At 70.7% G+C, this 57,671-nt stretch carries 49 protein-coding genes, 4 tRNA genes, 3 rRNA genes and 1 pseudogene (1 of these 57 running past the window's edge); 40 read left to right on the forward strand and 17 right to left on the reverse strand.

Annotation, left to right across the window (positions count from 1 at the left end; all coding sequences use genetic code 11):
- Positions 1-179 precede the first annotated feature (179 nt).
- The 7 genes from caldi_RS00005 (at position 180) to caldi_RS00035 (ending at position 5,659) form a co-directional block, all read left to right on the forward strand.
- Positions 180-1,722 (forward strand): 16S ribosomal RNA (locus caldi_RS00005).
- Positions 1,723-1,943: 221 nt separating this feature from the next.
- Positions 1,944-4,922, forward strand: a 23S ribosomal RNA gene (locus caldi_RS00010).
- A gap of 58 nt (positions 4,923-4,980) precedes the next feature.
- A 5S ribosomal RNA gene (gene rrf / locus caldi_RS00015) occupies positions 4,981-5,097 on the forward strand.
- The 16S, 23S and 5S rRNA genes sit together here with 4 tRNA genes alongside, the layout of an rRNA operon.
- Before the next feature lie 39 nt (positions 5,098-5,136).
- Positions 5,137-5,213: transfer RNA gene (locus tag caldi_RS00020), tRNA-Arg, on the forward strand.
- 159 nt (positions 5,214-5,372) lie between these two features.
- A tRNA-Gly gene (locus caldi_RS00025) sits at positions 5,373-5,448 on the forward strand.
- A gap of 24 nt (positions 5,449-5,472) precedes the next feature.
- Positions 5,473-5,549: transfer RNA gene (locus caldi_RS00030), tRNA-His, on the forward strand.
- 33 nt (positions 5,550-5,582) lie between these two features.
- A tRNA-Arg gene (locus caldi_RS00035) sits at positions 5,583-5,659 on the forward strand.
- A gap of 354 nt (positions 5,660-6,013) precedes the next feature.
- Here the strand turns inward: caldi_RS00035 and caldi_RS00040 are convergent.
- Positions 6,014-6,448, reverse strand: a complete 435-nt coding sequence (locus caldi_RS00040) for a DEAD/DEAH box helicase (RefSeq protein ID WP_264843037.1) — start codon at positions 6,446-6,448, stop codon at positions 6,014-6,016.
- A 135-nt stretch (positions 6,449-6,583) separates the two neighbouring features.
- On the opposite strand from caldi_RS00040, the gene caldi_RS00045 reads away from it, so the two are divergent.
- The gene (locus caldi_RS00045) at positions 6,584-7,093 is read left to right on the forward strand and encodes a hypothetical protein (RefSeq protein ID WP_264843038.1); all 510 of its coding nucleotides are present in this window, start codon (positions 6,584-6,586) and stop codon (positions 7,091-7,093) included.
- Between the two features lie 105 nt (positions 7,094-7,198).
- Here caldi_RS00045 and caldi_RS00050 read toward each other — a convergent pair whose 3' ends face one another.
- Complete coding sequence (locus tag caldi_RS00050; protein WP_264843039.1) at positions 7,199-7,408, reverse strand: hypothetical protein; 210 nt, start codon at positions 7,406-7,408, stop codon at positions 7,199-7,201.
- Between the two features lie 240 nt (positions 7,409-7,648).
- Between caldi_RS00050 and caldi_RS00055 the strand changes: the two genes are divergently transcribed.
- Positions 7,649-8,779: an XdhC family protein gene (locus caldi_RS00055; protein WP_264843040.1), complete on the forward strand. Its 1,131-nt coding sequence runs from the start codon at positions 7,649-7,651 to the stop codon at positions 8,777-8,779.
- Here the strand turns inward: caldi_RS00055 and caldi_RS00060 are convergent.
- Genes caldi_RS00060 through ribD form a run of 6 tightly spaced genes read right to left on the reverse strand, consistent with a single transcriptional unit; the run spans position 8,776 to position 13,824 of the window.
- On the reverse strand, positions 8,776-9,474 hold the full coding sequence (locus tag caldi_RS00060; RefSeq protein ID WP_264843041.1) for an IMPACT family protein: 699 nt from the start codon (positions 9,472-9,474) through the stop codon (positions 8,776-8,778). The genes caldi_RS00055 and caldi_RS00060 overlap by 4 nt on opposite strands.
- Positions 9,471-9,992, reverse strand: coding sequence for a 6,7-dimethyl-8-ribityllumazine synthase (gene ribH, locus caldi_RS00065; protein ID WP_264843042.1), 522 nt, complete (start codon positions 9,990-9,992; stop codon positions 9,471-9,473). The genes caldi_RS00060 and ribH overlap by 4 nt, the downstream gene beginning before the upstream one ends.
- A 54-nt stretch (positions 9,993-10,046) precedes the next feature.
- Positions 10,047-10,664: an ECF transporter S component gene (locus caldi_RS00070; protein WP_264843043.1), complete on the reverse strand. Its 618-nt coding sequence runs from the start codon at positions 10,662-10,664 to the stop codon at positions 10,047-10,049.
- Positions 10,665-10,701: 37 nt separating this feature from the next.
- Positions 10,702-11,913, reverse strand: coding sequence for a bifunctional 3,4-dihydroxy-2-butanone-4-phosphate synthase/GTP cyclohydrolase II (locus caldi_RS00075; protein ID WP_264843044.1), 1,212 nt, complete (start codon positions 11,911-11,913; stop codon positions 10,702-10,704).
- 31 nt (positions 11,914-11,944) lie between these two features.
- The gene (locus caldi_RS00080) at positions 11,945-12,556 is read right to left on the reverse strand and encodes a riboflavin synthase (RefSeq protein WP_264843045.1); all 612 of its coding nucleotides are present in this window, start codon (positions 12,554-12,556) and stop codon (positions 11,945-11,947) included.
- A complete protein-coding gene (ribD, locus tag caldi_RS00085) occupies positions 12,553-13,824 on the reverse strand; it encodes a bifunctional diaminohydroxyphosphoribosylaminopyrimidine deaminase/5-amino-6-(5-phosphoribosylamino)uracil reductase RibD (protein WP_264843046.1) in 1,272 nt (423 codons plus the stop codon). Before ribD ends, caldi_RS00080 begins: the two co-directional genes overlap by 4 nt.
- 514 nt (positions 13,825-14,338) lie before the next feature.
- Between ribD and caldi_RS00090 the strand changes: the two genes are divergently transcribed.
- A complete protein-coding gene (locus caldi_RS00090; protein ID WP_264843047.1) occupies positions 14,339-15,922 on the forward strand; it encodes a putative polysaccharide biosynthesis protein in 1,584 nt (527 codons plus the stop codon).
- A gap of 20 nt (positions 15,923-15,942) precedes the next feature.
- On the opposite strand, the gene caldi_RS00095 is transcribed toward caldi_RS00090, so the two are convergent.
- The gene (locus caldi_RS00095) at positions 15,943-16,452 is read right to left on the reverse strand and encodes a MarR family winged helix-turn-helix transcriptional regulator (RefSeq protein ID WP_264843048.1); all 510 of its coding nucleotides are present in this window, start codon (positions 16,450-16,452) and stop codon (positions 15,943-15,945) included.
- 411 nt (positions 16,453-16,863) lie between these two features.
- Between caldi_RS00095 and caldi_RS00100 the strand changes: the two genes are divergently transcribed.
- From caldi_RS00100 to caldi_RS00170, 15 genes are all read left to right on the forward strand, one after another.
- Positions 16,864-17,484, forward strand: a complete 621-nt coding sequence (locus tag caldi_RS00100) for a DUF47 domain-containing protein (protein ID WP_264843049.1) — start codon at positions 16,864-16,866, stop codon at positions 17,482-17,484.
- Positions 17,477-18,469, forward strand: coding sequence for an inorganic phosphate transporter (locus caldi_RS00105; RefSeq protein WP_264843050.1), 993 nt, complete (start codon positions 17,477-17,479; stop codon positions 18,467-18,469). Before caldi_RS00100 ends, caldi_RS00105 begins: the two co-directional genes overlap by 8 nt.
- Positions 18,470-18,564: 95 nt before the next feature.
- The gene (gene pheA / locus caldi_RS00110) at positions 18,565-19,428 is read left to right on the forward strand and encodes a prephenate dehydratase (protein ID WP_406568096.1); all 864 of its coding nucleotides are present in this window, start codon (positions 18,565-18,567) and stop codon (positions 19,426-19,428) included.
- 530 nt (positions 19,429-19,958) lie between these two features.
- Complete coding sequence (gene ilvN, locus caldi_RS00115) at positions 19,959-20,498, forward strand: acetolactate synthase small subunit (protein ID WP_264843052.1); 540 nt, start codon at positions 19,959-19,961, stop codon at positions 20,496-20,498.
- On the forward strand, positions 20,467-21,480 hold the full coding sequence (ilvC, locus tag caldi_RS00120; RefSeq protein ID WP_264843053.1) for a ketol-acid reductoisomerase: 1,014 nt from the start codon (positions 20,467-20,469) through the stop codon (positions 21,478-21,480). Before ilvN ends, ilvC begins: the two co-directional genes overlap by 32 nt.
- A gap of 91 nt (positions 21,481-21,571) precedes the next feature.
- A complete protein-coding gene (locus caldi_RS00125) occupies positions 21,572-23,161 on the forward strand; it encodes a 2-isopropylmalate synthase (RefSeq protein WP_264843054.1) in 1,590 nt (529 codons plus the stop codon).
- Positions 23,162-23,180: 19 nt separating this feature from the next.
- The gene (leuC, locus tag caldi_RS00130; RefSeq protein WP_264843055.1) at positions 23,181-24,464 is read left to right on the forward strand and encodes a 3-isopropylmalate dehydratase large subunit; all 1,284 of its coding nucleotides are present in this window, start codon (positions 23,181-23,183) and stop codon (positions 24,462-24,464) included.
- Between the two features lie 62 nt (positions 24,465-24,526).
- Positions 24,527-25,039, forward strand: a complete 513-nt coding sequence (locus caldi_RS00135; protein ID WP_264844699.1) for a 3-isopropylmalate dehydratase small subunit — start codon at positions 24,527-24,529, stop codon at positions 25,037-25,039.
- 2 nt (positions 25,040-25,041) lie between these two features.
- A complete protein-coding gene (gene ilvD, locus caldi_RS00140) occupies positions 25,042-26,712 on the forward strand; it encodes a dihydroxy-acid dehydratase (protein WP_264843056.1) in 1,671 nt (556 codons plus the stop codon).
- A 32-nt stretch (positions 26,713-26,744) separates the two neighbouring features.
- Positions 26,745-28,541 carry a thiamine pyrophosphate-dependent enzyme gene (locus tag caldi_RS00145; protein ID WP_264843057.1) on the forward strand — a complete coding sequence of 599 codons (1,797 nt, stop codon included), beginning with the start codon at positions 26,745-26,747 and terminating at the stop codon, positions 28,539-28,541.
- A 177-nt stretch (positions 28,542-28,718) separates the two neighbouring features.
- On the forward strand, positions 28,719-29,576 hold the full coding sequence (locus caldi_RS00150; protein WP_264843058.1) for a class II fructose-1,6-bisphosphate aldolase: 858 nt from the start codon (positions 28,719-28,721) through the stop codon (positions 29,574-29,576).
- Positions 29,577-30,025: 449 nt separating this feature from the next.
- A complete protein-coding gene (locus tag caldi_RS00155; RefSeq protein ID WP_264843059.1) occupies positions 30,026-31,099 on the forward strand; it encodes a M42 family metallopeptidase in 1,074 nt (357 codons plus the stop codon).
- 83 nt (positions 31,100-31,182) lie between these two features.
- The gene (locus caldi_RS00160; protein WP_264843060.1) at positions 31,183-31,968 is read left to right on the forward strand and encodes an endonuclease III domain-containing protein; all 786 of its coding nucleotides are present in this window, start codon (positions 31,183-31,185) and stop codon (positions 31,966-31,968) included.
- Positions 31,931-32,692, forward strand: coding sequence for a gamma-glutamyl-gamma-aminobutyrate hydrolase family protein (locus tag caldi_RS00165; RefSeq protein ID WP_264843061.1), 762 nt, complete (start codon positions 31,931-31,933; stop codon positions 32,690-32,692). The genes caldi_RS00160 and caldi_RS00165 overlap by 38 nt, the downstream gene beginning before the upstream one ends.
- 48 nt (positions 32,693-32,740) lie before the next feature.
- Positions 32,741-33,514, forward strand: a complete 774-nt coding sequence (locus caldi_RS00170) for a cobalamin-binding protein (RefSeq protein WP_264843062.1) — start codon at positions 32,741-32,743, stop codon at positions 33,512-33,514.
- 61 nt (positions 33,515-33,575) lie between these two features.
- Here the strand turns inward: caldi_RS00170 and ftsW are convergent.
- Positions 33,576-34,667, reverse strand: a pseudogene (gene ftsW, locus caldi_RS00175) (putative lipid II flippase FtsW); the annotation flags it as partial.
- Positions 34,668-34,684: 17 nt separating this feature from the next.
- Positions 34,685-35,062: a hypothetical protein gene (locus caldi_RS00180; protein WP_264843063.1), complete on the reverse strand. Its 378-nt coding sequence runs from the start codon at positions 35,060-35,062 to the stop codon at positions 34,685-34,687.
- 145 nt (positions 35,063-35,207) lie between these two features.
- On the opposite strand from caldi_RS00180, the gene caldi_RS00185 reads away from it, so the two are divergent.
- The gene (locus caldi_RS00185) at positions 35,208-35,438 is read left to right on the forward strand and encodes a small, acid-soluble spore protein, alpha/beta type (protein WP_264843064.1); all 231 of its coding nucleotides are present in this window, start codon (positions 35,208-35,210) and stop codon (positions 35,436-35,438) included.
- A 68-nt stretch (positions 35,439-35,506) separates the two neighbouring features.
- Here caldi_RS00185 and caldi_RS00190 read toward each other — a convergent pair whose 3' ends face one another.
- Together caldi_RS00190 and caldi_RS00195 are read right to left on the reverse strand one after the other, a co-directional pair.
- The gene (locus caldi_RS00190; RefSeq protein WP_264843065.1) at positions 35,507-35,776 is read right to left on the reverse strand and encodes a YqhV family protein; all 270 of its coding nucleotides are present in this window, start codon (positions 35,774-35,776) and stop codon (positions 35,507-35,509) included.
- A gap of 16 nt (positions 35,777-35,792) precedes the next feature.
- Positions 35,793-36,245: a DUF441 domain-containing protein gene (locus tag caldi_RS00195; RefSeq protein WP_264843066.1), complete on the reverse strand. Its 453-nt coding sequence runs from the start codon at positions 36,243-36,245 to the stop codon at positions 35,793-35,795.
- A gap of 121 nt (positions 36,246-36,366) precedes the next feature.
- Between caldi_RS00195 and caldi_RS00200 the strand changes: the two genes are divergently transcribed.
- The 14 genes from caldi_RS00200 (at position 36,367) to caldi_RS00265 (ending at position 54,586) form a co-directional block, all read left to right on the forward strand.
- Positions 36,367-37,836: an MFS transporter gene (locus tag caldi_RS00200; protein WP_264843067.1), complete on the forward strand. Its 1,470-nt coding sequence runs from the start codon at positions 36,367-36,369 to the stop codon at positions 37,834-37,836.
- A gap of 93 nt (positions 37,837-37,929) precedes the next feature.
- Positions 37,930-40,293 carry a 3-hydroxyacyl-CoA dehydrogenase/enoyl-CoA hydratase family protein gene (locus caldi_RS00205; protein ID WP_264843068.1) on the forward strand — a complete coding sequence of 788 codons (2,364 nt, stop codon included), beginning with the start codon at positions 37,930-37,932 and terminating at the stop codon, positions 40,291-40,293.
- A 28-nt stretch (positions 40,294-40,321) separates the two neighbouring features.
- On the forward strand, positions 40,322-41,497 hold the full coding sequence (locus caldi_RS00210) for a thiolase family protein (RefSeq protein WP_264843069.1): 1,176 nt from the start codon (positions 40,322-40,324) through the stop codon (positions 41,495-41,497).
- A 38-nt stretch (positions 41,498-41,535) separates the two neighbouring features.
- On the forward strand, positions 41,536-43,314 hold the full coding sequence (locus caldi_RS00215) for an acyl-CoA dehydrogenase family protein (protein WP_264843070.1): 1,779 nt from the start codon (positions 41,536-41,538) through the stop codon (positions 43,312-43,314).
- Between the two features lie 78 nt (positions 43,315-43,392).
- Positions 43,393-44,445, forward strand: coding sequence for a hypothetical protein (locus caldi_RS00220; RefSeq protein ID WP_264843071.1), 1,053 nt, complete (start codon positions 43,393-43,395; stop codon positions 44,443-44,445).
- A 269-nt stretch (positions 44,446-44,714) separates the two neighbouring features.
- Positions 44,715-46,178 carry an ISLre2 family transposase gene (locus tag caldi_RS00225; protein WP_264841566.1) on the forward strand — a complete coding sequence of 488 codons (1,464 nt, stop codon included), beginning with the start codon at positions 44,715-44,717 and terminating at the stop codon, positions 46,176-46,178.
- A gap of 141 nt (positions 46,179-46,319) precedes the next feature.
- A complete protein-coding gene (gene coxB / locus caldi_RS00230; protein ID WP_264843072.1) occupies positions 46,320-47,324 on the forward strand; it encodes a cytochrome c oxidase subunit II in 1,005 nt (334 codons plus the stop codon).
- 62 nt (positions 47,325-47,386) lie between these two features.
- Entirely contained in the window at positions 47,387-49,285 is a 1,899-nt protein-coding gene (gene ctaD / locus caldi_RS00235; RefSeq protein WP_264843073.1) for a cytochrome c oxidase subunit I, read from the forward strand.
- Complete coding sequence (locus caldi_RS00240; RefSeq protein WP_264843074.1) at positions 49,282-49,902, forward strand: cytochrome c oxidase subunit 3; 621 nt, start codon at positions 49,282-49,284, stop codon at positions 49,900-49,902. The genes ctaD and caldi_RS00240 overlap by 4 nt, the downstream gene beginning before the upstream one ends.
- Positions 49,903-49,948: 46 nt before the next feature.
- Positions 49,949-50,224: a cytochrome C oxidase subunit IV family protein gene (locus caldi_RS00245; protein ID WP_264843075.1), complete on the forward strand. Its 276-nt coding sequence runs from the start codon at positions 49,949-49,951 to the stop codon at positions 50,222-50,224.
- Positions 50,225-50,395: 171 nt separating this feature from the next.
- Positions 50,396-52,162, forward strand: a complete 1,767-nt coding sequence (locus caldi_RS00250) for a heme o synthase (protein WP_406568097.1) — start codon at positions 50,396-50,398, stop codon at positions 52,160-52,162.
- Complete coding sequence (locus caldi_RS00255; RefSeq protein WP_264843077.1) at positions 52,149-52,589, forward strand: cupredoxin domain-containing protein; 441 nt, start codon at positions 52,149-52,151, stop codon at positions 52,587-52,589. Before caldi_RS00250 ends, caldi_RS00255 begins: the two co-directional genes overlap by 14 nt.
- Positions 52,586-52,903, forward strand: coding sequence for a hypothetical protein (locus tag caldi_RS00260; RefSeq protein WP_264843078.1), 318 nt, complete (start codon positions 52,586-52,588; stop codon positions 52,901-52,903). Before caldi_RS00255 ends, caldi_RS00260 begins: the two co-directional genes overlap by 4 nt.
- Positions 52,904-53,098: 195 nt before the next feature.
- Positions 53,099-54,586 (forward strand): Nramp family divalent metal transporter, encoded by a 1,488-nt coding sequence (locus caldi_RS00265; protein WP_264843079.1) that lies wholly within the window; start codon positions 53,099-53,101, stop codon positions 54,584-54,586.
- Positions 54,587-54,679: 93 nt separating this feature from the next.
- Here caldi_RS00265 and caldi_RS00270 read toward each other — a convergent pair whose 3' ends face one another.
- From caldi_RS00270 to hutI, 4 genes are all read right to left on the reverse strand, one after another.
- Entirely contained in the window at positions 54,680-55,852 is a 1,173-nt protein-coding gene (locus caldi_RS00270) for an aminotransferase class I/II-fold pyridoxal phosphate-dependent enzyme (RefSeq protein WP_264843080.1), read from the reverse strand.
- A gap of 83 nt (positions 55,853-55,935) precedes the next feature.
- Positions 55,936-56,286 carry a DUF488 domain-containing protein gene (locus caldi_RS00275; RefSeq protein WP_264843081.1) on the reverse strand — a complete coding sequence of 117 codons (351 nt, stop codon included), beginning with the start codon at positions 56,284-56,286 and terminating at the stop codon, positions 55,936-55,938.
- Positions 56,287-56,427: 141 nt separating this feature from the next.
- The gene (locus caldi_RS00280; RefSeq protein WP_264843082.1) at positions 56,428-57,495 is read right to left on the reverse strand and encodes an arginase family protein; all 1,068 of its coding nucleotides are present in this window, start codon (positions 57,493-57,495) and stop codon (positions 56,428-56,430) included.
- Positions 57,492-57,671 carry the 3' end of an imidazolonepropionase gene (gene hutI, locus caldi_RS00285; RefSeq protein ID WP_264843083.1) on the reverse strand. The gene runs 1,131 nt beyond the window's last position, so only the last 180 of its 1,311 coding nucleotides appear in the window; its start codon lies beyond the right edge, outside the window; its stop codon occupies positions 57,492-57,494. Before hutI ends, caldi_RS00280 begins: the two co-directional genes overlap by 4 nt.

Consider the following 57,671-nt stretch of genomic DNA (forward strand, 5'->3'; position numbering starts at 1 on the left):
GTAGCGGGCCGTGATAAGATGACGATCCTGCGGCGGCGCCGTCGGGCGCCGCCCGCCGGCCGGAAGGCCGGCGGCCCGGTCCTTGAGAACTGAACAGTGTGGGCAGGAAGGAGCCTGCGGACGGAAACCGGGAGGATTCCGGACGACGGGATCGGCTTTCCGGGGGAAAGCGGAAGCTTTGGACGGAGAGTTTGATCCTGGCTCAGGACGAACGCTGGCGGCGTGCCTAAGACATGCAAGTCGAGCGGGGCCCTTTCGGGGGCCCAGCGGCAGACGGGTGAGTAACACGTGGATAACCTGCCCCGGCCACCGGGATAACAGGCCGAAAGGCCTGCTAATACCGGGTAAGCTCACGGCTCCGCATGGGGCTGGGAGAAGAGGGGCGATGGCCCCGGGCCGGGAGGGGTCCGCGGCCCATCAGCTGGACGGTGGGGTAACGGCCCACCGTGGCGACGACGGGTAGCCGGCCTGAGAGGGTGGACGGCCACACTGGGACTGAGACACGGCCCAGACTCCTACGGGAGGCAGCAGTCGGGAATCTTGCGCAATGGGCGAAAGCCTGACGCAGCGACGCCGCGTGGGGGAAGAAGGCCTTCGGGTTGTAAACCCCTGTTGCCCGGGACGAGGCCGGTGCGGAGGGAATGCCGCGCGGGTGACGGTACCGGGCGAGGAAGCCACGGCTAACTACGTGCCAGCAGCCGCGGTAATACGTAGGTGGCGAGCGTTGTCCGGAATGACTGGGCGTAAAGGGCGTGTAGGCGGCCCGGTAAGTGGAAGGTGAAAGGTCCCGGCTCAACCGGGGAGGTGCCTTTCAAACTGCCGGGCTTGAGTGGGCTAGAGGGCAGCGGAATTCCCGGTGTAGCGGTGAAATGCGTAGAGATCGGGAGGAACACCAGTGGCGAAGGCGGCTGCCTGGGGCCTGACTGACGCTGAGGCGCGAAAGCTGGGGGAGCAAACAGGATTAGATACCCTGGTAGTCCCAGCCGTAAACGATGAGCGCTACGTGTGGTGGGTATCGACCCCTGCCGTGCGGTAGCCAACGCATTAAGCGCTCCGCCTGGGGAGTACGGCCGCAAGGCTGAAACTCAAAGGAATTGACGGGGGCCCGCACAAGCGGTGGAGCATGTGGTTTAATTCGAAGCAACGCGTAGAACCTTACCTGGGCTTGAAAGGCCGCTGGTAGCGCCCGAAAGGGCGTGAGCCCCGCAAGGGGAGGGCGGTACAGGTGGTGCATGGTTGTCGTCAGCTCGTGTCGTGAGATGTTGGGTTAAGTCCCGCAACGAGCGCAACCCCCGTCCCGTGTTGCCAGCACGGAAGGTGGGCACTCACGGGAGACTGCCGGGGACGACCCGGAGGAAGGTGGGGATGACGTCAAATCATCATGCCCCCGATGTCCAGGGCTACACACGTGCTACAATGGCCGGGACAGAGCGGACCGAACCCGCGAGGGGGAGGGAATCGCAAAAACCCGGTCCCAGTTCGGATCGCAGGCTGCAACTCGCCTGCGTGAAGGCGGAATCGCTAGTAATCGCGGATCAGCACGCCGCGGTGAATGCGTTCCCGGGCCTTGTACACACCGCCCGTCACACCATGGGAGTCGGCAACACCCGAAGCCGGTGGGCCAACCCGAGAGGGAGGCAGCCGTCGAAGGTGGGGCCGATGACTGGGGTGAAGTCGTAACAAGGTAGCCGTATCGGAAGGTGCGGCTGGATCACCTCCTTTCTAGGGAGTTTTCTCCCAGGTCGGTCGGTCGCCGGGGAGGCGGCTGAGGCCGGGGCTGCGGGAGCGGCCGCCGGCGCCGCAGGGTTCCGGAAGCCCACACTGGTCAGTTCCCAGGGACCGGGCGGTCCCCCGGGCGGGGGGCGGCCGGTCCTGCACCTTGACAAGTGCACAGAGGGAAGGGACTGCGACACAGGCGGAACCGCAAGACGCCTGAGGCGAACGGTCAAGCGGATAAGGGCGCACGGTGGATGCCTGGGCGCCAGGTGCCGAGGAAGGACGCGGCCAGCGGCGAAACGCCCCGGGGAGCCGCAAGCAGGCAGGGATCCGGGGATGTCCGAATGGGGGAACCCGGCCGGGGGGAACCCCGGTCACCGGCCGGTGAATGCATAGCCGGCCGGGGGGCACCCGCCGAACTGAAACATCTCAGTAGGCGGAGGAGGAGAAATCAAGCGAGATTCCCTCAGTAGCGGCGAGCGAACGGGGAAGAGCCCAAACCGTGCCTGTGGGAAAGCCTGCCGGCGTTGCAGGCACGGGGTAGCGGGACCGTCAGGGTGGGCGGCAGACCACCGGCGGAGTGAGAAACCGCCGCTCTAGCCGAAGCGGCCTGGAACGGCCTGCCGCAGACGGTAAGAGCCCGGTAGGCGAAAGGGCGGCGGCTCCGGACGGGATCCCAAGTAGCACGGGGCACGTGGAATCCCGTGTGAATCCGGGGGGACCACCCTCCAAGGCTAAAGACGCCTGGCGACCGATAGCGGACGAGTACCGTGAGGGAAAGGTGAAAAGCACCGCGGGAGCGGAGTGAAAGAGAACCTGAAACCGTGTGCCTACAAGCAGTCCGAGCCCCGATGGGGTGAGGGCGTGCCTCTTGAAGAATGAACCGGCGAGTTGCGATCACGGGCGAGGCGAAGCACCTCAGGTGCGGAGCCGGAGGGAAACCGAGTCTGAAAGGGCGCAAGTCCGTGGGCGCAGACCCGAAACCGGGTGATCTACCCATGGCCAGGGTGAAGCGGGGGTAAGACCCCGTGGAGGCCCGAACCAGGTTGGCGTTGAAAAGCCATCGGATGAGCTGTGGGTAGGGGTGAAATGCCAATCGAACCCGGAGATAGCTGGTTCTCCCCGAAATCGCTTTTGGGCGAGCCTCGGGAGGTAGCCGGCGGAGGTAGAGCGACGGATTGGGGGAGGGGCCGTACAGGTTACCGAACCCACTCCAACTCCGAATGCCGCCGGCCGGACCCCGGGAGTCAGACTCCGGGTGCGAAGATCCGGGGTCAAGAGGGGAACAACCCAGACCGCCAGCCAAGGTCCCGAAGTCCGTGCTGAGTGGGGAAGGATGTGGCGCTGCGAAGACAACCAGGATGTTGGCTTAGAAGCAGCCATCATTCGAAGAGTGCGTAATAGCTCACTGGTCGAGTGGCGCTGCGCCGAAAATTCACGGGGCTAAGCACGGCACCGAAGCTGCGGATCGGAGCGAGGCTCCGATGGTAGGGGAGCGTTCCGTACCCGGCGAAGGTTCGCCGGAAGGCGGGCTGGAGGGGACGGAAGTGAGAATGCCGGTATGAGTAGCGAAAACGGCGGTGAGAATCCGCCGCACCGAAAGCCTCAGGGTTCCTGAGGAAGGCTCGTCCGCTCAGGGTAAGTCGGGGCCTAAGCCGAGGCCGAAGGGCGTAGGCGATGGGGAACCGGTGGAGATTCCGGTACCACCACCGGCCGATTGAGCGAGGCGGGGACGCAGGGGGGCAGGCATGGCCGGCCGCTGGTCGAGCCGGTGCAAGCCGGTAGCGTGCCCGGGGAGGGAAGTCCCCCCGGGTAGACGTGAGAGGCGACGCCGAGGGAATGGAGTACCGAAGCAGCCGGGCCCGCACTGCCAAGAAAAGCCGCTAGCGAGGCACGGGGTGCCCGTACCGCAAACCGACACAGGTAGGCGGGGAGAGAATCCTCAGGTGCGCGGGAGAACCCTCGCTAAGGAACTCGGCAAACTGCCCCCGTAACTTCGGGAGAAGGGGGGCCCTCGGGGGTGAGGGGTCCGAGCGGCCCGGAGCCCCTGGGGGTCGCAGGGAAACGGCCCAAGCGACTGTTTACCAAAAACACAGGTCTCTGCGAAGCCGGAAGGCGAAGTATAGGGGCTGACGCCTGCCCGGTGCTGGAAGGTTAAGGGGAAGGGTGAGCCGGAAGGCGAAGCTCTGAACCGAAGCCCCAGTAAACGGCGGCCGTAACTATAACGGTCCTAAGGTAGCGAAATTCCTTGTCGGGTAAGTTCCGACCCGCACGAATGGCGTAACGACTTGGGCGCTGTCTCGGCGAGGGACCCGGTGAAATTGAGCGACCTGTGTAGACGCAGGTTACCCGTGGTTGGACAGAAAGACCCCGTGGAGCTTCACTGCAGCCTGGTGTTGGGCGCTGGTGGTGCGTGTACAGGATAGGTGGGAGCCGGAGAAGCAGGGGCGCCAGCCCCTGTGGAGGCGCCGTTGGGATACCACCCTCGGACCCCCGGCGCTCTAACCCTGGCCCGTGAGCCGGGTGGGGGACCGTGCCAGGCGGGCAGTTTGACTGGGGCGGTCGCCTCCTAAAGGGTAACGGAGGCGCCCAAAGGTCCGCTCAGGATGGTTGGAAATCATCCGGGGAGTGCAAAGGCAGAAGCGGGCTTGACTGCGAGACGGACAGGTCGAGCAGGTGGGAAACCAGGGCTTAGTGATCCGGCGGTACCGAGTGGAAGGGCCGTCGCTCAACGGATAAAAGCTACCCCGGGGATAACAGGCTGATCTCCCCCAAGAGTCCACATCGACGGGGAGGTTTGGCACCTCGATGTCGGCTCATCGCATCCTCGGGCTGAAGTCGGTCCGAAGGGTTGGGCTGTTCGCCCATTAAAGCGGTACGTGAGCTGGGTTCAGAACGTCGTGAGACAGTTCGGTCCCTATCCACCACGGGCGGTGGAGACTTGACGGGAGCTGCCCCCAGTACGAGAGGACCGGGGTGGACGCACCGCTGGTGTACCAGTTGTCCCGCCAGGGGCAAACGCTGGGTAGCCATGTGCGGAACGGATCAGCGCTGAAAGCATCTAAGTGCGAAGCCGGCCCGGAGATGAGGTCTCCCATCCCGCAAGGGAGTAAGACCCCTGGGAGATGACCAGGTCGATCGGCCGGGCGTGTACGCGCCGCAAGGCGTTGAGCGGACCGGTACGAATCGGTCGAGGGCTTGACCTGGCCAAAGGCGGCGTGCGGTTCCACCTGGGTCGCAGACCCAACGCCTCTGTGCACGATTTCGGGTGCCCATACCGGCGGGGCCACACCCGGCTCCATTCCGAACCCGGTCGTTAAGCCCGCCAGGGCCGAGGGTACTGGGGGCCCTAGCCCCCGGGAGAGTAGGTCGGCGCCCGAACTGCCTTGACGGCCAGGTCCACGGGACCTGGCCGATCCTGCGCCCGTAGCTCAATTGGACAGAGCATCTGACTACGGATCAGAAGGCTGGGGGTTCGAGTCCTCCCGGGCGCGCCAGCAGGCCGGCGGCAGCGGGAAGGGGCGCTCCAGCCCGGGGGGCGGCAGGGCACGAATGCCACGTAGGGCACGATCGCCCTGTTGCCCAGGGGGCGTCCGGTATGCTAAAATGTGCGATGCTCGGCACGGGGGACCGGCTCTGCCGGGTTCTGTAGTCGGGCGGGTTTAGCTCAGTTGGTAGAGCGCCACCTTGCCAAGGTGGAGGTCGCGAGTTCGAGTCTCGTAACCCGCTCCAACCAAGGGGGCATCCCCCGTCGTGGTGGCCGTAGCTCAGCTGGTCAGAGCGCCAGGTTGTGGCCCTGGAGGTCGTGGGTTCGAGTCCCATCGGTCACCCCACACGAAACCTTCTCCAACGCGAGCGCAGCGAGGGCGCCCGTAGCTCAATTGGATAGAGCATCTGACTACGGATCAGAAGGCTGGGGGTTCGAGTCCTCCCGGGCGCACCAGACCGGAGACCGCAGCGACCCGAACGACTGTCGTTCGGGTCGCTGTCGTTCTCCTTCCAGGTCCCCGCGAGCGCTCGCCGCTCTCGGTGACGGGCACGGTCAACGCCGGACGGCTGCAGGGTCTCCGGGTGCGGGGAGTCCGGGCCCGGGCCCTGGCCGCCCAGGAAGCGGGCCGCACGCTCGAGGAGGTGGACGGTGGCGCTGAGCCCGATGCGGGCGAGGGGCCGGCCAGTTCCTCCCGCCGCTCCAGGTTCAGGGACAGGTGGACCCCCCGTTTTTCCTCGAGCAGGGCGTGGAGTTCGTCGACGAGGACGGCGCGTACCGTCCGCAGGCCTGCCCGGGCTCGAGTGGACGTCAGGAGGGGTACAGGGACTCCGGCGCGGTGATGAGGGTGTGCGGCGGCCTGCGCGAGAGGCGCCGGCACGGCTCCGGCGGCGTCTCGCCGGTCCGGACCGCCACCCCGACTTCACGCAGCGGCACGGCTTCGCGGGCGGCGAGCGCCGAGATCTCCCGGAGCGGCTCGTGCAGGTTGCGCTCGACATGGTGGCTGAGCGCCCGCAGGGGCCAGGCGTGGACGACCCGGACGCCCTCGGGCAGGTCGGGTTCCTGCCAGAGAAGGTCGAGGTACTTGGAGAAGGCGGTCAGGGTCTTGGCCGAACCGGCCGGCGCCGGGATCAGGCAACGCTGCCGCCGGGCGATGGCGGGCCAACCCAGTCGCTGCGGCGGGCTCGGGGTGCCCTGGCGTTCCCGGAACCACCGCACAGCCAGGGGATGAAAGCCGGCCATCACCTCGCCGGCCTCTGCCGGTGCAGGCCGGCCGGGTGTCTTCGAGCGTGCCAGGCGTTCCCCTTCCCCGTCGGGGTCCTTCCGTCGCCGTCTGAGCCCGGGGCGCCGAGCGTATGAACGCCCCAGGAGGTGACGTTCGTGCCCTGGGTGACCGTATACGCGCTGGCGCTCCCGGTGCTCGTGACCGGCCTGGCCTGGGCCCTGCGGCGGCAGATGTCGCACATGACGGCGATGGTGCTGGCCATGAGCCTCGGCACGGCGGCCGGCCTGTGGGCGGGTTCGGCCGCGGTGGTCCTGGGACTGGGCGATCTGTGGGACGCCGCGCTCCTGGGTGCCGGCGTCGGAGCGGGGTTCGGGATCGGCGCCGGGCTGTCCGGAGGGCTCTCTCCGACGCTGGACGGCGGGCTCGGGGGGGTCATGGGCGGGATGATGGGTGCCATGCTCGCCGCCATGGCCCCGGGGCGCGCCACCGCGGCCCTGCGCGCGTCCACGGCGCTGCTCAGTGCCGTGGCCGTCCTGGTGGTCCTGCTGCTCGTGCGCGAGGCCGGCGCTCACGAGGTGCGTTCCGCCGTCCGGTCCCGCTGGCTTCTCCTGGCGCTCGTGGTGGTGGCGGGGCTCATCCTGGGAGCCGCGATGGGGGTGATCTGAGCGCGAACCTCGGACAGGCCCCTGGCCCGGGCGCGGTGGCATCACAGTGGGTCCCGGGACGCGGCGAGGGGGCGCCTGGAGAGGCGCCCCCTGGCGGGTCGGGCGTCAGTCACGATGGCCCAGGTGCCACTTCACCACGTCGATGGCGTCCCCATCGATCATGTAGTCGGCATCCGGCGTGTGAAGACGGATGATGCGCTGCTGCGTGTCGAACTGGGTGTCACCGAGGTGGAGTTCGAACGTCTGACCCGAGGACGTGGTGACCATGACCTCTCCCCACTGCTGGAGTTGACGCTGGACCAGTTCCATCTTCATGCTCGCTCGCCTCCCGGTTGCGGTTTCCAGTACTCTTCGTCGTTACTTCGTTTCCACGCGGCAAAATGCCTGCCGGTTAGGTTTTCACCGCCGGCCGGGGCTATGCCGCGGCCTGCCGCCCACCGCGGCCACGGCGTGCCGGGCAGAAAGGAGTTTCGTCCCCGCACTGCCAATTCAAAACCGAAGAAAAGCGTCCCGGGCGAGCACCGCGTCCGGTGGGTATGGGAGGAGGGAGAGGCGGTGGACACTGCCTTTCCGGATCTGATCTCCGTACGGCGGCGTGGCAGGAGGGGGCTCCTCGCGACGGTGGTCCGGGGCTTCGGCTCGACTTACCGCCGGCCGGGAGCGTCAGCCGTCGTCGTGGAGGGAGGGGAGGTGCTGGGCGCCATCAGCGGGGGTTGCATGGAGAGCGACGTGCTGGTGGCGGCGAGCGACGTCTTCCTGGGGGCGGCACCCGCTCGCCTGCTCGAGTACGACACGGCGGGCGAGGAAGACCTCATCTGGGGGACCGGGAGCGGCTGCGGGGGCCGCGTGCAGGTGCTGGTCGCCCCGGTGGCCGACGAGGTGCTGGAGTTCGTGGCCGCGCGCCTGGAGGCGGGCCGGACCGCCGTCGTGGCGACCGGCCTCGGTTCCCGGCCCGGCCGGCGAATGGCCCTCGGGCTGCCGGAGGGTGCGAGGGACGCGTCCATGGGGGAGGAGGACCTCGAACGGGCCGGAACCCTGGGGGACCCGGACCTGGACGCAGCGGCCGCGCGGGCGGCGGTCCGTCTCCTCGCCGCCGGGGAGGCGGGGCCGCTCTGGGTGGAGGCGGGCGGCGAGGCGGTGTTCCTCCAGCGGGTCGAGCCGCGGCCGCAGCTCCTCATCTGCGGCGCCGGCGACGACGCCCGGCCGGTGGCGCGCCTCGCCCGTCAGGTCGGCTTCCGCGTCGTGGTGGCCGACCACCGGCCGGCCTGGGCGACGCCGGATCGCTTCCCGACGGCCGACGCCGTGGTGGTGGCGGAGCCGGAGGAGTTGGCCGGGAAGGTCGCCATCCCGGACGGCAGCTACGCCGTGCTCATGACCCACCACTACTTCAAGGACCTCGAGCTCCTGCGCCGGCTCCTGCCCCTGCCACTGCGGTACATCGGGCTCCTCGGGGCGCGGGAGCGTTCCCGGCGGCTCATCCGGCAGATCGGGGAGGAGGCCCCCGCGCTCCTGGAGCACGCGCGGGCGCGGCTCCGGGCCCCGGTCGGCCTCGACCTGGGAGCGGACGGTCCCGAGGAGATCGCCGTCAGCATCCTCGGTGAGATCCTGGCCGTGCGGTCAGGGCGCCCGGCGGTCCCGCTGACGCAGAGCCGCGGCTCCGTCCTCGAGGCGCTGGCGGGCGACTAGGCGCCGGCCCGCCCGACCGGTTCACGGGGCAGGTAGGCGTAGGGGCCCGGGTCGACGCGCGCCTGCCCGGACGTCCACTCGGTCACCTCGCCGGCCACGGTCCGGGCCCGGCCGGCCGGCAGCCAGGCCGGCAGGACCACGCTTGCGCCGTACTGCGGCTCGCCCGTGTGGACGGCGTGCGCGTGCAGGAGGTACTGGACCTTCCCGAGCAGGGCGTAGGGCACCTCGACGTCGAGGCGCTGGCAGAGCTGCATCTCCACCACGCCGGCGGCGCGGATGGCCGCCACGGCTGCATCGGTGTACGCGCGCACGAGCCCGGCGGCACCCAGGAGGGTGCCGCCGAAGTAGCGCGTGACCACGAGCGCCACCCCCCGCAGGTCCTCTTTCTGGAGGACGCCGAGCGCGGGGCGGCCGGCCGTCCCCGCCGGTTCTCCGCCGTCCGAACAGCTCTCGACCAGAAAGCCCAGCCCGACGCGATACGCGGGAACGTTGTGGGTGGCCCGTGCGTGCAGCGCCGTGCGCTCGGCGATCCGGGCCTCCGCCTCCTCCCGGGTGGTCACCGGCCACACGGCACCGATGAACCGGGAGCGCTTGATCACGAGTTCGGCCTCCGCCGGGCGGGCCACCGTGCGGTACGCCGGGGGCGCGTCCGGGCCGGGCGCCGGCACCGCGCCCGGAGGGAGATCGGCGCTCAACCGGCCTCCCTGCCCGATCCGCCCCCGGCCCGGGGCGGCCCGCCGCCGGGGCCGGGCAGTATCCGGAGGAGGTTCGCCATCTCGATGGCGGCCAGCGCCGCCTCGGCACCCTTGTTGCCGGCCTTGGTGCCCGCGCGCTCGATCGCCTGGTCGACGGTGTCCGTGGTGAGCACGCCGAAGGTGACCGGCACGCCGCTCTCCAGGGCGGCGCGCCCGACCCCGCGCGTGACCTCGCCGGCCACGTAGTCGAAGTGCGGCGTCGCCCCCCGGATCACCGCCCCGAGGGCGACCACCGCGTCGTAGCGGCCCGAGCCGGCCAGGCGGAGGACCGCCAGGGGCAGCTCGAAGGCGCCGGGCACCCAGGCGACGTCGATGTCCTCTTCCCGCACCCCGTGCCGGATCAGGGCATCCCGGGCGCCGGCGAGGAGCGAGGACGTGATGAAGTCGTTGAAGCGGGAGACGGCCAGGGCGATCCGCAGACCTGTGCCCACGAGAGAACCCTGATACACGCGATCCAACTCGGCCACCTCTTCCGGAGTCTTCCTCGGCATCCGGGAAGCCCGCCGCGCGGGCTAGTCGCCCGAATGAGCGGGGCGGCGGGCCGGCGCCCACGCCAGCGCCCCGTCGCCGGCCAGGCGCCGGTGCAGCGCGAGCCCGAGCACGCCCGTGAGGGCACCCTTGAACAGGTTGAACGGGGCGATCGCACCGAGAGCCACCGCCCACGTGCCCTGGTGGATCCCCCATAGCGGCAGGAAGACCAGGGCGTTGGCTGGCACCATGACCGCCGCCATCGCGGCCGTGGCCGCGCCCATGACTGCGCCGCCGGCGACCCAGTAGCGCAGCGGGGTGGGCCCGCTACCCTCGCCCCCGGCGCCCCGGGCGCCGATCCCTGCCAGGCGGGCCGCCCAGCCGGCCACCACCACGAAGGTGCCGCCCGCCAGGAGGTTCGCCGCGATCCCCACCCAGCCGGCGTCGGAGCGGCCGGAGGCCAGGAAGAGCAGGTCCTTGAGCGCCTCCACGGCGAGGCCCGGCCACGGCCCTCCGCCCAGCGCGGCGAGGAGGGCCGGCACCTCGCTGGCATCGTACTTCAGGTAGCCGGGGAAGAGGAACGGGATCGGGAACTCGGCGAGCATGAGCGCCACGGCGAGGGCCGTCAGGACGCTCAGGCGGGCAAGCGTGCGCAGGGGCATGGCCGGTGGCTCGACTCCTTTCGCTGAGAGCGCCGTATCAGTCGTGGCCCAGGTCCTGGGTGATGAGGTGGCCGAGCTTCTCCCGCTTCGTGCGCAGGTAGCGGCGGTTGACCTCGTTGGAGGGCATCTCCAGGGGGACCCGCTCGACGATCTCCAGCCCGTAGCCCGCCAGGCTGTACTGCTTGCGGGGGTTGTTGGTCAGGAGGCGGATCCGGCGCACCCCGAGGTGCCGCAGGATCTGGGCGCCCACCCCGTAGTCCCTCGCGTCGGGGGCGAAGCCGAGCCGCAGGTTCGCCTCCACGGTGTCCAGGCCCTCGTCTTGCAGGCGGTAGGCCCGGAGCTTGTTCGCCAGGCCGATGCCCCGGCCTTCCTGGCGCATGTAGAGGAGTACCCCGCGCCCTTCCCGCGCGATGGCCGCCAGGGCGGCCTCGAGCTGGTCGCCGCAGTCGCAGCGCAGGGAGTGGAAGACGTCGCCGGTCAGGCACTCGGAGTGGACCCGCACCAGGACCGGCTCGGGCGTGGTCACGTCACCCAGCACCAGGGCCACGTGGGTCAGGCCCGTGTGCCGCTCCTCGAAGGCGTGGGCGGTGAAGTCGGCGTCCCGGGTGGGCAGGCGGACCGGCGGCAGGGGGTCGATCAGGGTTTCGTGCTCGAGGCGGTACCGGACCAGGTCGGCGATGCGGAGGATCTTGAGGCCGTGGCGCTCGGCGAAGGGAATCAGGTCGGGCAGCCGGGCCATGGTGCCGTCTTCGTTGAGGATCTCGCAGATCACCCCGGCGGGGGTGAGACCGGCCAGCCGGGCGAGGTCGACGGCCGCCTCGGTGTGGCCGGGGCGCCGCAGCACGCCCCCGGGCTTGGCGCGCAGAGGGAAGACGTGGCCGGGGCGGACGAGGTCCCCGGGGCGGGTCTTCGGGTCGATGAGGGTCCGGATCGTGTGGCAGCGCTCGTGGGCCGAGATCCCCGTGGTGACGCCCTCCCGCGCGTCGACGGAAACGGTGAAGGCCGTCCCCATGTGGTCGCTGCCCTTCGGCACCATGATCGGCAGGTCGAGCTCGTCCAGCCGCTCTCCGGTCATGGGTACGCAGATGAGGCCGCGCCCGTGGGTGGCCATGAAGTTCACGGCTTCCGGCGTGACGTGCTCGGCGGCCATGACAAGGTCGCCCTCGTTCTCCCGGTCCTCGTCGTCGACGACGATGACCATCCGCCCGGCCCGGATCTCGGCGACGGCTTCCTCGACGGTGGCGAACATGCCTGTGTGCCTCCCTGTGCGGTGGGCCCGGTCAGTCCGCAGGTCCGGCGGCGCCCCGTGGGGTGGATCGGCCCTCCGCGGCGCCCAGGTGGAGCGAGACGAAACGCTCCACGTACTTGGCGATCACGTCGACCTCGAGGTTCACCGGATCGCCCGGACGGCGGCGGCCCAGGGTCGTGACCGCTGCCGTGTGGGGGATGAGGCTCACGGTGAAGTGGTCCGAAGCCACGTCCACCACGGTGAGGCTCACCCCGTCGACGGCCACCGACCCCTTCGGCACGAGGTAGCGCAGGACGCCGGCGGGGGCCCGGATGCTCAGGATGCGGGCGTTCTCCTCCTCCCGGACCGCCGTCACGGTGCCGACCCCGTCCACGTGGCCCTGCACGAGGTGCCCGCCAAGGCGGCCCGACGGCGAGAGGGGGCGCTCGAGGTTGACCGGCTCCCCCGGCCGCAGGCGGGCCAGGGCGGTCCGGTCGAACGTCTCCGGCATCACGTCCGCCCAGAACTCGCCCCCGTTCGCCTTCGTCACGGTGAGGCAGACCCCGTTGACCGCCACCGACTCGCCCACCGCGAGCCCTGCCGCCAGGCTGCCGGCCGAGATCGCCAGCCGCAGCGTGCGGCCTGAGCGCTCCACGGCCCTCACGGTGCCCGTGCCCTCGACGATGCCGGTGAACAGTTCTGTCGCCCCCTTGCGGTGGGGTACACGATGTCCCCTTCCACGACCAGGTCCCGTCCCAGCCGCCGCGTGTACGGCCGGGCCAGCCGGGGCACCTCCGCGAGGTGCGCCGCCCCCTCGCCGCCCACGGCTGCAGCGCCGCCCCCGCCCAGGAAGAGGGGGGAGAGGTAGAGGCGCGCCCCGTCCGCCAGGTGCCGGTCGAGCAGGGCGCCGAGCAGCTGGCCTCCCCCCTCTGCCAGCACGCTGACGACCTCGCGGCGGCCCAGCTCGGCCAGGAGCGCCTCCAGGTCGACCCGGCCGTCCGGGCCGGGCGGCAGCACGAGCATCTCGGCGCCGGCGGCCTCGAGCTCCCGGATGCGGTCCGCCGGCGCGGCAGGCGTCACGGCGACGATGGCCGGGAACAACCGGGCCCAGGACGGCGTCCGGGCGTGGCTGTCGACCACGATGCGGAGCGGCTGGCGGGGCTGCCAGGGGTCATCTTCCGGTGCGGCGTCCGCCGGCGCGTTCCGGAGCCGGCGAGGAAGCCCCCAGCCGAACGCCAGGGGCCCGGGGCGCACCGCGCGCGCCGTGAGGCGGGGGTCGTCGGCCAGAAGGGTGCCAAGCCCGATCAGGATGGCGTCCGACTGGTCCCGCACCTGGTGCACCTCCTGCCGGGCCGCCTCGCTCGAGATCCACCGCGACTCGCCGGTTCGGGTGGCGATGCGCCCGTCGAGGGAAGTGGCCACCTTCACCAGGACGTACGGGCGGCCGGTTCGCTTGTAGTGCAGCCAGGGGCGGTTGAGCCGCTCGGCGTGCTCCGCCAGGAGCCCCACGTCGACCCGGACCCCTGCCTGGCGCAGGCGCGCGAAGCCCCGGCCCCGCACCCGGGGGTCGGGATCCTCCATCGCTGCCACGACCCGGGCCACGCCGGCGGCCACCAGCGCGTCCGCACAGGGCGGGGTGAGCCCGTGGTGGGCGCACGGCTCCAGGGTGACGTAGGCCGTCGCGCCCCGGGCACGCGGGCCCGCCTCGCGCAGGGCGAGCGCCTCGGCGTGCGGCTCGCCCCGCCGGCGGTGGTACCCCCGCCCCACCACCTCGCCGCCCTGCACGAGCACGCACCCCACCTGGGGGTTGGGGTGGGTGCGGTAGCCCGCCCGGGCTGCGAGGGCGAGGGCCTCGTACATGTACCGGCGGTCTTCGGGGGTGAACGGGTTGCGTGCCGGGGTTCCGGCCCGGAAGGCAGGCGACGTGGCCAACAGAACAACCCCCCGGGAGCTTACCCTGGGGGGTATATCGGTGGGACCGTGCTCGCGACCGGAACGCGGTGGCCAGATCCACCACTGGCCCCACGTACCCGGCAAGGCGCGCCCCCGCGCCCCACCGGCCGGCCGCAAACCTTCTCCCATCCGGACTATACCGTCGGCCCCGGATTCCCGCAGCGCCGCCGTCCGGGGATTCCCCCGGCGCACCGCTGCGGACCGGCGTCAGCCCCGCCCCCCGGGGGCCCGTGGCCCCAGGCCCCGCACGGGTCCGGGCGGGGGTCGTGGCGCTCGTCCTGCCGTGCCGGCAGGCTTCACCACCGATCGGGAATTGGCGGCGGGACATCGCCCGCTCGCCTCACCCTGCCCCGAAGGTTCGCTCCGCTCTCTATCCAGATGTCGCGGCCATTATAGCACCGGCACCCCGGCGCGGCAACGGCCGTGTGGGGGGTTGTCATCCCCGCCGGGCGGGGCGCATAGCGTGTTGTGGTCAGCGGCGGTGGGTGGCGCGATGAAGCAGAGGGAGTCGGCGGTCCGGGGGGCCGCGGTCTTGGCCGCATCGGGCCTCTTGATCCGCCTTTCCGGGCTCGTCTACCAGGTACCTCTCGCGAACTGGCTGGGTGCGGAGGGCATCGGCCTCTACCGGATGGCGCTGCCGGCCTTCTGGGCCTTCTACCGGTTGGCCCTGGGCGGGGTGCCCACCGCCGTCTCCACGTTGGTGGCGGAATACGACGGTCGCGGGCGTTCGCACGTCTCCGAGCAGGTCTTCCAGCTCGGCATGGTGTGGATCGCGGTGAGCTCGGCCGTCGCCTCCGCCGCCCTGGCCCTGGGGGCGGGGCTCGTCGCCCGCCTGGTGGGCGACCCGCGCACCGAACTCGTGCTCGTCGCGCTGTCACCGGCGATCTACTTCTTCTCGATCCAGCAGGGTTACGGCGCTTACCTGCAGGGACGCCAGCGGATCACCCCGTGGGGCGTGGCCGGCCTCATCGAGCAGGGAGGGCGCATCGCCGGCGCACTCGTGGGGGTCATCGCGCTGCGTCCCCGGGGGCTGGCGTGGGGAGCCGCCGGAGCGGCCCTCGGGAACCTGGCCGGTGGCGTCCTGAGCCTCCTGTACCTGGCCTTGACCTACCGGCGGGTCCGGCGCCGCCCCCGTGCCCGGTGGGACCCGGGTGAACCTCTCCACAAGCTCGTCGGGCAGATGGCGCGGCTGGCATGGCCCCTCATGCTGAGCGCGGCCGTGCTGCCGCTCCTGAACCTCCTGGACGTGGCCGTCATCCAGCGGGGCCTGCAGCGGGGGGGCCTCAGCCCCGCCGAGGCGACCGCACTGTACGGGCAGTACTCCGGCATGGCCTATGTCCTCGCCACCATGCCCTCCGTGTTCGCGCTGGCGTTCGGCCACGCCCTTCTGCCAGTCGTGGCGGCCGCCCGGGCGCGGGGCGACTGGGAGCGGGTGCGCAGCCGGTGCCTCGTCGCGCTCCGGGCGATGGCCCTCCTGGGGCTGCCCTCGGCCCTCGGCATGGCCGTCCTGGCAGTTCCGCTCATGACGGCCACCTTCGGCATGCCGGAGGCGGCGCGCCTTCTGGTGTGGTCGGCCCCGATCGCCCTGCTCAACCCGCTGATGGTGGTGGCGGCCGCGGCGCTGCAGGGACTCGGACTGACGGGACCGCCGGTCCGCAACCTGACGGCGGCCCTGGTCCTCAAGGTGGTCCTGGACGCCGCGGTGAGCGGGATCCCCGGCTCCGGCATCTACGCCGTGGTGGCCGGATCCGCCCTTTCCTACGCGCTCACGGCCTGGCTCAACGTGCGCACGCTCGAGCGCCACCTCGACTGGTCCGTACCCTGGAGCCGGGTCCTGCTGCGCCCGCTCCTGGCGTCGCTGGTCATGGCGGCCGGGGTGGGCATCCTCCTCGCCGGAGGGTGGGTGCCGCGGGGGCCCTGGGGCCAGATCGGCATGGCGCTCGTCGTGGCCCCGCCCCTCTATGCCCTGGGTCTGGCCTTCACGGGTGCGCTCGGGCGGGAGGACCTGTACGAGATCGCCGGCCCGGCCCTGCGGCGTCTCGAGCGCTTCGAGTGGCTAGAGCGGATCCTTCACTGACGGGAAGGAACCCCGGGAGCTCACGCCCCCGGGGCTTCGACCTGCTGGGCCCCTTCCAGGTACGCGGCCCGGTCCCGCCGCTTGAGGTCCCGGTAGAGCTTCTCCAGAAGCCGGTAGAGCACGCCACGCTCCTCGGCCGTCCAGACGCGCGACAGGTCGGCCATCTCCTTGGCAAGCTCCTGCTTGATCTCCCACACGCGAGTTCCCTTGTCCGTCAGCCGGATGTTGACCACACGACGGTCTTCCGTGCTCCGCTCGCGCACCAGCCAACCGTCCCGCTCCAGCCGGTCCGCCACCCCGGTCAGGTTGCCCCGCGAGCAGTTGAGCTCGTCCGCCAGACCGCCCAGCGTGGTGGCGTCCCCGTACATGGCGGCCAGAAGCAACATGTACTGGGGCATGGTCAGGCCGTAGCGCTGGCTCAGGAAACGGTGGCAGCGCTTCTCCACCATCGCCGAGATGGTCTGCAGGAGCGGCAGGACGTTCTCTGGGTTGAACTTCTCGTTCGCCGCTCCCAGATCCGGCTGCTTCATGACACGCACCTCCCCGGCTCTTGGCCGACGACAACACGATTACAGGAAACCCAAAAACAGTCAAACCAAGCAGAAAGTCGCTAGCAGGCAAGGAGGTCGGTTCTGCCTTCTCGGGGCAGTCCAGCGACTCCAACCGTCATGTTTCCCTGAACGGTTGCCCAGTATGCAATTCAGCCCGTTGCAATTGAGAGCGGACCCGGGTTGCAGCGGGTCCCGGCGTGCCCGCCAGCGAGGCGCGGGCCGGCCTGTCAGATCGCCTACTTTCTGGTACAGGGTATTTCATGGTGTGGATCGGCAACACCGGTGCGACTGCGCGCAGCGGCAGGGCGTCTGGAAACGCTTCCGTTGAGCGCCCGGGTAACTGCCGTATAATGGGCTTGGGCTGTCCACGTTTCCAAGAGGTGATGCCGGGTGCTCTTCGCGAGTCACCGAGATCGCCAGTTCTTCTCGCTCCTGAGGGACGCCGCGCAGAACCTGGCGGAGAGCGCCCAGGTGTTCTGGGACCTTTCGCAGGCAACGGGACGGGCGGATGAGTACGCTGCCCGCCTGAAGGACCTGGAGAAGCGGGGTGACCGTTACACTCACGACCTGATCACCTTGCTGAACAAGCTCTTCGTGACCCCTCTGGACCGGGAGGACATCCTGCGGCTCGCCGTGGTGCTCGACGACGTGGTCGACGGGCTGGAGGCCGCCGCGTCGCGGATCTTCATCTACCGCGTCGACGAGGACAACCGGTACATCCGGGAGTTCGCCTCCCTGATCATGGGTCAGGCGGAGGAGGTCGTCCAGGCGGTCGAGCGCCTGCAGACCAAGGACCTCCTCCGGATCCGGGAGAACGCCGTGCAGATCAACGTGCTCGAGAACCAGGGCGACGACCTCCTCCGGGAAGCCCTGGCGAACCTGCTCAACCACGAGCAGGACCCGGTCCGGATCATCAAGCTGAAGGAGATCTTCGAGACCCTGGAGACGGTCACCGACCGGGCCGAGGACGTGGCCAACGCCCTGGAGAGCGTGGTCATGAAGCATGCCTGAACTGACGGGGACCGCCGTGCTCATCCTTGTGGCCGGATTCGTGTTTGCGTTCACAAACGGGTGGGCCGACGCGGTGAGGTCGATCTCCACGGCGGTGTCGACCCGGGTGTGGAGCCCCCTGCAAGCCGTGCTGCTGGCGGGCGTGGCCAACGCGCTCGGTGCCCTCTTCGGTTCCGAGGTGGCCCGGGTGGTCGGCCTGTCCATCCTGCCGCCGGGTCCGGATGCGCCGCCGGTGGCGCTGGCGGCGCTCTTCGCCGGGCTCCTCTGGGTAGCGGTGGCCACCGCGTCCGGGTTTCCCGTCAGCAGTTCCCACGCGCTGCTCGGCGGCCTCGTCGGCGCGGGGCTGGCGCGGTCCGGCTGGGGCGTGCTCGCCACCAAGGGGTTCAAGCTCGTGCTGGCCGCCGCCGTGCTGGGGCCCCTCGGGGCCGGTCTGGGCGGGTGGGCGCTCCTGGCGCTCCTGCGTGCTCTCCTGGGCGGGCAGCCCGTCGGCCTGGTCCACCGCTGGCTGCGCCACCTGCAGGTGCTGAGCGCGGCCGCGCTGTGCGCCGGGCACGGGACCAGCGACGGGCAGAAGGTGATGGGGGTGCTGGCCCTCGGCCTCGGCGCGGCCCCGGTGCTCGCTCGCTCCGAGGTGCCGGCGCACGTGCGGCTCACGGTCGCCATCGCCCTCGGGCTCGGTACGGCGGTGGGCGGCTGGGCGGTCGTGCGCTCGCTGGGGGTTCGGGTCCTCCACCTCGACCCTCCGAGCGGATTCGCGACGGAGACGAGCTCCGCAGCGCTCCTGCTGCTGGCCGCGGCGACCGGGGCGCCGGTGTCTGCCACCCACGCGGTGACGGGTGCGATCCTGGGGGTGGGAGCGGCGGGACGGACGGGGATCGTTCGCTGGGGGCTGGCCGGCCCGGTGCTGTGGGTCTGGGCGGTCACCCTGCCGGGTGCCGCGGCGGTGGGCTACGCCCTTGTCCGGCTGCAGGCGGTCCTGCCGTGACAGGGTCCGGTGACGTCGGAGGGCCTGGTGACGTCTGCACCGGCGTGGTGCTACAATCGTCCGAGTAACCCTCGCAGATCGAGGTGATGGGCCCGGTGACCCGGGTGGCGTTCCAGGGCGAGCGGGGAGCGTTCAGCGACGAGGCGGTGCGGCTGCACTTCGGTCCGGAGGCGGAGTCCGTCCCGTGCCGGACCTTCGCGGACGTGTTCCACTCCGTGGCCGCGGGACGGGTCGATTACGGCCTGGTGCCGGTGGAAAACTCCATCGCCGGCGGGATCAACGAGGTCTACGATCTCATGCGCCGCTACGACCTCTACATCCGGGGCGAGCGGGTCCTGCAGGTGCGCCACTGCCTGCTGGCGCTGCCGGGCCAGTCCCTGGCGGAGATCCGGCGCGTGTACTCCCACCCGGCCGCGCTCGACCAGTGCGAGGGCTGGCTCCGCGAGGCGGGGGTGGAGGCCGTGGCCCAGTACGACACGGCCGGCAGCGCGCGCCTGGTGGCGGAAGAGAAGCTGCAAGGCGTGGGCGCCATCGCGTCGCGGTGGGCGGCCGAGATCTACGGCCTGGCCGTGATCGCCGAGGACATCCAGGACGTGAAGGACAACTACACGCGCTTCGTGGTCCTGGGGCGCGACGCGCTGCCGCGGCAGGAAGGCCCGGCGAAGACCGCGCTCGTCATGTCCACGGCCCACTCGCCCGGGGCGCTCTACCAGTGCCTGGGGGCATTCGCCCGCCGGGGGATCAACCTGCTCAACCTCGAGTCGCGTCCCGCCAAGAACCGGCCCTGGGAGTACGTCTTCTACCTCGACCTGGACGGGCACCGGGACGATCCGGTGGTGGCCGAGGCGCTGGCCGAGATGGCCGCTTACACGAGCTTCCTGAAGGTGCTGGGTTCCTTCCCCAGAGACGTGACCTTCAGCGTCTCCGGTACGGGCGACGCCGGAGCGGCCGGCCTCTAGCCCGCCCGTACACCAGAGCCGGGACCGGCGCGGGCCGGGCGAACCAGATCCTGGCACTCCCAACAAATTCGAGGGCGGCGCCTGTACCCTATTGACAGCCTTCCAGGTGCTTGTTACTATACTGCACAAAATACGCCGGAAACGGCGATGACGGGGCCAGTAGGCACCGCACAGCGAGCTTCAGAGAGCCGGGGGCGGCCCGCAGGGCCGCAGGGTGCGACCCGGTGCCGCGGCGGCTGCTGAACCTCCCCCCCGAGCTGCCTCCCTGAACCGGCTGCGCGCCGCAGTAGGGGAGAACGGTGGAGGCCGTTATCCTCCGGGCGCTTCACTGTCTTCCTGGGTGAAGGCGCCCGCAAAGGCCGGGTACGCGTCCGGTGGGCCGAAGCCCGCCAGGGGAAGCTCCCGGCGAAGTAGGGTGGTACCGCGGGAAGAGACCCGCCCCTACCGCAAGAGGCTGACAGGAGCCTGGCGGTGGGGGCGGTTCTTTTTGCACCTGCAGGCGGCAAGGCCGCGAAGGGAGGTGGGGCGGAATGCGACATGTCCTGGCCGTCCTGGTGGAGAACAACCCGGGCGTCCTGGCCCGGGTGGCGGCCCTCATCCGGCGGCGGGGGTTCAACATCGAGAGCCTGGCCGTGGGCCCCACGGAGGACCGCCGCATCTCCCGCATGACGCTGGCGGTCGAGGGGGACGACGCCATCGTCGAACAGGTCGAGAAGCAGCTCAACAAGCTCGTCGAGGTCCTCAAGGTGTCGGACCTGGACGCCGAGAACTCGGTGACCCGCGAGCTCGCGCTCGTGAAGGTCCACGCCGAGCCCTCCCGCAGGGCCCAGATCCTCCAGCTGGCAGACATCTTCCGGGCCCGGGTGGTCGACGTGGGGCGCCGGCACATGACCATCGAGGTGACCGGCACCCAGGACAAGGTCGAGGCGCTCATCAACCTCGCCCGGGAGTACGGCATCCAGGAAGTCGTGCGCACCGGGGTGATCGCCCTGGAGCGCGGCGGCACCGCCGTCAAGTACGAGAAGGAGGACGTGCCGAATGACGCGGCTGTACTACGACTCGGACGCTGACCTCCGCTACCTGGAGGGGAAGACCTGTGCGGTGATCGGCTTCGGCAGCCAGGGCCACGCGCACGCCCTGAACCTGCGGGATTCGGGCGTCGACGTGGTCGTGGGGCTGCGGCCGGGCCGCCCCTCGTGGGAGCGGGCCGAGAAGGCCGGCCTCCGGGTGATGGACATCCCGGCGGCCGCCGAGGCGGCGGACGTGGTCATGATCCTGGTCAACGACGAGCGCCATGCCGAGGTCTGGAAGCAGATCGCCCCGCACATGAAGGCCGGCAAGGCGCTGGGCGTCGGCCACGGGTTCAGCGTCCACTTCGGTCAGATCCAGCCGCCCGGGGACATCGACGTGTTCATGGTCGCCCCCAAGGCCCCCGGCCACCTGGTCCGCCGGCTCTACACGGAGGGCAAGGGGACCCCGGCCCTGGTCGCGGTGGCGCAGGACGCCACCGGCAAGGCGCTGCAGATCGCCCTGGCCTGGGCGAAGGCGCTGGGCACCACCCGGGCGGGGGTCTTCGAGACCACCTTCAAGGACGAGACCGAATCCGACCTGTTCGGCGAGCAGACCGTCCTCTGCGGCGGCATCACCGGGCTCATCAAGGCCGGGTTCGAGGTGCTCGTCGAGGCCGGCTATCCGCCCGAACTGGCCTACTTCGAGTGCCTGCACGAGATGAAGCTGATCGTCGACCTCATGTACGAGGGCGGCATGGCGTCGATGCGGTACTCGGTCTCGGACACCGCCGAGTACGGCGACTACACCCGGGGCCCGCGGGTCATCGACGAGTCCGTCAAGGAGCGCATGCGGGAGATCCTGCGGGAGATCCAGAGCGGTCAGTTCGCCCGGGAGTGGATCCTGGAGAACCAGGTCGGCCGGCCCGTCTTCACCGCCCGCCGCCGCCAGGAGGCCGAGCACCCCATCGAGGTCGTGGGCAAGAAGCTCCGGGCCATGATGCCGTGGCTCCCCAAGCCGGTCGGAACGGCCGGTAACGAGTAGCGGGCCGGACCCGTCCGGACCCGGCGCACGGGTCTTCCTTCGGCCGCCGTGGCCCCACGTGTGTGGTGAGCGAAACGGGAGGGAGAGGAACGTGTCCAAGCGCATCTACATCTTCGACACCACGCTGCGCGACGGGGAGCAGTCCCCCGGGTTCAGCATGACGGCGGCCGAGAAGCTTCAGGTGGCGCGCCAGCTGGCCCGTGTCGGCGTCGACGTGATCGAGGCCGGGTTCCCGGCCTCCTCCCCCGGCGACTTCGCTTCCGTACAGGAGATCGCCCGGGAGGTGGAGGGGCCGGTGATCGCCGGCCTGGCCCGGTGCAACAAGAACGACATCCAGGCCGTGGCCGACGCCGTCCGGCCGGCGAAGAAGCCCCGCATTCATACGTTCATCGCGACCTCGCCCATCCACATGGAGAAGAAGCTGCGGATGAAGCCCGAAGAGGTCGTGCAGCGGGTGCGCGAGATGGTCGCCTTCGCGAAGTCGTTCGGCATGGAGGTGGAGTTCTCTGCCGAGGATGCGACCCGCAGCGACTGGCGTTTCCTGGCGCAGGTCTTCACCGTGGCGGCCCGGGCAGGGGCGACCATCCTGAACGTCCCTGACACGGTGGGTTACACCACCCCGAAGGAGATGTACGACCTCTTCCGCTACCTCATCGAGCACGTCGACGCGCCCGAGGGCGTCATCTTCTCCTGCCACAACCACAACGACCTCGGCCTGGCGGTGGCGAACACGCTGGCGGCCATCGAGGCCGGGGTGACCCAGGTCGAGGGCACCTTCAACGGCATCGGCGAGCGGGCCGGCAACGTGGCGCTGGAAGAGGTCGTGATGGCCCTCAAGACCCGGCACGACCGGTACCCGTACCACACCGGGATCAACACCACCGAGATCTACCGCACCTCGAAGCTCATCCAGAACCTCACCGGCATCTCCGTCCAGCCCAACAAGGCCATCGTCGGGGCCAACGCCTTCGCCCACGAGAGCGGCATCCACCAGGACGGCGTCCTGAAGGAGCGCACGACCTACGAGATCATGCGGCCGCAGGACGTCGGGGTCCCGGAGAGCGTGCTGGTGCTGGGCAAGCACTCCGGGCGCCACGCCTTCCGCGACCGGCTCGTCAAGCTGGGCTACGTCCTCAGCGACGAGGAGATCGACCGGGCCTTCGCCCGCTTCAAGGAGCTCGCCGACCGCAAGAAGTACATCACCGACGACGACCTGGAGGCGATCGTGAGCGACGAGCAGCAGCGCGAGCGTGCCGACGTCGTGCAGCTGGTGTCGTTCCAGGTCGTCTCCGGCACCCACACCCTTCCCACGGCCACGGTCCAGGTGATCCGGGGCGACCAGCCCTCGCGCCAGGAGGCCGCCTCCGGCGACGGCCCGGTGGACGCCCTGTACCGGGCCATCGACCGGGCGGCGGGGTTCCAGGGCACGCTCCTGGAGTACCGGCTGAAGGCGGTCACGAGCGGCCAGGACGCCCTCGGCGAGGTGAACGTCCGGGTTCAGTCGAACGGGCGCGTCGCCAGCGGCCGCGGGGTGAGCACGGACGTCCTCGAGGCCAGCGTCCGGGCCTACGTGGCGGCCATCAACAAGCTCCTCAGCGGTCGGGGCGCGGTGGCCGTGACCCCGGCGGCGGAGGAGGGCCAGCCGGCCGAAGGGTGGATGCAGCGGGCCTGGGGGGACTAGTCGGAAGGAGTGACGCCCGGTGGGCATGACCATAACCGAGAAGATCCTGGCGGCACACGCCGGCAAGAAGGAGGTGCGGCCGGGGGACCTGATCGAGGCCAAGGTCGACCTCGTGATGGCCAACGACATCACGGCGGCCCCGGCCATCGCCGCCTTCGAGAAGATCGGCGTGGACAACGTGTGGGACCCGGAGCGGGTGGTGCTGGTGCCGAGCCACTTCGCCCCCGCCCGGGACATCGCCAGCGCCGCGCAGATCAAGCGGATGCGGGAGTTCGCCAGAAGGCTCAACATCAAGTGGTTCTTCGAGCTGGGGCAGGCGGGCATCGAGCACGCCCTGCTGCCCGAGCAGGGGCTGGCGGTCCCGGGGATGCTGATCCTGGGCGCCGACTCGCACTCCTGCACCTACGGGGCGCTCGGGGCGTTCAGCACCGGCGTCGGGTCCACGGACGCCGCCGCCGCCATGGCGACAGGCGAGACGTGGCTGCGGGTCCCCGAGTCGAACCTGTTCATCTTCCACGGCAAGCTGCGGCCCTGGGTCAGCGGCAAGGACCTGATCCTCTACACCATCTCCCAGGTCGGTGACGACGGCTGCCGCTATCAGGCGATGGAGTTCACCGGCGAGGCCATCCGGTCGCTCTCGATGGAACAGCGCATGACCATCACGAACATGGCCATCGAGGCCGGGGCCAAGAGCGGCATCATCGCCCCCGACGAGACCACGTTGGAGTACGTGAAGCCCCGGGCCAAGTTCCCCTGGACGGTCTACCAGTCCGACCCCGACGCCCACTACGCCCGGGTGTTCGAGTGGGACGCCTCCGAGCTCGAGCCGCAGGTCTCCTTCCCGCACCTCCCGTCCAACACGAAGCCCCTCAGCGAGGCGGCCGGTATCGAGGTCGACCAGGTGGTCATCGGCTCGTGCACCAACGGCCGCATCGAGGACCTGCGGATCGTCGCCGAGGTCATGCGGGGCCGCAAGGTGCACCCGCGGATCCGCTGCATCATCTTCCCGGCCACGCCGGAGGTGTACAAGCAGGCGCTGCGGGAGGGGCTGATCGACGTCTTCGTGGAGGCCGGCGCCGTGGTCTCCACCAGCACCTGCGGGCCCTGCCTGGGCGGCCACATGGGCGTCCTCGCCGAGGGCGAGCGGTGCCTCAGCACCACGAACCGCAACTACGTGGGCCGCATGGGGCACCCCAGGAGCTACACCTACCTGGCCAACCCGGCGGTGGCGGCGGCCACGGCGGTGGCGGGGGTCATCGCCGACCCCGACGACGTGATCAAGCGGACGGAGGTGGCCCTGTGAGCGACTGGGACGCGCAGGTCCGGCCGGACGCCGAGGCCCTGGGCACCGCCGCCGGCGGGCGGGTGCGGGGGCGGGCGCACAAGTTCGGCCCGGACATCGACACCGACGTGATCATCCCCGCGTACTACCTCAACACGATCGACCCCGTCGAGCTCGGCAAGCACTGCATGGAGGCGGCCGACCCCGACTTCAGCAAGAAGGTGAAGCCCGGCGACATCATCGTGGCCGGCAAGAACTTCGGCTCCGGGTCGAGCCGCGAGCACGCCCCGATCGCCATCAAGGGGTGCGGGATCGGGGCCGTGGTGGCGGAGAGCTTCGCCCGCATCTTCTTCCGCAACGCGATCAACATCGGCCTGCCGATCCTGGAGTCCCCGGAGGCAGCGGCAGCCATCCAGGCCGGCGATGAGGTCGAGATCGACTTGGAGGCCGGGCGCATCACCGACCTGACCACCGGCCAGACCTTCCAGGCCACGCCCCTGCCGCCGTTCATGATGGAGATCTTCCGGGCCGGAGGGCTGGTCCCGTACCTGCGTCAGAAGATCGAGCGGCAGCGGGCCGCGGCCCAGGGGGCGTAGCCATGCGCTCGGACGTCATCAAGCGGGGCGTGGACCGGGCCCCGCACAGGGCCCTCCTGCGGGCCGCCGGGGTGCGTGACTCGGACTGGGACAAGCCGTTCATCGCCATCGTGAACTCCTACGTCGACATCGTCCCCGGGCACGTGCACCTCAAGGAGTTCGGCGAGGTCGTTCGCCAGGCCGTGCGCGAGGCGGGCGGCGTGCCCTTCATGTTCAACACCATCGGGGTTGACGACGGCATCGCGATGGGCCACATCGGCATGCGCTACTCCCTGCCGAGCCGGGAGCTCATCGCCGATTCCGTCGAGACCATGATCACGGCGCACCAGTTCGACGGGATGATCCTGATCCCGAACTGCGACAAGATCACCCCCGGGATGCTCATGGCGGCAGTGCGCACGAACGTCCCGGCGGTCGTGGTCTCCGGCGGCCCGATGAAGGCCGGCCGGCGGCCGAGCACGGGCGACGTGATCGACCTCATCAGCGTCTTCGAGGGCGTTGGCGCCGTCCAGGCCGGGCGGATGACGCAGGAGGAGCTCCTCGAGATCGAGTCCTACGCCTGCCCGAGCTGCGGCTCGTGCTCGGGCCTCTTCACCGCCAACTCGATGAACTCGCTGGCCGAGGCCCTGGGGCTGGCGCTCCCCGGCAACGGCAGCATCGTGGCCCAGGACCCGCGCCGGGACGAGCTTGCCTACCGGGCCGCCCGGCACTTGATGGAGCTCATCGAAAAGGACATCAAGCCCCGGGACATCGTCACGGAGAAGGCCGTGGAGAACGCCCTCATGCTCGACATGGCCATGGGCGGCTCCACGAACACCGTGCTGCACATGCTCGCCATCGCCCGGGAGGCCGGGATCGACTTCCCCATGTCCCGCATCGACGAGCTCTCCCGGCGGGTGCCGAACCTGTGCAAGGTGTCCCCGTCCCGCCCCGACGTGCACATGGAGGACGTCGACCGGGCGGGCGGCATGTCCGCCATCCTCAGGGAGCTGGACCGCGCGGGCCTGCTGCACCGGGAGTGCCTCACCGTCAGCGGCCGGACGATCGGCGAGGTGGTCGCCGGGGCGGAGATCCGTGACACCGACGTCATCCGGCCCCTGGAGAACCCCTACAGCCGGGACGGCGGCCTGGCGATCCTGAGCGGGAACCTGGCGCCGGAGGGGTCCGTGCTGAAGACGGCCGGCGTGGACCCGTCGGTTCAGGTCTTCCGGGGCCGGGCCCGCGTGTTCGAGTCGGAGGACGAGTGCCTGAAGGCCCTGGATCGCCGGGAGATCAAGGCCGGCGACGTGGTGGTGATCCGCTACGAGGGCCCGCGCGGCGGCCCCGGCATGCCCGAGATGCTCTCGCCGACCAGCATGATCGTGGGTCAGGGGCTCGGCAAGGACGTGGCCCTCATCACGGATGGCCGGTTCTCCGGCGGCACCCGGGGCATCTGCCTCGGCCACATCTCCCCCGAGGCCGCCGAGGGCGGGCCGATCGCCCTCGTGCGGGACGGCGACGAGATCCTCATCGACATTCCGAACCGCCGGCTGGAGCTCCTGGTCTCCGAGGAGGAGCTGGCCCGCCGGCGCCGGGCGTGGACACCGCCCGAGCCCAAGATCAAGCACGGGTGGCTGGCCCGCTACAGCCGCTTCGTCACCTCCGCCCACATGGGGGCGGTGCTGAAAGCCTGACCGGCCGGGACCGGGAAAGGAGGCAGGACGCCATGGAGGTCACGGGCTCGCAGGCCCTCATCAAGGCGCTGCTGGAGGAGGGTGTGGAGGTCATCTTCGGTTACCCGGGCGGCGCCATCATGCCGATCTACGACGCCCTGTACGACGCCCCGATCCGGCACGTGCTCACCCGGCACGAGCAGGGCGCCGTCCACGCCGCCGAGGGCTACGCCCGGACCACCGGGCGGGTGGGGGTGGTGTTCGCCACTTCGGGCCCCGGTGCGATGAACCTCGTCACCGGCCTGGCCGACGCCATGATGGACTCGACCCCCCTCGTGGCGATCACGGGGCAGGTGGCCCGCTCGCTGATCGGCCGCGACGCCTTCCAGGAGGCCGACGTCTGGGGCGTCACCATGCCGATCACCAAGCACAACTTCCTGGTCCAGGAGCCCGCGGACCTCCCCCGCATAATCAAGGAAGCGTTCTACCTGGCGCGGGCAGGCCGCCCCGGCCCCGTGCTGGTGGACATCCCGAAGGACGTCCAGTACGCGCGCTTCAAGTGGTACTACCCGGACAAGGTGAACCTCCCCGGCTACAAGCCCACCTACGTCGGGCACGCCGCCCAGGTGGAGAAGGCCGCCGCGGCGATCAAGGCCGCCCACCGGCCGGTGCTCATCACCGGGGGCGGGGTGATCGCCTCTCCCGGCGCGCCGGAGCGCTTCCGGGAGCTGGCGGAGCGGGTGAACGCGCCCGTGCTGTCGACCCTCACCTCCCTGGGCGCCTTCCCCATGGACCACCCGCTGTTCTTCGGGCTCGTCGGCATGCACGGGACGTGGGCCGCCAACCGGGCGGTGGCCAACTCCGACCTCCTGGTGGCCATCGGCATGCGCTTCGACGACCGGGTGACCGGCATGGCGCAGCGCTTCGCGCCGCTGGCCAAGGTGATCCACGTCGACATCGACCCCGCGGAGATCTCGAAGAACATCCCGGCCCACATCCCGATCGTGGGCGACGCCGGCACGGTGCTGGGACAGATCCTCGACGCGCTCGGCGACTGGCGGGCGCCGGTCCACCGCCCGTGGCTCGATCAGGTCCTCGCCTGGCAGCGCCAGCACCCGCTCTGGGGCGAGAAGCCGCGGCGCATCCGGGAGCTAGCCGAGCACGCCCGGGAGTCCGCCGGCCTGGCGCTGAGCCCGCCCGAGTTCGAGAACGGGGAACGCAACCCGGCCGCGCGGCTGAAGCCCCAGGAAGTGGTCATGGCCGTGCAGGAGACGTTCGGCCCCGAGGCGATCGTGGTCACGGACGTGGGCCAGCACCAGATGTGGGCGGCGCACTACTGCCTGCGCCGCTACCCGCGCACGTGGGTCAGCTCGTGCGGCCTGGGGACCATGGGCTTCGGCCTGCCGGCAGCCATCGGCGCCAAGATCGCCAACCCGGACCGGGAGGTCGTGCTGATCACCGGCGAGGGCAGCTTCCAGATGACGATTCAGGAGCTGGGCACGGCGGCCGCCGAGAACCTGGGCATCAAGATCGTCATCGTGAACAACATGTTCCTCGGCATGGTCCGCCAGTGGCAGCAGCTGTTCTTCGAGGGGCGGTACAAGGACGTCGACCTCCGGCCCGGCCTGCCGGACTTCGTCAAGCTCGCGGAGGCCTACGGGCACCGCGGCATGATGATCGAGCGGGTGGGCCAGCTCCGTGAAGCCATGGCGGCGCTCAAGGCCGCAGACGGCCTGTTCATCCTGGACGCCCGGGTCGAGCAGGAGGAGAACGTGTACCCGATCGTGCCGCCCGGCGGCGCCAACGAGGAGGCCATCGTCCAGCCCGAGCGGGAGGAGGCCACCGTCTGACGTGCGTTCCCCCCGCCCCGGGGCGGATCGCCGCCGCGTCGGAGCCGTGCCAGCCCCCGGCAAGGCACGGCTCTTTTCGTCCGTCCGGCGGGCTGCCGTGGTAGGAACCGGGGAGGGGATGTACAATCTTTAGCACGTAGAGGCGCCCGCGGGGCGCCCGCCTCAGGGGGGATGCGAATGCCGCTCGTGCCGCTCAGGCAGCAGCTCGAGGCCGCCGAAGCCGGCGGGTACGCCGTCGGCGCCTTCAACGCGAACAACATGGAGATCGTGCAGGCCATCGTCGAGGCCGCGGAGGAGATGGAGGCGCCGGTCATCATCCAGGCGAGCCAGGGCGCGATCAAGTACGCCGGCCTCGACATGATCACGGCCATGGTGCAGGCCGTGGCCCAGAAGGCGAAGGTACCCGTGACCCTGCACCTCGACCACGGCACGGACTACGCCACCGTCGTCAGCTGCATCCGCCGCGGCTTCACGTCCGTGATGTTCGACGGGTCGCAGTGGCCCAAGGAGGAGAACATCGCCCGGACGAAGGAAATCGTGAAGATCGCCCACGCGGTCGGGGTGTCGGTCGAGGGAGAGATCGGCAAGATCGGCGGCGTGGAGGACGACATCCGCGTCGAGGAGCGCGAGGCGCTCCTGACCCCCGTCTCCGATGCCATCGAGTTCTACCGGGCGACGGGCGTGGACGCCCTGGCGATGGCGTTCGGCACCGCCCACGGCCACTACAAGCTGCCGCCCAAGCTGGCGTTCGACCGCATCGAGGCGGTGCACAGAGAGACGGGCGCCTTCCTGGTCATGCACGGCGGCTCGGGGGTGCCGGACGAGGACGTGCGGCGGGGGATCCAGCTCGGCATCCGCAAGATCAACATCGATACCGAGCTGCGGGAGGCCTTCGTCGAGGAGCTGCGCCGGCAGATGGCGGAGCATCCCCGGGAGATCGACCCCCGCAAGCTTCTCGGCCCCGCCCGGGAGGCGATGAAGGCCAAGATCAAGGAGAAGATGCAGCTCTTCGGCTGTGCCGGGCGCGCCCGCTGATCCGGTACGGTCCTGCGGCCACGGCGCCTCGTCGTGAGGCCCGCACCCCACCGGGGTGCGGGCCTCACGTATTTCTTCCGAGTGCGTCTTCTTCGCCTCGCTCATCGGGACGTACCTGAGCTCGAACCGCGGCCGGCTGGCGGGTCCGGGCCCCGACGAGGTGTTCAACCTCACCCTCACCACGATCACCACGTTCGACCTGCTGATGACGGGTATTCGCCGTATTTTTCGCCTCCGGGCTGGTGATCGCCACCCTCGTGGCCGTGGCCCTGAAGGTCCTCATGCGGGCGTAGGCGCGGAGGTCAATGCCGGACAACGCGGCATGCACGGCCACGTGTATGCCGGGTTGGTTCGGGGGTGGTGGCTAAGGGGCTGCAGGATTGGGAAACTGGTGAAGGGAAATCCCCTTTCGGTGCCAATTCCACGGACCCACAGGAGGCATGGACCGGATGGACGACCTGCTGACGATGTACCGCGAGCTGACCGAGGCGCCCGGCGTGCCAGGCTACGAGGCGCCCGTGCGGGAGATCATGCGGAAGTACCTGTCGCCCCTCGGTGGCATCGAGACCGACAACCTGGGCTCGATCGTCGCCCGGAAGGTCGGGCGAGAGGGTGGCCCCAAGATCCTGGTCGCCGGCCACATGGACGAGGTCGGGTTCATGGTCACGACGATCACGGAGAAGGGGTTCCTGAAGTTCCAGCCCCTCGGCGGCTGGTGGGAACAGGTCATGCTCGCCCAGCGGGTCCTCGTCCGCACGCACAAGGGCGACATCGTCGGGGTCATCGGGTCCAAGCCTCCGCATGTGCTGAGCCAGGAGGAGCGGAAGAAGGTCGTCGACCGCAAGGACATGTTCATCGACGTCGGAGCGAGCAGCCGGGAAGAGGCGGAAGGCTTCGGCGTCCGGCCCGGAGACCCGATCGTCCCGATCTGCCCCTTCACGGTGATGCCGAACCCCAAGCTCCTCATGGCGAAGGCGTGGGACAACCGGGCCGGGTGCGCGGTGGCGATCCAGGTTCTCCGGCACCTTCAGGGCGCGGAGCACCCGAACGTGGTTTACGCCGGTGCCACCGTCCAGGAGGAGGTGGGGCTGCGGGGCGCCCAGACCCTGGTGAACACGGTGAAGCCCGACGTGGCCTTCGCCCTGGACGTGGGCATCGCCGGAGACACCCCGGGGATGAAGGAGGGCGAGGTGCAGGCGAAGCTGGGCGGCGGCCCGGTGATCCTCCTGTACGACGCGACCATGGTCCCGAACGTGCGGCTCAGGGACCTCGTCGTGGAGACGGCCCGCGCCGAGGGCATCCCCGTCCAGTTCGACGCGATGGCCGGAGGCGGCACCGACGCCGGCCGGTTCCACCTGAACGAGAGCGGGGTGCCGAGCATCGTGATCGGCTTCGCCACTCGGTACATCCACAGCCACGCCTCGATCATCCACCGCGACGACATGGAGAACGCCGCCCGTCTGGTGGCGAAGGTCATCCAGAAGCTCGATGCCGCCACGGTGGCGTCGCTCCGGGATGTCTGAGGTGGGGCCACCCGGCAGGAACGCGGCGCCGCGGCGGCCAATTCGTAAGGTCAGCGAAGACCGCGGCACCCGGGGGCGTGTCGATGCCTGCTCCTGTCAGACGTAGCGCCGACTGGATCGCCGTGGCCCCCCCGCCTTCCGGCGGGTGGGGCCCGTGGCTCCGCGGGGTATACGACCGGCTCCTCGCCCACTTCGGATACCAGCAGTGGTGGCCGGCCGAGACGGCGTTCGAGGTCATCGTTGGCGCGTACCTGACCCAGAACATCGCCTGGTCCAACGTGGACCGCGCCATCCGCGCGCTGCGGGGCGCGGGGCTCCTGGAGCCGGCGGCGCTTCACTCCGCGCCGCCGGAGCTGGTGGAGACCCTCATCCGCCCGGCGGGGTACTTCCGGCAGAAAACGCGGCGGCTCAAGGCCTTCCTGGACCATCTCTTCACCTGTTACGGCGGTGACCTCCAGGCGCTCCTCCGCCGCCCCGCGGACGAACTGCGCGGCGAACTCCTGACCTTGCCGGGGGTGGGGCCCGAGACGGCCGACTCGATCCTGTGCTACGCGGCAGGCCGGCCGGTCATGGTGGTCGATGCCTACACCCGCCGTACCTTCCACCGCCTGGGGGCGTTCACCGGCCCCGACACGCCGTACGATGCCATGCAGGCGTTCTTCCACGCCCACCTCCCCCGGGACGGGGTGCTCCTTGGGGACTTCCACGCCCAGATCGTCGCTCTGGGCAAGGAGATCTGCGTGAGCCGTCAGCCTCGCTGCGACGCGTGCCCGCTCGCGGACGTCTGCGCCTACCCACGGGAGCGGCGGGCGGCGGCAGGAGGGGAACTCGTTGGGACCGCTGATCGGGATCACGTGCAAGCTCGCTGAGGACCAGACGGAGTGGTTCGTGCCCCGTCCCTACGTCGAGGCGGTCGAGGCGGCGGGCGGGGTGCCCGTGCTCCTGGCGCCCCCGGGGCCCGACGTCGAGGTGGAAGGGCCGCCCGGCGGGGAGCCCGGCCCCGCCCTGGCGGAGCGGGTGCGGGCGCTCCTGGACCGGCTGGACGGGCTCCTCCTCACCGGCGGCGGGGACGTGGACCCGGCGTGGTTCGGCCAGCCGGAGAGGGAGAAGCCGCGCCTGAAGCAGCCCCTGCGGGACCGGTTCGAGATCCCGCTCGTCCGGGAGGCCCTGGCACGGGACATGCCGGTGCTGGGAATCTGCCGTGGGCACCAGGTCCTCAACATCGCCGCCGGAGGCGACATCTACCAGGACGTCCGCCTGGCCGTGCCTGCCCCCCTCGACCACTGGCAGTCCGGGGAGAAGGCCGCCCACGGGGTTGCCCTCGCACCGGGCAGCCGCCTGGCCGGTATCCTGGGGGGCGCGGAGTGGATGACGAACTCGGTGCACCACCAGTCCGTGGGCCGGATCGCCCCGGGATTCACGGCGTGCGGGCTGGCGCCCGACGGGATCGTGGAGGCGATCGAGGCTCCCGGCCTCCGGTTCGCCGTGGGGGTGCAGTGGCACCCGGAACTCCTGTGGCGCGCGGCACCCGAGCAGGCCCGCCTCTTCGCCGCGTTCGTGGACGCGGCCGCCCGCGCGGCGCGGCCGGCGTGACGGCCCCCGCGGCGGCGCGGCCCTGCTCGACCGGAGGTGTGCCCTCCCATGCGGATCGTGTCCATCTGCCCGAGCAACACGGAGATCGCCTGGGCGCTGGGGCTCGGCGGCGAGATCGTCGGGATCGACGATTACTCCGACTGGCCGCCCGAGCTCCAGCACCTGCCGCGCGTGGGCTCAGACCTCGCCGTGGACCTGGACGCCATCCGGGCGCTCCGCCCGGACCTCGTCCTGGCGTCGCTGACGGTTCCGGGCATGGAGCGGAACGTGGAAGCGCTGCGGGCGGCCGGCATCCCGCACTGGGTGAGCGATCCGAAGGACCCGACCGGGATCCTGCAGGAGATCCGCGAGCTGGCCGCCCTGACGGGGCGGCGCGAGGCGGGCGAGCGGCTCGTGGCCGAGCTGGAGGCCCGCACGGCGGCGCTGCGGGCCCGGGTGGCCGGGCTCGCCCCCGTGCGGGTCTTCTGGGACTGGTGGCCCAGCCCGCTCATGACCCCGGGGCGGGACAACTGGCTCACCGCGGTCACCCGCTGGGCCGGCGGCGAGAACGTCTTCGCCGATCAGCCGGGCCCGCAGGTCCGCCCCCGCCACGAAGAGGTGGTGGCCCGGGCGCCGGAGGTCATTCTGGCCTGCTGGCCCGGGGTTCCCACCGAGAAGATCGACGTGCGGCGGATCGCCGGCCGGCCCGGCTGGGACCGGATTCCGGCCGTGCGGGAGGGGCGTATCCACGTGGTGGAAGAGGGCCTCTACTGCCGGCCGTCCCAGCGTCTCTGGGACGGAGCGGAGGCGCTGGTTGCCCTCCTGCACCCGGAGGCGGCGTGAAGGCCGCCCCGGCAGCCAACCCGCCGGCCTGGGCGCTCCGTGGCGGCAGGCGGCTGATGGCGAGCAAGATGCCGACCATGCCCATGTTGGCGATCATGGACGACCCGCCGTACGTGATGAAGGGCAGGGGGATGCCCGTCGGCGGCAGGCTGGCGGTCACCACGGCGATGTTGAGGATGGTCTGCAGTGCCAACATGCTCGTGAGGCCGAAGGCCACGAGCTGGGTGAAGCGGTCGGGGGCCTCCGCGGCGATGCGCAGCCCCCGCCAGAACACCACGGCGAAGAGCAGGAGGACGGTGAGGGCGCCGACGAACCCCAGCTCCTCGGCGATGACCGCGAAGATCATGTCCGTGAACTCGTACGGCAGCCACCCGAGCTTCTGCTTGCCGCTGCCGAGCCCGACGCCCAGCCAGCCCCCGGAGCCGATGCCGTAAAGGGCCTGCGCCACCTGGAAGCTGGCGCCCTGGGCGTCCCGGAGGGGGTCCCACCAGGCGGCGCTCAGCCGCCTCGCCCGGTACCCGTGGGCGAAGGCCAGGTAGTACAGGGCGGGCAGGCCACCAGCCGCCAGCAGGGCGAGGTGGGTGAGGGGGACCTCGGCGACGAACAGCATGAGGCCGGCCGTGGCGGCGATGAGGGCGGCCGTGGAGAAGTTGGGCTGCTTGTAGATCAGAAAGGCGACGAAGGCGACCACCGCCGTCAACGGCAGGGTCACCTCGGTGAGGTGCCGGAGCCGGTGGCTCTTGCGCGCGAGGAAGTTGGCGGCGAACAGGACGACGAGCGGCTTGGCGAACTCGGACGGCTGGAGGAGGAAGGGGCCCAGGTCGATCCACCGGGTCGCCCCGTTGATGGGGTCGACGATGCCGGGGATCGGCCGGAGCACGATGAGGAGGAGCCCCACCCCGGCCGGGAACAACCAGGGCAGGGCCCGCGCCCACCGGTGCGGCTCCACGGCGAGGGCGGCCAGCATCGACGCGACTCCCAGACCGATCCAGGCGACCTCCCGCCGCAGGTAGAAGAACGGGTCCTGCTGCACCGTCTGGGCCGAGTAGAAACTCGAGCTGAACACCATGACGGCCCCGATCCCCACGAGCGCCATGACCGCGCCCAGGAGCACGTAGTCCGGGGGTCTCCTTCCGGTGTCCACGCCCTCCATGCCGGTCCGACGACCTTTCAGTTCGGGTTGACCTCGACCCGGATGCCGGCCTCGGGCAAGGCGGCCGGGTCATTCAGTTCGGGCCGGAAGTGCTCCACGAGGGAGCGCAGCGCGGCCCTGCGCTCCTCCGGGTCGGCGAGTTCCGCGTACGAGTAGGCGCAGTTGCCCGTGCGCACGAGCTCCTGGACCCGCGGGTCCGGCGCGGTCGACACGAGGTGGGCGATGAGCGCCTCGTACAGGTTTTCGGCCTCGCCGACCAGGACTACCCGCCAGGAGCCGTCTGCCTCGCGGAAGTGCAGCTTGAAGACGCCCGGGCGGTGGGGGACGTCCACGATGTCGAACGAGTGCGTGTAGGGGCCGCCCTTCCAGTCCAGCCCGATGATGCGTACAGGCATCGCGCGCAATCCTCCTCGTCCGGGCCCGCAGCCCCGATCCCTGACCAATGCACGGCGTTCGATATTCTCCCTGCAATGGTCTCAATCCTTCCGGCTGCTGTGGTTGCCGGCCCGTCCGGGGACACTAGGGCCGGAGGTGTTGCGCGTGGCCAGAGCCAAGCGGGGAGCCAGACCGAAGCCCCCCACGCCCCTGGACCTGCTGAAGCTCCAGATCGCCGAGGAAGTGGGGCTGGGGGACAAGGTGCGCGAGCAGGGCTGGGGGATGCTCACCGCGGCGGAATCGGGCCGGGTGGGAGGGCTCCTGGGCCGGCGCCTGCGCCAGATGGGCCTCACCGTCGGGCCCCGGGGCACGCTCCTGCGGGCGGAGGGCTCCTGAGGCGACCCAACCGCCGCGCGAGGGCGGCAGGCCCCTGCCGGGCCTGCCGCCCTGTGTGCTCGGGGCGGTCACGGGCTCCCGCGCGTCCCGAGAAGCACCAGCAGCACCCCCAGCGCCACCAGCCCGAAGCGCGCCGGGGATACCCGGCCGGCGAGGGCCGTCAGGCCCAGAGCGCTGACGAGGAGGAAGACCGTCGGGCCCACCAGGCCCAGGAGGGCGTTGAGGCGCAGCACCTGCTCCGCCCGGTTGAGCCGCAGCATGGCCGCGGCCGCCCCGACCTCGATGCAGGCCGAGATCACCCGCAGGGCGATCATGCCGCGTACGAGCGGCTCCTCCACGCGCGGACGCCCCCTCTCACAGGCGGCCGAGAAGCCGCAGCAGGACCGCCGTGAACCCCGCCGCGGCGAGCGGGCCGACCGGGATGCCCCGCAGGAGGACCACCCCCAGGACGGACCCGATCACGAGCCCGACGATCACCTCGGGCCGCCCCTGGAGGAGGGCGATCCCCCGCCCGGACAGGGCGGCCGCCAGCATCCCACCGGCGATGGCCGCCAGCCCGTCGGCGGAGAGGATGGCGCCGCGGATCTCCTCCACCCCGATCCGGCCCGAGGCGAAGGGCACCAACACGGCGATGAGGAGGAGGATGAGGCCGAGCTCGACTCCCCGCTCCTCGAGGTGCGGGTAGAGCGCGTCCAGCCGCAGGTGCTGGAGCACGATCAGGAGAGCCGCGGAGACCACGATCAGGCCGTTTCGCGCCACCACGCCGAGGATCATGAGGAACAGGAGGATGAGCCGCTCGTCCCCCACCGCCTTCCCCCCGCTGCCCCGTGGCTTGCCCGCTGGTAAAGGCTATGGTGCAGCGCAGGCCGCATGACTGCGCATCCTAACGCCGGAGCCGGCGACGGCGCCGGCAGGGGAGGGATGGCCCGTGCGCGCCCGGGTCGCCTGGCAGCTGGCTGCGCTGTGCACGGTCCCGTTCATCATGGTGCTCGGCAACTCGATGCTGATCCCGGTGCTCCCGGGGATGCGGGAAGCGCTGCACCTGACCCGGGCACAGTCGGGCCTGGCCATCACGGCGTTCTCCATCCCGGCCGGGATCGCCATCACCCTGGCGGGGTACCTCTCGGACCGCTACGGCCGCAGGGTGGTGATCGTCCCCGCCCTCGCGGCGTACGCGCTGGGGGGGGTGATCGCCTTCCTGGGGGCGGTGGGCCTCGGGGACAAGGCCTTCCCGGTGGTGCTCCTGGGCCGCGCCGTCCAGGGGATCGGGGCGGCGGGGACCGCCCCCGTCGCGATGGCGATGGCCGGGGACATCTTCCAGTCGAGCGAGCGCGCGCGGGCACTGGGCGCCCTGGAGGCGTCCAACGGGCTGGGGAAGGTGCTCTCCCCCATCCTGGGTTCGGCGATCGGCCTCCTGAGCTGGTACGCGGTGTTCCTGGGCTACGCGCTCCTGACCGTGCCCGCCATCGCCGCCGTCTGGTTTCTCACGCGTGAGCCCGCCGTGGGGCGCGCCCAGCCCGCGCTCGGCGGCTACCTGCGGCGGGTGTGGGCCGTGTTCCGCGACAAGGCAGGATCGCTGGCCGCGGCCTTCCTGGCCGGGACGGTGGCGCTCTCGATCCTCTTCGGCATCCTCTTCTACCTCTCCGAGACGCTCGAGGTCAAGTACGCCCTCGACGGCATCCCCAAGGGCGGCGTCCTGGCCATCCCCGTCCTGGCCATGTCCGTCACCTCGTACCTGACCGGTAACCGCCTGGTCTCGAGCCAGCGCCTGCTCAAGCCCGCCGTCGTGGGGGGCCTTGGGCTGGGGGCGGCGGCGATGCTCCTCGTGCCGCTCCTGGGAGGGGCCCAGCCGGCCCGGGGGGCCGCCGACTGGGTGTTCTTCGCCGGCATGGTGGTCCTGGGGGTCGGCACGGGCCTGGTGCTGCCCACCCTGAACACGCTGGTCACGTCGGCCGTGGCCGAGGAGGAGCGGGGGATGCTCACGGCCACGTACAGCGCGGCGCGCTTCTTCGGCGTCGCACTCGGTCCCCCGGTGTACGGCATCCTCATGGGCATGGGTCGCGCCGTGCCCTTCTACTTCTCGGCCCTGGTGCTGGGCACGGCCGGACTCGTCGCCCTGGCCATGCTGAGCCCGACAGAGCTCATGGGCGCGGCGGCCACCGGTGCGTGGGCGCCCGGACGGGCCGGGGTGCGGGCCGTGGACCCCCCGCCCGCCGGGGCGGCCGGCGCCCACACGGTGGGGGTCGGGCCGGCCTCGGTCCAGCAGAGGATGGTGCCGGCCGCCGGGCGCTGGCGTCCTCCGCCGGCGGCGATCGAGCGCGATCCCGGGCCGCCGCCCTTGCCGCCGGTTCCGGGCGACACCGGCAGCGGCCAGGGTCCCCGTCCCGAGGCGCACTAGCAAAAAACCTACCGTCCGGTCGGCAGGTAATTCGCCCCCGGCAGCGAAATGAGTTGGCAGCAGCTCAGCACCGCTGCGAGGGGGGAATTTCGCGTGGCCACGACCATCCGCCGGGCCGCGGTCCTGGGCGCCGGCCTCATGGGTTCCCAGATCGCGGCCCTCCTGGCCAGTTGCGGGCTCGAGGTGCTCCTCCTCGATATCGTGCCGGATTCTCTCACTCCGGAGGAGCAGCGCCGGGGCCTCACCCTGTCCGATCCCCGGGTCCGGAGCCGTCTTGCCACCCAGGCCGTGGAGCGGCTCCGGAGGATGAAGCCGCCGCCCCTGTTCACCGCCGAGGCGGCCGACCGGATCACCCCGGGCAACCTCGAGGACGATCTGCCCCGGCTGCGCGAGGCCGACTGGGTGCTCGAGGCCGTGGTGGAGGACCTGGGGGTCAAGCAGGACCTGTGGCGCCGGGTGGCGCCCCACGTGCAGCCGGGCACCGTGCTCAGCTCGAACACGTCGGGCCTGTCCATCGCCGCCCAGGCGGAGGCCCTGCCCGCCGAGCTTCGCCCCCATTTCCTGGGCACCCACTTCTTCAACCCGCCGCGCTACCTGAAGCTCCTGGAGGTCATCCCGACGCCGGATACCGACCCCGAGGTCGTGTCCTTCGTCCGGTCCTTCGCCACCCGGGTGCTGGGCAAGGGCGTGGTGATCGCCCGTGACACGCCGAACTTCATCGCCAACCGGATCGGCACCTACGGGCTGGCGGTCACCCTGCGGGCCATGGCGCGGTTCGGCCTGGGCGTCGACGAGGTGGACGCCATCACCGGCCCCGCGATGGGGCGGCCGAAGAGTGCGACCTTCCGCACCCTCGACCTGGTCGGACTGGACGTGTTCGCGCACGTCGCCCGCAACACGCGGGCCCGGGTGGCCGATCCGGCGGAGCGCGATGCCCTCGAGCTGCCGCCGTACATCGAGGAGATGCTGCGCCGCGGCTGGACCGGCGACAAGGCCGGCCAGGGCTTCTTCAAGAAGGTGAAGGGCGCAAGCGGGGAGAGCGAGATCCTGGCCCTCGACCTCCAGACGCTCGAGTACCGGCCCCGGAAGAAGGTCCGCTTCGCCTCCCTGGACCAGGCCCGGAACGTCGCCGACCCGGGGGCGCGCCTGCGCGCGCTCGTCTCGGCCGGCGACCCGGCCGGCCGCTTCGCCTGGGAGGTCCTGCGAGACGTGCTGGCCTTCTGCGCCGCCCGGCTGGACGAGATCGCCGGCGGCGACGTGGCGGCTGTCGACCGGGCCATGCGGTGGGGCTTCGGCTGGGAGCTCGGCCCGTTCGAGGCGTGGGAAGCCCTGGGGGTCCGGGAGACCGTGGTCCGCATGGAGGCCGAAGGGGTGCAGGTTCCCGACTGGGTGCGCGAGAAGGACCGCTTCTACCCGCCCGGCCCGCGGGCCGACGGGCCCCTCAGCTTCACCGTGCAGAAGGCCGACCCGACCCGGGTCGTGAAGGCCTGGCCCGGCGCCACCCTGGTGGATCTGGGCGACGAGGTCCTGGGCCTGGAGCTGCACGGGCCGAAGCAGGCGATCGGCCAGGACTACGTGGCGGCCGTGCGCTTCGCCGCCGGCGAGGTCCTGCGGAACTGGCGCGGCCTCGTCATCTCCGCGGAGGCGCCGAACTTCAGCGTGGGCGCCAACCTGGTGCTCATCCTCATGGCGGCCCAGGATGAGGACTGGGACGAGATCGACCAGGCCGTGCGGGAGTTCCAGTCCGCCAACATGACGCTGCGCTACCTGCCCCGGCCCGTCGTGGTGGCGCCCTACGGGATGACGCTGGGCGGCGGGGCCGAGATCGCCTTCCACGCTGACCGGGTGGTGGCGGCGGCCGAGCTCTACATGGGGCTCGTGGAGGTGGGGGTGGGCCTCATCCCCGCCGGCGGCGGCACCAAGGAGATGGCGGTGCGGATGACCCGGCAGGTGCCCAGGGTGCAGAGCCAGCTGCCGGGGCCGGTCGATGCCCAGCCCTTCGTCAACCGCGCGTTCGAGGCCATCGCCACGGCGCGGGTGTCGGGGTCGGCCGCCGAGGCCGCGCAGCTCGGGTACCTGCGGGCGACGGACCGGATCGTCATGAACCGGGACCTGCTCCTCGCCGAGGCGAAGGCCGAGGTCCTGGCGCTCGACCGGGCGGGGTACGTGCCCCCGGCGCCGGAGCGGATCCCCGTCCTGGGCCCCGACGGCCGTGCCGTGCTGGAGCTCGGCATCTACACGCTGCGCAACGCCGGTCAGGCCACCGAGCACGACGCGAAGGTGGCCCGCAAGATCGCCCACGTCCTCACGGGCGGCGACCTGCCGGCCGGCACCCTGGTCGACGAGCAGTACCTCCTGGACCTCGAACGCGAGGCGTTCCTGAGCCTGTGCGGCGAACCCCTGAGCCAGGCCCGCATGGCGCACCTCCTGCAGACGGGCCGCCCGCTGCGGAACTGAGTCGCTGCTGAGCAGGGAGGGGATCTTCTTGCAGGACGCGGTGATCGTCGCCGGCGTGCGGACCCCGATCGGCAAGGCCCGGGGGGCCCTCGCCACCGTGCGGCCCGACGACCTGGCAGCCCTGGCCATCCGGGAAGTGCTCGCCCGGACGCCCGGGCTCGAGCCGGGCGAGGTGGAGGACGTGATCCTGGGCTGCGCCATCCCGGAGGGCGAGCAGGGGATGAACGTGGCCCGGATCGCCTCGGCCCTCGCCGGGCTGCCGGCGAGCGTGCCGGCCATGACCGTGAACCGGTTCTGCTCGTCCGGGCTCGAGGCCATCGCCATGGCCGCGCACCGGGTGATGACCGGGACCGTCGACGTCGCGGTGGCCGGCGGGGTGGAGAGCATGAGCCGGGTCTACATCCCGGGCTTCAAGATCGCCCCGAACCCGCGCCTCATGGAGTCGGCCCCGGCGTACTACATGGCCATGGGCCACACCGCCGAGGAGGTGGCCCGGCGCTTCGGCATCGGCCGGGAGGAGCAGGACGCCTTCGGCCTCGAGAGCCACCGGCGTGCCGCCGCGGCGATCCGGGAGGGGCGCTTCCGGGAGGAGATCGTGCCGGTGCCGGTCCGCCGCGTGCGGATGGACGGAGGCCGCCCGGTGGCCGAAGAGCGGCTGGTGGACACGGACGAGGGCGTGCGCACGGACACCTCCATGGAGGCCCTGGCCGCCCTCAAGCCGGCCTTCGCCGCGGGCGGGACCGTCACGGCCGGGAACTCCTCGCAGATGAGCGACGGGGCGGCCGCGGTGGTCGTCATGTCGGCCCGGCGGGCGCAGGAGCTGGGCCTGAGGCCGCTGGCCGTGTTCCGGGGCTACGCCACCGCCGGGGTCGACCCGGACATCATGGGCATCGGCCCGGTCCTGGCCGTGCCGAAGGCGCTGCGCAAGGCCGGCGTCACCCTGGACCAGGTGGACCTCATCGAGCTGAACGAGGCGTTCGCCTCGCAGTCCCTCTACGTGATTCGTGAGCTGAGCCTCGACCCGGCCCGCGTGAACCCGAACGGCGGCGCCATCGCCCTGGGCCATCCCCTGGGCTGCACCGGCTGCCGCCAGACCGTGACCCTCATGCACGAGGCGCGCCGCCGCGGGGCCCGGTACGGCGTGGTCACCATGTGCGTCGGTGGCGGCATGGGCGCGGCCGGCGTCTTCGAGTTCGTCGCCTGACCATCCGAGACCCGTCCGACGAGGGAGGAACACCGGTCATGACCCGACACAAGGGCGGCAGTTTCCTGATCGAAGCGGCGGCGCCGGAGGACGTCTTCACCCCGGAGGACCTGTCCGCGGAGCAGCGGGCGATCGGCGACACGGTGCGGGAGTTCGTCGAGCGGGAGGTGTGGCCCGCGCTCCCCGCGATGGAGCGGCACGAGTTCGAGCACAACGTCCGGCTGCTGCGCCGGGCGGCGGAGCTCGGCTTGACCGGGATCGAGATTCCCGAGGAGTTCGGGGGTCTGGGGCTGGACAAGGTCACGGCGGCGGTCGTGACCGAGAACATGGGTCCCGGCGCGTCCTTCGCCGTCACCTTCGGCGCCCACACGGGGATCGGCACCCTGCCGATCGTCTTCTTCGGGAACCGCGACCAGAAGGCGCGCTACCTGCCGGCGCTGGCCAGCGCCGAGAAGATCGCGGCCTACGCGCTGACCGAGCCCGAGTCGGGGTCCGACGCGCTGTCGGCCCGCACCACGGCCCGGCTCAGCCCCGACGGGCAGCACTACATCCTGAACGGCACCAAGCAGTGGATCTCGAACGGCGGCTTCGCGGACGTGTTCGTCCTTTACGCGAAGGTCGACGGCGAGAAGTTCACGGCCTTCATCGTGGAGCGGGGCTTCCCCGGGGTCAGCACCGGCGCCGAGGAGCACAAGATGGGGCTCCTGGGGTCGTCGACGGTCCAGGTGATCCTCCAGGACGCGCAGGTCCCGGTGGCCAACGTCCTGCACGAGGTGGGCAAGGGCCACCAGGTCGCCTTCAACATCCTGAACATCGGCCGGTTCAAGCTCGCCGCCGGCTGCGTCGGGTCGTCGAAGCACGTCCTGGGTCTGGCGGCGCGGTACGCGCAGGAGCGGCACCAGTTCGGCCGGCCCATCGCCTCGTTCCCCCTGATCCAGCAGAAGCTCGCCGACATGGCCGTCCGCACCTACGCGGCCGAGAGCATGGTCTACCGCACGGCCGGCCTCCTGGAGGAGGGGCTGGCGGAGATCGACCCCGGCGCGGAGGATGCCGGTCGGCTCTCGGCCCGGGCCATCCACGAGTACGCGGTGGAGGCCTCGGCCAACAAGGTCTTCGCCTCCGAGGTCCTCGACTTCGTGGTGGACGAGGGCGTGCAGATCCACGGCGGCTACGGCTACATGCGGGAGTACGAGGTGGAGCGGGCCTTCCGTGACGCACGGATCAACCGCATCTTCGAGGGCACGAACGAGATCAACCGGCTGCTGGTCCCGGGCGAACTCGTGCGCCGCGCCCTGAAGGGCGACCTGGCGCTCCTGCCGGCGATGGAGCAGCTCCAGCGCGAGCTCGTCACCCTGGTTCCGCCGGTACCGGCCGGCGCGGTCCCCCTGGAGGTGGAGTCCTGGCTCGTCGAGGCCGCCCGCAAGCTGACCCTCATGGTGGCCGGGCTCGGCGTGCAGAAGTACGGGACGGCCCTCGAAGGCGAGCAGGAGCTCCTCGCCGGGGTGGCCGACATGGTCATCGACCTCTTCGCCATGGAGAGCGCCATCCTCCGCGCCCGCAAGGCGGTCCTCCGGTCGGGCCCCGAGGACGCCCAGGGCCACGTCGACCTGGCCACGGCGGCCACGCACGACGCGTTCGACCGGATCGAGTCGACCGCAAGGAGGCTCCTGGCCGCCATCGAGGAAGGCGACGCGCTCCGCAGCCAGCTCGCCGTGGTGCGCAAGCTCGCGCGGCGCGATCCCGTCAACCGGGTCGCGCTGGGCCGGCGCATCGCCCGGCGGGTGCTGGCGGCCGGCGGTTACACGGTCGCCGGGTAGGCAGGCCGGCCGGGGGCATCCTCCGGCGGCATGGCGTATGCTGGACCGATCCTCCTACCAGGAAGGGATGGGTCGGTGGTGTTCGACGTGTGGTCCATGGTGCCCTTCGGCGTGAGCGGCCCCGTGGGACCGGTGCCCGTGGGGCTGTGGGGCGTTCCCTGGGCCCCCGTGGTCGCCTGGACGGCTCTTCCGGCCATTCCCGCCCCCGCGTGGCCGCTCCGTGCGGTGACCGGCTCCGAGGAACGCGACCCGGACGAGTTCGCCGGGTCCGCGGAGGCCGGCGATCCGATCGAGTGGCTGGGCTGGTGGCGCTTCCCGGCGGGCGCGACGGACGACGCTCCGGCACTTGCCGTCTTCCGTGACACGCTCTGGGCGGTGGTCAAGGGCACGGACGACCGGATCTACTTCAACCGGTTCGACATACGGTCCGGGTGGACCGGGTGGACGGAGGTCCCGGGCGAGGGCCGGACGCCGGCGGCCCCGTCTGCCGCGGTCCAGGCCGGCCGCCTGCACGTGGTGGTGCGGGGCACCGATGACCGCATCTACATCAACTCGGTCGACGCCGGCGGCCGCTGGACCGGCTGGAGCGAGGTCCCCGGCGCCGGGCGCACGCCCTCGGCCCCGGCCGCGGCCGAGTTCCTCGACAACCTCTACGTGGTGGTGCGCGGCACCGACAACCTCGTGTACCTGAACCGGCGCGACGCCCAGGGCCGCTGGTCCGGCTGGTCGCGCGTGCCGGACGACGTGCGGACGGACGCGGCACCGGCCGCCATCGCCTTTGCGGGCCGGCTGGTGGTCTTCGTGCGGACCCCCGGCGGTGAGGTGCGCTGGAACCGCATGGACCGGCGCGGCGACTGGGCTGGCTGGCGAGACGTGCCGGGGACGGAGGGAACCCCCACCGCGCCCGCGGCGGCCCTATGGCGGGGCAACCTGTACCTGTTCACCACCACGCGCGAGCAGGTCGTCCGCAACCGGGCCCTGACGCGGTGGTGGACGTGGGGCCCCTGGTTCACGGTGCCCGAGGGGCGGACGCCCTCGGCTCCCGCGGTGGTGGGGTGGCACGACCGCATCCACTTGGTGGTCCGGGGCACGGACAACGGCATCTGGGTGAACGTGCTGACCGAGGTGTGAGGCCGGCCCGGGGAGGGCGCGGGTTCACCGCTCCGGAGGGCAGCCCGCTGGGGCTGCCCTTTTCGCGTCCTCGTGCCAGCTTCGGGGCGCGGGCAGCGGGGAGACGAGCGGTCGTCCGACTATGGTAACAAACGTGTTCCGTTGATTTTTTACCTCGCGTGCGGGTTTTGAGGGGCCGGATAACATTTCGGGAGGAGATGGTGGGGACAACAAAGAATGAGACCTCACCTGGTAGGTTGCGGTAGCAACCATCCCGACAAGGCCTGGTAATGGGTGAGGTCTCGATGTGGCTAGTTCGTGAGATCATGGACCTAATCCTGCTGCTGGTGCATGGGATCTCGGAGTTGCTGCGGACCCGCCACGACTTCATGGAACTGGAGAAGGGGATCTTCCGGCTGGTGCAGGAGGTGGCGCGACGGGCGCTGGTGCTGGCGTTGCACCGGCTGGACGACGAGCTGATGCGCCGGCGGGACGCGGCGCGATATGAGTTGGTGCACAGCAAGCCGCGGACGATCGTGACGCCGTTTGGGAAGGTGCAGGTGCGGCGGCGGTACTACCGGGACCGTCAGAGCGGGGAAGGCCATTTCCTGCTGGACGAGGCGCTGGGGTGGACAGCCCGCCAGCGGCTGTCGCCGTGGGCCACAGAACTGGCGGTGGCGATGGCCGCGGAGATGCCGTACCACCGGGCGGCGGCGGTGCTGGCGAAGCTCACGCTGGGGGGCATGGATGTCCGAGCGATGAGCGTCTGGCGTGAGGTCCAGGAGGTGGGCGCTGTACGGGTGGAGCAAGCCGAAGCGCAGCGCCGTGCAGTGTTCGACCGTGGCGAGGTGCCGGCGGGGCAGCGGCGGACCGAGCGGTTGCGGATTGAGGTGGACGAGGTGGTGGTCCAAGGCCGTGGTCCCCGGGGAGCCCACAGGCACCTGGGGCTGAAGCTGGCGGTCGGCTATGAGGGCAAAGAGCAAGTCGGGCAAAACCGGTGGCAACTGGTAGAGCGCCGGGTGACCGCAGGCTTGGCCAGTGCGGAGGTCTTCTCGGAGCAGACGTATGCGGATTTCGGCAGCAAGTGGGATCTGAGTGCGGTACAGGACGTGGTGGTGGGCGGCGACGGTGCCCCGTGGGTGAAGCAGTGGGCGGGGACGTTTGCCGGAGCGAGGTACCAGCTGGACCCGTTCCACCTCCGCCGGGCGCTGCTGGAGGGTCTGTCGCATGACGAGGAGGCCTACCGGAAGGCGGTGGAGGCCCTGAAGGTCAAGGACTGGAGCCAGGTGGAGCAGGTGCTGGCGACGGCCGAGCGGGCCAGTCGTGGGGCGCAGCGCAAGCGTGTGGCAGGGCTGCGGAAGTACCTGCAGGAGAACTGGGACGGCATCTGCCGTTCCGGGGCCGCAGACAGTTTGGGCACCATTGAGGGGCAGGTGTTCCACCATGTCGCCCGACGGATGAAGCGCCATGGAGCGCAGTGGAGTGACAGGGGAGCGGACCATCTGGTGCGGCTGCTGGCGGCCCGGGCGAACGGGGAATTGGCGGTGATGGGGCGGCAGGCCTGGCCGATGCAGTCGGAGGTGTTGCGCCAGGCAACCGGCTCGACGGCGATTCGGGTGCAGCCCGGGGAACTGAATGATCCGGAGGCATGGCTGCGGGTGAACCTGCCGGCGCTCAGCGGACCAGCTGCCGGCTCGCCGTGGGTCAAGTACGTGCTACGTGAGCTTGTGAGGGCGCTGCCGCGGAGTGCATAACGAACCAAAAAATTCGGGCCTTGTCGGGTCACCTACCGAAGCTTGACACGGCCGTTTTGAGGGCCCAGATTGCCATTTAGGATACTTTCGCTTACTCTAGATCACAGATGACCTGCCCGAAAGGACTACGGGGGTGGTTCGATGGGACGATCTCGCCCCAGGCGACTCCTGGCGGCTCTGGTGGGGGCCCTGCTCGTGGCAGGCTGCGCGCGTGCGCCGCAGTCGATCCTGGACCCGGCAGGACCCGTGGCCCGCGCCCAGTACCGGCTCTTCACGTTTGACGTCGCCATGGTGACCGGGATCGGGGTGGTCATGGCCTTCCTCATCCTCTACGCCGTGTTCCGGTTCCGGCGCCGCGGGTCGGCGGGCGGCCTGCCGCCGCAGGTCGACGGCAACCGACGCCTCGAGATCGGTTGGACCCTGGCTGCGGTGCTGGTGCTCATCCCCCTGGCCGTCGAGCCCATCAAGGACGAGTTCGCGCTGGCCGCCCCTCCGCCGGGTCAGGACGTGCTCCAGGTCCGGGTCGTGGGCCACCAGTGGTGGTGGGAGTTCGAGTACCCGGACCTCGGCATCGTCACCGCCAACGAGCTTCACATCCCGACGGGGCAGCCGGTGCAGCTCACGATCACGTCGGCCGACGTGCTCCACAGCTTCTGGGTACCCCGCCTCGGCGGCAAGATGGACGCGGTTCCGGGGCGGCAGAACAAGCTCTGGCTCCAGGCCGACGAACCCGGTACGTACCTGGGCCAGTGCGCTGAGCTGTGCGGCACTTCGCACGCCAACATGCGGCTCCGGGTGATCGCCCAGACGGCGGCGGAGTTCGAGGCCTGGGTCCGGACGCGGCAGAATCCCGTCACCCAGCCCCAGAGTGACCTGGCGGCGCGCGGCCAGGCGAAGTTCCAGCAGACGTGCGCCGCGTGCCACACGGTCGACGGCACACCCGCCAAGGGCAAGGTGGGGCCCAACCTCACCGGGGTAGGGAGCAGGACCACCATCGCCGCCGGGATGCTGCAGAACACGGACGAGAACCTGGCCCGCTGGCTCCAGAACCCGCCGGCTGTCAAGCCCGGCGCGCTGATGCCAAACTTGAACCTCAAGAAAGAGGAAATTGAAGCTTTGGTCGCCTACCTCAGGGGACTCAAATAAAAGGCAACGATTGAATGGATAGCGTATACATTTAATTTCCATCCGGAGAGAGGTGGCGAGATGTGGCGGTAGGTGCCGAGAAGCTCGTCGGCACGCTCCGCAAACCCCGTGAAGAGACCGGGCTGTGGAGCTGGCTGACCACCGTCGACCACAAGCGCATCGGCATCCTGTACCTGGCGACCGGGTTCGCCTTCTTCCTGATGGGCGCTGTCGAAGCGCTCCTGATCCGGCTCCAGCTCGCCCGGCCCGGCGGTGGGGTTCTGAGCGCGCAGACGTACAACCAGGTCCTCACCATGCACGGGACCACGATGATCTTCCTCGCCGCGATGCCCCTGATCGCCGGGTTCTTCAACTACATGATGCCGATCTTGATCGGCGCACGGGACGTCGCCTTCCCCCGGATGAACGCGCTGAGCTACTGGCTCTTCCTGGCGGGCGGCATCATCCTCAACTCCAGCTGGTTCCTGGGCGGGGCGCCGGCCGCCGGGTGGTTCAACTACGCCAACCTCAGCGGCCCCCAGTTCAGCCCGGGTCGTGGAATCGACTTCTACCTGCTGGGGCTGCAGGTTTCCGGCATCGGGACGCTCGTCTCCGCCATCAACTTCATCGTTACCATCCTCAACCTGCGCGCCCCCGGCATGCGGCTCATGGACATGCCGCCCTTCGCCTGGGCGACCCTGTTCACGTCGGCGATCATCCTGTTCGCCCTGCCGCCGTTCACCGCCGGCATGATCCTCCTCATGTTCGACCGCTGGTTCGGCACCGGGTTCTTCGTGCCCTCCGCGGGCGGCGACGTCGTGCTGTGGCAGCACCTCTTCTGGATCTTCGGCCACCCCGAGGTGTACATCCTGGCGCTACCGGCCTACGGCATCATCTCGGAGGTCATCCCGACCTTCTCCCGCAAGCCGTTCTTCGGGTACACCTCCATGGTGATCGCTCTCACGGCCATCTCCGGCCTCAGCTTCCTGGTGTGGGTGCACCACATGTTCACGGTCGGACTCGGGCCGTGGGTGAACACCCTGTTCGCCATCACCACGAAGGCCATCTCGGTCCCGACGGGGATCCTGATGTTCAACTGGATCGCCACCATGTGGGGCGGTGACCTGCGCTTCACCACGGCCCTGCACTACGCGGTGGGTTTCCTGGTGGTCTTCACCATCGGCGGGCTGAGCGGCATCGTCAACGCCACCTCGGCGCTCAACCCGCAGCTCCAGGACACGTACTGGGTGGTGGGCCACTTCCACTACGTGGCCATCGGCGGCGTGCTGTTCTCCCTCCTGGCCGGCCTGTGCTACTGGTGGCCCAAGATCACCGGGCGGCTCCTGGACGAGCGCCTCGGCCGTCGGAGCTTCTGGCTCGTGTTCATCGGCTTCAACCTCATCTTCTTCCCGTTCCACATCCTCGGGGTCCTGGGCATGCCGCGGCGGATCTACACGTATGCCCCGGAGCTGGGCCTGAGCGTGTGGAACGCGGTGGCGACCGCCGGCGCGTTCGTGATGGGCACCGGGATCCTCCTCCTGGCCTACAACCTGGTGACGAGCCTGGTCCGGGGCCAGCCCGCCGGAGCCGACCCGTGGGACGGCCGGACCCTGGAGTGGTCGATCCCTTCCCCGCCCCCGGTCTACAACTTCGCCCGCCTGCCGCTGGTCCGGGGCCGGGACGCGTTCTGGCTGGAGAAGCGGTCTGGAGGCGGAACGATGCAGCCCGCACCCGAGGAGGAGCACGGACATGCAGGCGGTGGCCACGGCAAAGGCGGCCACGGCCATGCCATCCACATGCCATCGCCATCCTACATGCCGGCGGTCGTGGCCCTGGGTCTTACCGTGGCGTCGTACGGTGGCATCTTCCGGTCGCTTCTCGTGGCGCTGATCGGGCTGGCCATCCTCGCTTTCGGGATCTTCGGGTGGATCTTCGAGGATGACAGCGGTTACCTGCTGGAGCTGGAGGAGGACGTCGCATGACGATCGGGAGCGCAGCCCGGCCCCTGCGCGAGGCGGTGACGCCCCACCGGGCGCCGGCGCCCCTGGAGAACGTCAAGTTCGGGTTCTGGCTGTTCCTCGCCTCCGAGTGCCTCTTCTTCGCCTCCCTCGTGGGCACGTACCTCGCCCTGCACGGAAGGAGCCTGACCGGTCCCTTCCCGCAGGACGTGTTCAACATCCCCCTCACCACCGTCAGTAGCTTCGTGCTGCTGACGAGCAGCCTCACCATGGTGCTCGCCGTCGCCGCCATCCAGCACGGGGACGTGGCGGCCATGAAGCGGTGGCTGGCGGTCACTGCGTTCCTCGGGCTCGTCTTCCTGGGGTTCCAGGCCTACGAGTTCACCGAGTTCGTCCACGAAGGGCTCACGCTGCGCACGAACGTCTTCGGCGCCAGCTTCTACACCCTGACGGGCTTCCACGGGGCCCACGTGGCGATCGGGGTGATCTGGCTCGTCACGCTGCTGCTCCACGCGCTACGGGGCGGCATCACCCGCGACAAGGCAACTGCCGTGGAGGTCGCCGGCCTCTACTGGCACTTTGTCGACGTCGTCTGGATCGTGATCTTCACCGTGGTCTACCTGCTGGAGTTCGCTCGCTGACGACCCGTCCGGACGGAACCCCGGGGAAGGAGGTATCGGCAGGTCCATGGCGCACCCGACGACCGCCACCTACGTCGCCATCGCCCTGGTGCTCACCGTCGTCACCCTCATGGAGTTTGCGGTGCTATACGTGCACGGCCTCGCCGGGATGATGGTGCCCATCCTCCTGGCGCTGTCGGCGATCAAGTTCGCCCTCGTGGCCCTCTTCTACATGCACCTCCGCTTCGACCGCCCCCTGTACCGGCGGGTGTTCGCAGGCGGCCTCGGCCTGGGGGTGCTGGTGGCCGTGTCCCTCATGCTGCTCAGTCACATGCCGATGTGAGGCGGGGGCAGCAAAGAGCAGAACGGGCGGGAGGAACTTACGAAACACGATTGTGCAGGAACCACGCCAGGCCACGTCCAATACAAACGGCGACGCCTGCGCGGCGCAGGGAAAGGAGGGCCTCCTCCCCGCATGCCCTCTCAGACATTCCGTCGGTTGGCCTGGGCAACGGTGATCGCGACATACCTCCTGATCGTCCTGGGAGGCGCTGTCAAGGCGTACGGCGCCGGCCTTGCCTGCCCCGACTGGCCTCTCTGCCACGGACGGGTCATCCCGCCGCTGGACGGCCTCGTCCTGCTCGAGTACGGCCACCGGCTCGGGGCGACGGTCGTGACCGCCCTGGCGGTGGCGACCACCGTGGCGGCGTTCCGCAGCCCCGGCCCGAGAGGCCCCTGGGTGCGGGGCAGCCTGCTGGCCCTGTTCCTCCTGGCGGTGCAGATCGTCCTCGGGGGCCTGACCGTCCTCTACACCCTACCGCCCGCCATCGTCTCCTCCCATCTGGGGGTGGCGAGCGCCTTCCTGTCCGTCTGGATCGTGATGGCCGTCTCGGCCGGGACGGCCACCGGAGAGCGCCAGACCTCCGCCCGGCGGCCCGTGTGGGTGGCGACCCTCGTGGCGGCGCTCGCCGTCTACACGACCATGGTGGTGGGCAGCTACATGAAGTCCGCCGGGGCCGGCCTGGCGTGCACCGACTGGCCGCTTTGCGGCGGGCGGCTGATCCCGGAGGGCGGCTGGGCCGTCATGCTGCACTTCGGTCACCGGGTGGCGGCGCTGGTCGCAGGGGTGCTGGTGCTGTACGCGGCGTACCAGGTGGTCCGGCACGCAGCCAACGTCCTGGCGCTCGTGGTTCCTGCCGGGGCCGCCGCCGGACTCGTGTTCATCCAGGTGCTCCTCGGGGGTGCCGCCGTACGGCAGGCCTTGCCGCCGGCGCTGACCGTGACTCACCTGGCGGTGGCGGCGGGCCTTCTCGCCACCCTGGTGGCGCTGACCACCGCCGGCTACCGACTGGCTCCCGCCGGGACCGTTCCGCTGGACCTGGAGGAGCGCCCGACCGAGTCGGAGCGGCGCCGCCCCGGCGTGGTGGCCCTCGACTACATCCGCCTGATGAAGCCCCGGATCGTGCTGCTCCTCCTCATCACCGGCTACGCGGCGATGTGGCTGGCCGCGCGGGGAGCGCCTCCCCTGCGGCTCACGCTTCTCACGCTCGCCGGCCTCTCCCTCACCTGCGGCGGCGCCAACGCGGTGAACATGTGGTGGGACCGGGACATCGACGCCGTCATGACCCGGACCCGTTCCCGGCCGCTTCCCGCCGGCCGGATCCCCCCCACCGGGGCGCTGGTCTTCGGGCTCGCCGCGGGCATGATTGGTGTCCTGGTCCTCGCCTTCGGCGTCAATCTCCTGGCCGCAGCGCTTGCCCTGTCCGGTTACCTCTTCTACGTGCTGGTCTACACGATGTGGCTCAAGCGCTCGACGGCCCAGAACATTGTTATCGGCGGCGCCGCCGGGGCCGTGCCGCCCCTCGTGGGCTGGGCGGCGGTGACCGGGACCGTGGGGCTGGCCGCCCTGCTGATGTTCCTGGTCGTATTCCTCTGGACCCCGCCCCACTTCTGGGCCCTGGCGCTCTTCCGCAACGACGACTACCGCCGCGCCGGCGTCCCCATGCTGCCCGTGGTGCGGGGCGAGAACCACACGAAGTGGCAGATCCTCATCTACACGCTGCTCGTGGTGCCGGCCTCGCTCCTCCTGTACTGGACCGGCGTGGTGGGGCCGTTCTACCTCTGGGTGGCGGCGCTCCTCGGGGCCTGGCTCATCTCCGCCTCCATCGCCCTTCTGCGGGAGCGGCTCCCCGCCCAGCGCTGGGCGCACCGGGTCTTCGGCTACTCCATCCTGTACCTGGCCTTCCTCTTCCTGGCGATGGTCGCCGATGTGCAGCCGTAGCCGTCTCACCGCCCTGGTCCTGGCTGTCCTCCCGCTGCTCCTGGCCGGATGCTCGCGGTCCGGCGCGGCGGCACCGGCCGGCAGCCCCGCGCACCCGGCGGTCGAGCAGGCCGTGGCCGGGGCCGACGTCGTGGTGGAGGTGCACTTCCGGCAGCCGGCGGGGAAGGACGCCCGCTGGGCGATCGAGCCCGCGCGGATCGAGGTCCCCCTGGGGAGCCGGGTGGCCCTCGTCGCGGCGAACGATGAACCCCTGCCCCACGACCTCGTCATCGGTGAGCCCTACAACCAGAAGACCGTGCTGGTCCGGCGCGGCGAGAAGGCAGCCGTCGTGTTCACGGCCGACCGCCCCACTGCCGGCACCCCCGTCTGGTGCTCGGTGCCGGGCCACCGGGAACTGGGGATGGAGGCCGTGCTGGTGGTGCGATGAGGGGGAGACCGCCCCGCCGCTGCGCCCGTCCCGTCTTGCTCGGGCTGGCTCTCGGCTTCGCCGCAGGGATGCCCTTCTTCGAGGTCAGCGCACTGGTGGTCCTGGCCGTCCACCGTCACCTGGTGGACGCGTCCGGGGCCATCCGCTTCTTCTCGGACTCGGCGAACGTGCTGGGGTTCCTGACGGCGTGGCACGTGGCCACGGCGGCGGCCGGGGCGCTGCTCGGCGCGTTGTGGCAGTGGCGCGAGCGTGGGCGGCGCCCGCGCCTGCGCGTCATCCGGGGAGGGGCGGGGCGCCGCCGGCGGGCCGGGTAACGGAGTGCGCGGTGGGCACGGACATAGGAACGCACCCGTCTCATGGAGTCTGAATCGTTGTCCGAATTATTGAAAGGAATCTCCCCGTGGAGGTCGTAAGAGGACTAATAGATGCACTAGACCGAGAGGAGGAGCGAAAGAGGGTCCAGGGAAGCACCCGCACCCGCACTCAGGCTCAAAGAGAGGAGGCTGGCCATGGCTCGCACCGCAACGCAGGAGTTGGGCAATGAGAGCGTTCGCATGGGTCTGGGTCCGCCGATGGACCTCGCAGAACTGCCGGCACCGCCGCCATTCAATTTGCGTAACTTCGTCAAGATGCTCGGCGTCGGTGCCATCCTGGTGAGCGTTTCGATCGGCAGCGGCGAGTGGCTGCTGGGTCCGGCGGCCGTGATCCAGTACGGCCCACAGCTCCTCTGGATCGTGACCATCGCCACCATCCTGCAGACCGTCTTCAACCTGGAAACCCAGCGGTACACGTTGTACACGGGAGAACCCGTGATGGTGGGGCTCATGCGCTTGCCCCCCGGACGCTGGCTGTGGGGGCCGCTGTGGATCCTGCTCACCGTCGTCTCCATCGGTCCCGGCTGGGCGCTCGCCTCCGCCACGGCCCTCGCCGCCATGGCCCTGGGGCGGATGCCCGAGCAGGCGGACAAGGCGTGGGTGATCGCGCTCGGCATCGTCGCCATGGTCCTCGTGATGGCCGTCGTGTCGTTTGGCCAGCGCGTCGAGCGTACGCTGGCACGCGTGTCGACGGTTGCCATCGTCTTCATCTTTGCCAGTCTCCTGATCTTCGACCTGTGGCTCGTCCCCTTTGAGTGGTGGGGAAAGATCGCGGCAGGATTCTTCAACTTTGGATTCCTCCCTGCGGCCAAGGGCGGGCAGGGGGTCGACTGGATCCTGCTCGGTGGGTTTGCCGCTTACGCCGCGACGGGCGGCATCTTCAACATGGCGACCTCCAACTGGATGCGTGATCGCGGCTGGGGGATGGGCAGCCAGGTCGGTTACATCCCCTCGCTGATCGGCGGGCGCAGGATCGAGGTGTCGGAAACCGGAAAGGTATTCCGGCTCACGGAGGAGAATCTGCGGCGATTCTGGGAGTGGATGCGTTACGCCCGCTGGGAGCAGTGGACGCTGTACTTCATCGGGTGCATGCTGGGGATGTACTTCTCCGTCCTGCTGGCGGCAGGGCTCATCGCCCCGGGCACGAAGGTGGGCGGCTGGGCGGTGGCCGCGCGGCAGGCGGAGGCAGTGGCGCAGCACCTGGGCACGTTCGGCTGGTACTGGGTGCTGTTGATCGGTTTCTGGGTCCTGTGGGGGACGCAGCTCAACGCCACGGACGCGGCCGTCCGGCACCTGACGGACCTCCTGTGGAACCTGGGGCCGGCCTTCCGGCGGCTCGCCCGGCAGGACATCCGCCTCATTTACTACGTGATCCTGGCGGTCGTGACGCTCTGGATGGCCTACCTGTTCGTCGTCGGCACCCCACTCGGGCTGGTCCTGCTGGTTTCGAACGCGGCCGGTCTGGTGTTCGTCATCGGGGGCCTCATGGTCCTGTGGCTCAACAGCACCCTTCTCCCCCGGGAGCTCCGGCCGAACTGGGTCAACCAGCTCCTGCTGCTGTTGCTCGCGGTGTTCTACGGATTCTTCGTGTACAAGGCGATCGCGGCAGCGCTGGCAGGGTAGCACGGCATCCACGGAGCCCACGAAGCGGCCAGCCTCCGGCAGACCGGAGGCTGGCCGTTCACGCGGTCTGGACGGAAACGGACGGCGGCGCGCCTAACGGAACAAACCCAGCCGGCCGATCCGCCGGGCGGCCTCGGCCAGGCGGTCGCCGGGAACCGTGAGCGCCACACGAACGTAGCCCTCGCCGTGGGCGCCGAAACCCGTGCCGGGGGCGACGACCACGTGGGCTTCCCGCAGCAGGCGGTCGGCGAAGCTCTCCGCGGTGTACCCGGCCGGGACGGGGCACCAGGCGAAGAAGCTTCCGGCCGGGGGCTGGACCTCCCACCCGATGGCCCGGCAGGCGGCGACCCAGGTGTCCCTGCGCTCCTGGTAGAGGTCCCGCAGGGCCCACACGGAATCCTGCGGCCCCGTGAGCGCCCCCGCTGCCGCCACCTGCACGGCGCCGAACTGGCTGCAGTGCAGGTGGTCCTGGAGGAGCTCGAGCAGGCGGATGATCTCCCGGTTGCCGGCGGCGAAGCCGATCCGCCACCCCGCCATGTTGTACGACTTCGACAGCGTGACGAACTCGATGCCGACCTCCCGGGCGCCCGGGGTCTGGAGGAAGCTGACCGGCCTGCGGCCGTCGTAGACCAGGTCGCCGTATGCCAGGTCGTGCGCCACGGCGATCCCGTAACGCGCCGCGAACTCCACCGCGTGGGCGAAGAACTGCGGGCCGGCCACCGCGCCGGTCGGGTTGCCGGGGAAGTTGAGGAACATGAGGCGAGCCCGGGCAGCGATGTCCGGAGGGACCTCGTCGAACCGGGGAAGGAACCCGGCCTCGCGGCGAAGCGGCAACGAGTGCGGACGGGCACCGGCGAGCGCGATCCCCGAGAGGTAGTCGGGATATCCGGGATCCGGCACCAGGCAGACGTCGTCCGGATCCAGCAGGGCGAGGCTGATCTCCTGCAGCCCGATCTTCGAGCCGATGAGGATGCAGATCTCCCCGTCGGGATCGAGTTCCACGCCGTACCGGTCGCGGTACCAGGTCGCGGCGGCTTCCTTCAGGATCCGCAGGCCCGTGAAGGGGATGTACCGGTGCAGGGCCGGGTCCCGGGCTGCCTCCTGCAGCCGCTCGACGATGTGGGCCGGGGTCGGTCGGTCGGGATTGCCCTGCCCGAGGTTGATGACGTCGTGGCCGGCGGCGGTAAGGTCCTGCGCGGTCTTCACGATGCGGGCGAAGAACTGGGCGGGCAGCCGCTCGATGCGGCTGGCGGCTCGGAAGGGCACGGACGGGGGCCTCCTTCGGTCGGTACGGTACGGCGTGGACCCACGCAGCCGGCCCGGCGGCAGAAAGCGGCCGGCCGGGCGCCCTACAGCCGGGCCTCCAGATACTCTTTCAGCGCCACGGCGTGGTTGTGTTCCGGATCTCTGGCGCCGTAGAGGAGGGTCAAGGTGTCACCGGCCCGGGCCGCCGCGAGCAGGGACTCCCACGCCTGCGGGTGGGCGTCGAGTTCGGCGAAGTAGCGCCGGCGGAACTCCTCCCACCGGGACGGGTCGTGGCCGAACCAGCGGCGCAGGGCGCCGGAGGGCGCCACGTCACGCAGCCAGCCCGCCAGCGGCAGGTGGTCCTTCCGGATCCCGCGCGGCCAAAGGCGGTCGACCAGGTAGCGGGTGCCGTCGTCGGGCGTGGGAGGATCGTAGACCCGCTTCACCCGGATCATGCCAGGTCCCCCTCTCGCCGGCCTGCAGATGTTCGTCCCGCGCTCCGTTTCGGGGCGCGGGACCGGGGAGACGGAAACTGACCCTATTCTACCACAGGCGTACAGACCGTGGGGGACCGGCCCGGTTCGCCGCGCGGCCCCCTACCGGGCCTCCGGTTCCTGCGAGTGACCGGTTCCGTACGCGAGGGCCATCGCCTCCACGGCGAGCCGGGCGGCCAGGAGCGAGGTCACGCCTCCGGGGTCGAGGTACGGATTGACCTCCACGACGTCGAGGCCTGCGAGGGGTCCGGCCTCCGTGACCGCCTGCAGCACCGCCCGCACCTCCTCGTACGTGAGGCCGCCCGGCTCCGGGCTCGACGTGCCGGGCGCGACGGACGGGTCCAGGCCGTCGACGTCGAGGCTCACGTAGAGGGGCTCACCGCGGGGGAGGTGACCCAGCGCGGCCTCGATCCCTGACCGGCGCACCTCCCGCATGGTGACGATCCGGTTTCCCCGGCCCACCGCCGCCGCGTACGCCTCCGGGTTCGTCCGGATCCCGCGCACGCCCACGACCGTGATGGTGCCGACGAACGGAAGCTCGGCCGCCCGGCGGAAGGGGCTCGAGTTGGAGCGGGCGTAACCGGCCACGGTGTCGGTGAAGTCCAGGTGGGCATCGATCTGCACCACGTGGAGCCTGCGGCCCGCCCAGACGCCGCCGGACTCGAAGATCGGGGTGAGCGCGCGCAGGACCGGGTACGTCACGGAGTGGTCGCCGCCGAGCACCACGGGCACCGCGCCGGCCGCCAGGACCGCGGCGATGACGGCCGCCACGCTGCGGTCGAGGTGCTCGAGGTCGGTGTAGAGGGGGTCGGCGTCACCAACGTCGACCAGCCGGCAACCGGCCAGGTACCAGCGTCCGTCCTGGATGTCCCAGTAGCCGGGGTTATCGGGGCCCCAGGGCAGGGCGTAGCGGGTGGAGAGGTCCCGGATCGCCCGGGGGGCCAGGCGCTGGCCCGGGCGGTATCCGACCGCGCCGTCGAACGGCACGCCGAAGACGGCGAAGTGGGCGTCGCCGGGCCTGAGAAGGTCCGGGGCGACGTGCGGGGCCCGGGCGAAGGTCGCGATGCCGACGTAGGGAAGGTCGGCGCGGGGGACGGCCGGCTGGAGAGCGCCGGGGCCAGCCGGAGCCGGCTCGCCGGCCGGGGAAGGGGGCCGGAGCGCACGGCTCATCGTTCCCACCCGCCCGCCGGTGCGATCTTGCCGGCCTTGAGGACCGCCGCCACCCGGGCGGTACCCAGGCGGTAGGCGAGGTGCTCGTAGGACGGGGCGCCCAAGATCACCAGGTCGGCCTGCTTCCCCGGCTCGATGCTGCCGATGCGGTCGGCCCGCTCCAGGGCGTGGGCCGC

It is taken from the genome of Caldinitratiruptor microaerophilus (assembly GCF_025999835.1).
GTDB classification, from domain to species: Bacteria; Bacillota; Sulfobacillia; order Symbiobacteriales; family ZC4RG38; genus Caldinitratiruptor; species Caldinitratiruptor microaerophilus.

What these genes read in the sequence shown, in the direction of transcription:
- caldi_RS00050 (WP_264843039.1), bottom strand. Translation starts at nt 7,408, where the DNA reads ATGAAGATGGAACTGGTCCAGCGTCAACTCCAGCAGTGGGGAGAGGTC.
- caldi_RS00070 (WP_264843043.1), bottom strand. Translation starts at nt 10,664, where the DNA reads ATGCCCCTGCGCACGCTTGCCCGCCTGAGCGTCCTGACGGCCCTCGCC.
- caldi_RS00075 (WP_264843044.1), bottom strand. Translation starts at nt 11,913, where the DNA reads ATGTTCGCCACCGTCGAGGAAGCCGTCGCCGAGATCCGGGCCGGGCGG.
- caldi_RS00090 (WP_264843047.1), top strand. Translation starts at nt 14,339, where the DNA reads ATGAAGCAGAGGGAGTCGGCGGTCCGGGGGGCCGCGGTCTTGGCCGCA.
- caldi_RS00095 (WP_264843048.1), bottom strand. Translation starts at nt 16,452, where the DNA reads ATGAAGCAGCCGGATCTGGGAGCGGCGAACGAGAAGTTCAACCCAGAG.
- caldi_RS00105 (WP_264843050.1), top strand. Translation starts at nt 17,477, where the DNA reads ATGCCTGAACTGACGGGGACCGCCGTGCTCATCCTTGTGGCCGGATTC.
- ilvN (WP_264843052.1), top strand. Translation starts at nt 19,959, where the DNA reads ATGCGACATGTCCTGGCCGTCCTGGTGGAGAACAACCCGGGCGTCCTG.
- ilvC (WP_264843053.1), top strand. Translation starts at nt 20,467, where the DNA reads ATGACGCGGCTGTACTACGACTCGGACGCTGACCTCCGCTACCTGGAG.
- ilvD (WP_264843056.1), top strand. Translation starts at nt 25,042, where the DNA reads ATGCGCTCGGACGTCATCAAGCGGGGCGTGGACCGGGCCCCGCACAGG.
- caldi_RS00145 (WP_264843057.1), top strand. Translation starts at nt 26,745, where the DNA reads ATGGAGGTCACGGGCTCGCAGGCCCTCATCAAGGCGCTGCTGGAGGAG.
- caldi_RS00150 (WP_264843058.1), top strand. Translation starts at nt 28,719, where the DNA reads ATGCCGCTCGTGCCGCTCAGGCAGCAGCTCGAGGCCGCCGAAGCCGGC.
- caldi_RS00155 (WP_264843059.1), top strand. Translation starts at nt 30,026, where the DNA reads ATGGACGACCTGCTGACGATGTACCGCGAGCTGACCGAGGCGCCCGGC.
- caldi_RS00160 (WP_264843060.1), top strand. Translation starts at nt 31,183, where the DNA reads ATGCCTGCTCCTGTCAGACGTAGCGCCGACTGGATCGCCGTGGCCCCC.
- caldi_RS00170 (WP_264843062.1), top strand. Translation starts at nt 32,741, where the DNA reads ATGCGGATCGTGTCCATCTGCCCGAGCAACACGGAGATCGCCTGGGCG.
- caldi_RS00180 (WP_264843063.1), bottom strand. Translation starts at nt 35,062, where the DNA reads ATGCCTGTACGCATCATCGGGCTGGACTGGAAGGGCGGCCCCTACACG.
- caldi_RS00215 (WP_264843070.1), top strand. Translation starts at nt 41,536, where the DNA reads ATGACCCGACACAAGGGCGGCAGTTTCCTGATCGAAGCGGCGGCGCCG.
- caldi_RS00225 (WP_264841566.1), top strand. Translation starts at nt 44,715, where the DNA reads ATGGGTGAGGTCTCGATGTGGCTAGTTCGTGAGATCATGGACCTAATC.
- coxB (WP_264843072.1), top strand. Translation starts at nt 46,320, where the DNA reads ATGGGACGATCTCGCCCCAGGCGACTCCTGGCGGCTCTGGTGGGGGCC.
- caldi_RS00240 (WP_264843074.1), top strand. Translation starts at nt 49,282, where the DNA reads ATGACGATCGGGAGCGCAGCCCGGCCCCTGCGCGAGGCGGTGACGCCC.
- caldi_RS00245 (WP_264843075.1), top strand. Translation starts at nt 49,949, where the DNA reads ATGGCGCACCCGACGACCGCCACCTACGTCGCCATCGCCCTGGTGCTC.
- caldi_RS00255 (WP_264843077.1), top strand. Translation starts at nt 52,149, where the DNA reads ATGTGCAGCCGTAGCCGTCTCACCGCCCTGGTCCTGGCTGTCCTCCCG.
- caldi_RS00260 (WP_264843078.1), top strand. Translation starts at nt 52,586, where the DNA reads ATGAGGGGGAGACCGCCCCGCCGCTGCGCCCGTCCCGTCTTGCTCGGG.
- caldi_RS00265 (WP_264843079.1), top strand. Translation starts at nt 53,099, where the DNA reads ATGGCTCGCACCGCAACGCAGGAGTTGGGCAATGAGAGCGTTCGCATG.
- caldi_RS00275 (WP_264843081.1), bottom strand. Translation starts at nt 56,286, where the DNA reads ATGATCCGGGTGAAGCGGGTCTACGATCCTCCCACGCCCGACGACGGC.
- caldi_RS00280 (WP_264843082.1), bottom strand. Translation starts at nt 57,495, where the DNA reads ATGAGCCGTGCGCTCCGGCCCCCTTCCCCGGCCGGCGAGCCGGCTCCG.